Raw genomic sequence first — 57671 nt, forward strand, 5'->3', positions numbered from 1 at the left:
GGCGCTGCGTGACTACAGCGCCAAATTTGATAAAACCGAGGTTGGCGCGCTGCGCGTCACCGCAGAACAAATCGCCGCGGCCGGCACCCGCCTGACTGATGAGGTCAAGCAGGCAATGGCGGTGGCGGTAGCCAATGTGGAAACCTTCCACAACGCGCAACAGCTGCCGCCGGTCGATGTGGAAACCCAACCTGGCGTACGCTGCCAGCAGGTAACCCGTCCGATCGATTCGGTCGGTCTGTATATTCCCGGCGGTTCCGCACCGCTGTTTTCTACCGTGTTGATGCTGGCAACCCCGGCGCGCATCGCCGGCTGCCGCCGCGTGGTGCTCTGTTCGCCGCCGCCGATTGCCGACGAAATTCTCTATGCTGCGCAACTGTGCGGCGTACGGGAAGTGTTTCAGGTCGGTGGCGCGCAGGCGATTGCCGCCATGGCGTTCGGCACCGATTCCGTGCCTCGCGTGGCGAAAATCTTCGGGCCGGGCAATGCCTTTGTCACCGAAGCCAAACGCCAGATCAGCCAGCGGCTGGACGGTGCGGCCATCGATATGCCGGCCGGCCCTTCCGAAGTGCTGGTGATTGCCGACAGCGGCGCCACCCCGGCGTTCGTCGCCTCTGACCTGTTGTCGCAGGCGGAGCACGGCCCGGATTCGCAGGTGATCCTGTTGACCCCGGACGCGACCATGGCGCAAGCGGTGGCCGTTGCTGTAGAGCAACAGTTAACCCAGTTGCCGCGCGCCGAAACCGCCCGTCAGGCGCTGGCCGGCAGCCGACTGATCGTCGCCAAAGATTTGGACGAGTGCATTGCCATCAGCAACCAATATGGCCCGGAACACCTGATCATTCAGACCCGCAACGCGCGCGAACTGGTTGACAGCATCACCAGCGCCGGCTCGGTGTTTCTCGGCGACTGGTCGCCGGAATCCGCCGGTGACTATGCTTCCGGCACCAACCACGTATTGCCGACTTACGGTTATACCGCCACCTGCTCCAGCCTGGGCCTGGCGGATTTCCAGAAACGCATGACCGTGCAGGAACTGACGCCGCAGGGCTTTATGAATCTGGCGGCCACCATTGAAACGCTGGCCGCCGCCGAGCAGTTGATTGCCCACAAAAACGCCGTCACCCTGCGCGTTGCCGCCCTGAAGGAGCAAGCATGAGCATAGAAAACCTGGCACGCGCCAACGTGCGCGAACTGACCCCTTATCAATCGGCACGCCGCCTGGGCGGCAACGGCGACGTGTGGCTGAATGCCAACGAATACCCGATCGCGCCGGAATTCCAACTGACCGCTCAGACCTTTAACCGTTACCCGGAGTGCCAGCCTGCGCGGGTGATCGAGCGTTATGCCGATTACGCCGGGGTTAATAAGGATCAGGTATTGGTCAGCCGTGGTGCGGACGAAGGCATTGAGCTGCTGATCCGTGCGTTCTGCGAGCCGGGCAAAGACGCCATTCTGTTCTGCCCGCCGACCTACGGCATGTACGCCGTCAGCGCCGAAACCTTCGGCGTGGAGCGTCGTACCGTGGCGGCCAGGCAAGACTGGCAGTTGGATTTGCCGGCTATCGCCGACAGCCTGGACAACGTGAAACTGATCTATGTCTGCAGCCCGAACAACCCGACCGGCAATCTGATCGATCCCGACGACCTGCGCACACTGCTGGAGATGGCCAAAGGCAAGGCGATCGTCGCGATTGACGAGGCCTATATCGAATTCTGCCCACAGGCAAGCTGCGCCGGTTGGTTAAAGGACTACCCGCACCTGGCGATCCTGCGCACGCTGTCGAAGGCCTTCGCGCTAGCCGGCCTGCGTTGTGGTTTCACGTTGGCTAACGAAGAGCTCATTACCCTGCTGCTTAAGGTGATCGCCCCCTACCCACTGTCGACGCCGGTTGCCGACATCGCCGCCCAGGCGCTAAGTACCGAAGGGATCCGCACCATGCGTCAGCGCGTTACCGAGATCTCGGCCAACCGCAGTTGGCTGCAACGGGAGCTGGAAAACTGCGTCTGCGTTGAACAGGTTTTCACCAGCGACAGCAATTACCTGCTGGCACGATTCACTGCCTCAAGTAATGTGTTTAAAACCTTATGGGATCAGGGCATTATCTTAAGAGACCAAAATAAACAGCCTGGGTTGTCCGGTTGCCTGCGCATTACCATAGGCACCCGCGACGAATGCCGGCGCGTCGTCGATGCGCTGTCAGCCCTGCCCGGAGCAACCGAGACTCGCCAGGAGCCAATGTGAGCCAGAAATTCCTCTTTATTGACCGTGACGGCACGCTGATCGCTGAACCGCCGGAAGACTTCCAGGTCGACCGCCTGGACAAGCTGGCGCTGGAGCCGGACGTGATCCCTTCGCTGCTGAGTTTGCAGCAGGCGGGCTATCAGTTGGTGATGATCACCAATCAGGATGGCCTCGGCACCGCCAGCTTCCCGCAGGAAACCTTCGATGCGCCACATGGCCTGATGATGCAGATCCTCAGCTCACAGGGTATCCACTTTGAAGATATCCTGATCTGCCCGCACCTGCCGGCGGATAACTGCGACTGCCGCAAACCCAAGACCGCGCTGGTGAAAGGCTATCTGGAGCCGGGCGTCATGGATACCGCCCACAGCTATGTGATCGGCGATCGTCCGACCGACGTTCAGTTGGCGGAAAACATGGGCATTCAGGGGCTGCGCTATCAGCGCGACACGCTGGGCTGGAAAGAGATCACCCGCCAACTGACCCAACGTGACCGCCACGCGCGGGTGAATCGCGTCACCAAAGAAACGCAGATCGACGTCAACGTTTGGCTGGATCGCGAAGGCGGCAGCAAGATCAAGACCGGCGTCGGTTTCTTCGACCACATGCTGGATCAGATCGCCACCCACGGCGGCTTCCGTATGGACATCGACGTGAAAGGCGATCTGTATATCGACGATCACCACACGGTAGAAGACACCGGCCTGGCGCTCGGCGAAGCCTTGAACAAGGCGCTGGGCGACAAGCGCGGCATCGCCCGTTTCGGCTTCGTGCTGCCAATGGACGAGTGCCTGGCGCGTTGCGCGCTGGATATCTCCGGCCGCCCGCACCTGGAATATAAAGCCGAGTTCAACTACCAGCGCGTCGGCGATCTCAGCACCGAAATGGTCGAACACTTCTTCCGTTCGCTGTCATACACCATGGGCTGCACCTTGCACCTGAAAACCAAAGGCAAAAACGACCACCATCGGGTCGAAAGCCTGTTCAAAGTGTTTGGCCGCACGCTGCGCCAGGCGATCCGCGTTGAGGGCAATACCCTCCCGAGTTCGAAAGGAGTGCTGTGATGAACGTGGTGATTCTGGACACCGGCTGCGCCAACCTCTCTTCTGTCACCTATGCGGTGCAGCGGTTGGGCTACCAGCCGGAGGTAAGCCGTGATCCGGAGATCGTGCTGCGCGCCGACAAGCTGTTCCTGCCGGGCGTCGGCACCGCGCAGGCGGCGATGGATCAATTGAAAGAGCGCGAGCTGATTGATCTGATCAAGGCCTGTACTCAGCCGGTGCTGGGTATTTGCCTCGGCATGCAGTTGCTGGCGAAAAGCAGCGAAGAAAGCGGCGGCATCGACACACTGGGCATTATCGACACGCCGGTGATGCAGATGACCGACTTCGGCCTGCCGTTGCCGCATATGGGCTGGAATCAGGTTTCCGCGCAGGCGGGCCATCATCTGTTCCGCGGCATCGAAGACGGCGCCTACTTTTACTTCGTTCACAGCTATGCGATGCCGATATGCTCAAGCACCATCGCCCAGGCGAACTACGGCGAGCCCTTCACCGCCGCCGTGCAAAAAGACAACTTCTTCGGCGTGCAGTTTCATCCAGAGCGATCTGGAGCGGCCGGCGCGCAACTGTTGAAAAACTTTCTGGAGATGTAGGCAGCATGATTATTCCGGCTTTGGATTTGATCGACGGTAACGTGGTGCGTTTGCATCAGGGCGATTATGGCCAGCAGCGCGACTACGGTAACGATCCGCACTCACGCCTGCAGGACTATCAACAACAGGGCGCGCAAGTCTTGCATCTGGTTGATCTGACCGGCGCCAAAGATCCCGCGGCGCGCCAGATCCCGCTGCTGCGCGAACTGCTGGCAGGGGTTAACGTGCCGGTACAGGTCGGCGGCGGTATTCGCAATGAGCAGGACGTCTCAGCCCTGCTCGAGGCGGGTGCAACCCGGGTCGTCATCGGCTCTACGGCGGTAAAACAGCCGCAACTGGTGCAGGGTTGGTTCGAACGCTACGGCGCGGAAGCCCTGGTGCTGGCGCTGGATGTACGCATCGACGCCGAAGGTACCAAGCACGTGGCTATCAGCGGCTGGCAGGAGAACTCCGACGCCACGCTGGAACAGGTAGTCGAGCAGTTCCTGCCCTATGGCCTGAAGCACGTGCTGTGCACCGACATTTCGCGTGACGGCACGTTGGCCGGCTCTAACGTGGCGCTGTACCGGGAAATCAGCCGCCGCTATCCGCAGATCGCCTTCCAGGCATCCGGCGGTATCGGCAATCTGGATGATATCGCCCAGTTACGCGGCAGCGGCGTTGAAGGCGTGATCGTAGGCCGAGCCCTGCTGGAAGGTAAATTTAGCGTTGAGGAGGCGATCGCATGCTGGCAAAACGGATAATTCCCTGTCTGGATGTGAAAGACGGGCAGGTAGTGAAAGGCGTGCAGTTCCGCAACCATGAGATCATCGGCGATATCGTGCCGTTGGCGCGACGCTATGCGCAGGAAGGCGCGGACGAGTTGGTGTTCTACGATATTACCGCCTCCAGCGATGGCCGGGTGGTGGACAAGAGCTGGGTGTCGCGGGTGGCGGAAGTGATCGATATTCCCTTCTGTGTCGCCGGCGGGATTAAAAGCCCGGAAGACGCCAGCCAGATCCTCTCTTTCGGTGCCGACAAGATTTCCATTAACTCACCGGCGCTGGCCGACCCGACCCTGATTAGCCGCCTGGCGGATCGCTTTGGCGTGCAGTGCATCGTGGTGGGGATTGATACCTGGTTCGAAGCCGACACCGGCAAGTATCACGTTAACCAATACACCGGCGACGAAAGCCGCACCCGCGTCACAGAGTGGGAAACCCTAGACTGGGTTAAAGAAGTGCAAAAACGCGGTGCCGGCGAGATTGTGCTGAACATGATGAATCAGGACGGCGTGCGCAACGGTTACGATCTGGAACAGCTCCGGCGGGTGCGGGAAGTCTGCAAAGTGCCGCTGATCGCCTCCGGCGGTGCAGGCACCATGGAACACTTCCTGGAAGCGTTCCGCGATGCGGATGTCGACGGCGCACTGGCCGCTTCGGTGTTCCACAAGCAAATCATTAATATCGGCGAACTGAAAAAGTTCCTGGCAGACCTTGGCGTGGAGATTCGCGTGTGTTAACAGAACAACAAAGAAACCAGCTGGACTGGGAAAAAACCGGAAGCCTGCTGCCGGTTATCGTCCAGCACGCCGTGTCCGGCGAAGTGCTGATGCTCGGCTATATGAACCAGGAAGCGCTGGCCACCACCGAACAGAGCGGCAAGGTCACCTTTTTCTCTCGCACCAAACAGCGACTGTGGACCAAGGGCGAAAGTTCCGGCCATTTCCTGAACGTGGTCAGTATCACTCCCGATTGCGACAACGATACGCTGTTGATTTTGGCCAACCCGATTGGCCCAACCTGCCACCTGGGCAACAGCAGCTGCTTCCACCCGGCCGCCAGCGATTGGGGTTTTCTGTATCAGTTGGAGCAACTGTTGGCGGAACGCAAGACCGCCAGCCCGGACAGCTCTTACACCGCCAGCCTGTACGCCAGCGGCACCAAGCGCATTGCGCAGAAAGTTGGCGAGGAAGGCGTGGAGACCGCGCTGGCCGCCACAGTGAACGATCGTGAAGAGTTGACCAACGAGGCCTCAGATCTGATTTATCACCTGCTGGTGCTGCTGCAGGATCAGGATCTGGATTTGAGCAAGGTGATTGGCCGGCTGCGCGAGCGGCACCAGAAATAATCGCCACTCACTGGGGGCGGATAGATTCGCCCCGATTTATGTAGGTGCAACCTGCGGCGCCCTTGCCGCAGGAAATAAAAAAGCCGCCGGGTTTAACACCGGCGGCTTTTTTTACGCTTCAAACGTGGGGATCATTCCATCCATTCGGTATGGAATACGCCTTCTTTGTCGATACGTTTGTAAGTGTGGGCACCGAAGTAGTCGCGCTGCGCCTGGATCAGGTTGGCAGGCAGAACGGCTGAACGGTAGCTGTCGTAGTACGCGATGGCGGCAGAGAAAGTCGGCGTTGGGATGCCGTTCTGCACCGCATAGGACACCACATCACGCAGCGCTTGCTGATATTCATCAGCGATCTGCTTGAAGTATGGTGCCAGCAACAGGTTGGCGATGTCGGCATTGTCTGCGTAAGCATCGGTGATTTTCTGCAGGAACTGAGCGCGGATGATGCAGCCGGCGCGGAAGATCTTGGCGATATCGCCGTAGTGCAGATCCCAGTTATTTTCCTGAGAAGCCGCTTTCAACTGAGAGAAGCCCTGCGCATAAGAAACGATTTTGCCCAGGTACAGCGCACGACGCACTTTCTCGATGAATTCAGCTTTGTCGCCGCTCACTGGCACAACTTTAGGACCGGTCAGCACTTTAGACGCGGCAACGCGCTGGTCTTTCAGTGAGGACAGGTAACGTGCGAAAACGGATTCGGTGATCAGAGACAGCGGTTCGCCCAGATCCAGAGAGCTCTGGCTGGTCCATTTGCCGGTGCCTTTGTTGGCCGCTTCATCCAGAATCACATCAACCAGGTATTTACCTTCTTCGTCTTTCTTGGTGAAGATGTCTTTGGTGATGTCGATCAGGTAGCTGTTCAGTTCGCCTTTGTTCCACTCGGCGAAGGTGTCAGCCAGCTCTTCGTTGTTCAGGTTCAGCGCCTGTTTCAACAGAGAATAGGCTTCTGCGATCAGCTGCATGTCGCCGTATTCGATGCCGTTGTGCACCATCTTCACGTAGTGGCCGGCACCGTCAGCGCCGATGTAGGTCACGCAAGGCTCGCCTTCGGCAACCGCAGCGATTTTCTTCAGGATTGGCGCCACCAGCTCATAAGCTTCTTTCTGGCCGCCAGGCATGATTGAAGGCCCTTTCAAAGCACCCTCTTCACCACCGGAAACGCCGGTACCGATGAAGTTGAAGCCTTGATCAGACAGTTCGCGGTTACGACGGATGGTGTCCTGATAGTAGGTGTTGCCACCGTCGATCAGAATGTCACCTTTATCCAGGTGCGGAGTCAGGGAAGCAATGGTTTTGTCTGTCGCTTCACCCGCCTTCACCATCAGCAAAATGCGGCGTGGTTTTTCCAGCGATTCGACAAACTCTTCGACGGTGTAGAACGGTGCCAGGTTTTTGCCCGGATTCTCAGCAATAACTTCGTCAGTCTTGTCGCCTGAGCGGTTAAAGATGGAAACGGTATAACCACGGCTTTCGATGTTCAGTGCCAGATTGCGGCCCATCACCGCCATGCCGACAACGCCGATTTGTTGCTTGGACATTTAGGAACTCCTGTCTGAGGATGACACCTGTTAACGGCCCATGGCCAACAGGTTTTTGATGTGGCAAACATGTTAACTCAGGATGGCTCCACGTGGGTAGTGATTGGTGCGATAGGTCACATAATGAGTTTCAGGAGATTGAATTTTAGCCGAAAATCATTCTGTTAATCGGCTATATAAAAAAACCGGCCAGTCTCAGACCGGCCGGTTTTGCACTATGAATCCAACGAGAATGGCATTACGCTCCGGCCGTTTCGGCCTGACGCTCCTTAAATGCCTTAACTTTTTCCGCCAACAGTCGCTCGCTGCTACGGATCATATCGGTATATTGCGTATTCACGAAGCCCCACAACGTCGAGTGCTGATCTTCGGCGTAACCAACCATGAATGGCAATGTCGTGACCACCGTTAATCCCGGCGCAGACTCAAGGTAGCGATCGATAGTGTTATTCTGAGCGTCAGTATTCTTCTCATTCCACTGGCTGATAAGTTCAATACCACGGCGAGAATAGATGTTCATCACCATGCTGGTCATACGGTTAATGTAGACATACTCAATGCCGTCAATTTCTTTTACCGCCAGGATGCTGGTGTCATCGTGCAAATGCGCGATAATACCGGCGAACACATGCCAATCCCACTCAGTGGCACGCAGATGCCCAACGACCTTTTCGAGCTGAATGTCAAAGTCTTCCGGGAATAGCACGTCATCTTCACAAATCATTGCCATTTCGGTTTTGCGATCGGCCAATGTCGACAGCATATACTTATAGCTCATCCCACAGCCAATCCAGCCAATACGGTGACGAACGCCCTCAATGACCTGAAAACCATGCGTTGGTTTACTGAGAAACGCCTGTTTACGCACTGGCGTCTCTGTCAACGACAGGCACAGCTTCGGAATATCGACTTCGTTGTGTGGAATAAAGTCGACGCTGTTCTTATATACCTGAAAATCTATTAAATCGTTAGCCAGCAAATAACGCTTGAAGTAGGTATCAAACTGCGCATCGCTGCAGGTGAAATCAGCAATATCCTGGCGACGACGCGCGTAGAAGCTTTCATCGGCCAACAGTCGCTCAATTTTATCAGCCATGGCATCAATATCACCCACTGGGGCAAAATCAATCACGTTTATCAGATTGTCATGATGCTGAATATCAGAACTGGTTTCGCTGACGATTGGCGTGCCCAGAGACAGCGTTTCATACAGCCGCGTGGTTTCCAGCAAGGCATCTTCATAATAATGAATATTGACGATTAATTTCGCGCGCTGCACCAAACGGGTCAGATCCTGGCCAAACACCTCTGAGGCGATATGCACGTTGAATCGCTGGCTCAGCTGGCGCAGATAATTTTGACGGCGTTCGCAGTTAGGATCGCCATAGAACAGGACGTCCACCGGTTGCTCATCGGGGGCCGGTTGCAGATTATAGCCTGTTTGGCTCAAATGTTCGGCATAGCGATCATAAGAAGATACCGGCATATAGAACAGCTTTTGATATGGCACGCCATGCTGTAGCAGGAACTCGATATTGGTCAATGAATAGTCAAATACTGCAATGGCGCGATCTAAAATGGCAAAGTACTCTGCCGTAAACCAGCGCGGGTTGATTGATTGTTCCATCTGGAATGCGACAAAATTTTGCGGCAACTCCGGGAACATCTGCGGGCAAATGACGATATGCATTTGCCCGCTGTCGGCAGCTGCAGAATATGCATGGATTATGGTGACGCCCAACCCAATATCGGTCAGCGATTTTTGCACCCGATGAGCGACATACAGAGTGTGTCTGGACGCGAGTATCACCACATGCTGGGTATCGATGTGAGTAAGGGGTACAGGTGCGTCCGCGGTATTTTTCGCCACCCTGCGCAGGCTGGATTTCAGCTCGGAAAACTGCCCTCTGGCCACCAGGCCACAAACCGTTTTGGCCTTGCGCCCCAGAGCACGATAGGGCTGCGGGTGACTACGAAATGCATACCAGACTTTTGAGACCAGGGAACGATTGCCGGCGAACCGATGGGTAAAATAGTGACGGGTAAAATCCCGTATCACGCCAAACTCACCGCGGACAACGCGCCCTACCATCCTCACTGGGATGGTCAATTTCCAGGACAGGCTGTTACGCATCTGCACCATTGCAGAATGTTGCTGCTCCAGAACGCCAGCCTTTTGGTTCAACGCTGAGAGCAACGCATTAATTTCATGCGTTTTTTCTCCAACCTCTGAATGTAATACATCAAGCTCATGCTCAAGCTCTTTTGCCCGGTTATTTTCTTCGATGCTTTTCAGTTGCAGCAATAGCTCTTCATGTTGACGCTGTTTTTGCAGCAGAGATTCTTGCAGGTGCAAATTCTCTTCCAACTGCACCTGCATCTGCGTATTTCGCTGATGCAACTGTTCCTCAAGAGAATCGATCAACTGATGCTTTTCGTTAATGCTGTTTTTTTGCTCATCAATAACGCGAAAAATCTCTGCGCGAACGTCATTATCTCGCTTCACACCGTTAGAGATCAGCTCACCGATAGTAATCCCTTTCATGCTTGTCAACTCGTCAGCTCCCGCTGAATAATAATTAATATGGTATCGGACTATGTCGATTTCTGCCGGATTAGACAGGCGGAAATGCAGGTAGTCGGTATCGAACATCAGATCAAATGGCACGAGATAAGCAAACAAGTAGAACGCCATCCTGTTGGCGCGCTCAGACTCGTCGATCACTTCGTTTATAAAACTATAGGAGCTATCACCCAGTATCTGAACGTCCCTTTCCAGCAACAGACTTTCCAATCCAACGCTCGAGTTTATTGTCACAGTTCGTTGACAACGATGAAGAAATTCAAGGCTGTTGGCTGAATGATCGATTTCAGATTGTGCGTTTTGCAGTTGAAAACGACTGCCAGGATGAGGCCGAATCAGTGTGTCCTCACTGGGGCACAAGGTTTGGGCGTATGACAGCAAAGACAAATTATTAAACCCGTTGCTATAGGCAATAATATTTGAATCATCCTCAACCTGCATGACCAGCCCGAGCTCAAACTCAGCGTCCTTTTTCTCCGGTATCTCCGGTAGCAAAACTTGTGCAAAAAATTGGTGTAGTTCGGCCATTGATAACTGAACCTGGCAATCTTGTGCCACTCTCAGATAACGCCTATGCGCCTCAGTATTGCCATTCACACCACTGAAATCAATATAGCCGGTTCCCAAATACATAGGCGCCCGCAGAGGGCCAACTTCAAAGTGGATCACAGGAATTGACAATTCACGCGCCACATTTTCCAGCGATGGGCAGTTACAAATGCTGAGTATCGCTTTGATTCCGGACTTCTTCTTCGTCAGCAACAGCTTTCGTAATTCAAATTCCAGTTCAGGAATACTCTGAGTCAGGAATGCCTGGAACGTCTCAAGCGGATTATGATGATAATTATTCAATAAATGGGCAAACAAGTTATCATCAAGCAGACTGAACTCATGCTGGTTGAACGTTTCTTGGTCCGGCAAGGAATAGCCCAGGTTGTGCATCGTAGGAACGTCGAACTCCCAACGTCCTTGCTCACGCAATTCCTGCGGGTCGCGGAGGTAATCACTACCGGTAATAAAAAGGCTTTTTTCCTTCAGGCCACCAAGCAGGCGATAAAACACCCACAGGTAAGGTGCTTTAACACCCCGGAAAGGATAAGGCGGTAAAAACACAGCTAACATAGCGTTACTCCTCCTCCAGCGAGATTTGTACCGGAGCATGAATGACGCCACCCAATTCTCGCGATGACCAGAACTTCAATCGCATCATCGGCCGACGCTGATCAAGCTCCTCTCGCTGCCCTTTGCCAACCCGTGCCAATCCGCAGTGCACCAGATAATCGCCAGAGTTTATCGGTAGCTTGACCTTGTATATGACATGCTGCTCACCAGGCTTCAACGTAATAGGCACGCCGGCGGCGATATTGCTATCCCCCCAAATGTCCCCCCCTTGAGCCTTGGAAATTGAAACGCCAAGCGCAACGTCTTCAATGACTTCTGAAGAAAGCAGGGTGTAATCCAACGTTAACTCTTCACCGGAGCGCACTAACGGTTTTTCTGACAATGGGGTGCCATCCGATTTATAGATCTGCAGCCCGGCAATAATCGCCCGTGCAGAACCGAAGCGTTTCTCGCCCACATCAACGTTAATCTGTTCCGCTTGAATCGCCTGAAGTGTAGCCACATCCTTGACGTCTGAGTCATCGGCATGCGGACGCTTTTCTTTTGGCGCGGCCTGAGTCAACAACATGCCTTTCTCATAGGCGAGAACCGCCGCCAAAACGTCATGCGTATCCCCCACCAGTTGCCCGTCGTTCATTACCAGACATCGATCGGCATACTCAAGAATACTGCCGGTAGAATGGGTAACCATAATGATAGTCACCCCCTTGGCGCGCAGCGCTTCCATGCGTTTATAGCATTTATACTGGAAGCCGATATCCCCCACGGCCAGTGCTTCGTCGACAATCAGGATCTCCGGCTCGACACAAGCCTGGACGGCAAAGGCCAGACGGACATACATCCCGCTGGAATAGGTTTTTACCGGCTGGTCGATAAACTCGCCAATATCTGCAAAATCAATAATTTCCTGGAAACGTGCGTCAATCTGTTCGCGCGAAAAACCCAAAACGGATCCGTTAAGGTAGACGTTATCACGGCCGGTAAACTCCGGATTAAACCCGGCGCCCAGCTCAAGCAGTGCGGCAATTCGACCATTAACCTGGATCTCGCCTTCCGTCGGCGTCAAGGTACCGCAAATCATCTGCAGCAGGGTCGATTTCCCTGCGCCATTGCGCCCGATAATGCCAACGGTTTCCCCTTTCTTGATGCTAAAGGAGACATCTCTCAGTGCCCAAAACTCGCGAAAGTAACGGCGGGACTCGCGGCGCACCACACGCTGCAATTTAGGCGCAAAGAACTGTTTCAGACGATCGCGCGGACGATCGTAGATCTGGTAGCATTTGCTTAATCCTGTCACTTCGATGGCAATTTCATTAGAGGACATCAGCAAACCCCTTTCTGGTTTTCTGGAAGAAGACAAAACCCAACCACGCGACAGCGCCGGCGGCTACCGTATATATCACCAACCCTTGCCAATCAGGTAAACGTCCCCAAATCAATACGCTACGGGCTTGTTCGATAATGAAAGTCAGTGGATTAAGCATGATCCAGATTCGGTATTTCTCCGGCAAAGCAGTGATCGGGAAGAATACCGGCGATAAAAACATCATTACCGTCGTGATTATCACCGTGGTCTGCCCCACGTCACGAATAAACACGCCTAATGATGCCAATATCCATCCCAACCCGAGGCAGAAAATAACCAAAGGCAAGAAAACCAGCGGCAGGAAAACAATTGTCCAATGCAGGAAACCGTTAAACAGGAAGAATGCGCATAACAACACCACCAAACTGATCATGGTATGGAACAGCGCAGCACACAGCCCAATCACCGGTAGCGTTTCCAAAGGGAAAACCACTTTCTTCACATAGTTGGTATTGCCCAAGATAATTTGGGGGGCTCTGTTGACCACTTCAGCAAAAAAACCGTGAACAATCATGCCAACGAACAGAATAACGGCAAACTGCGTACGGCTCTCATCACCACCAACAGTCCAGCGAGCTTTAAAAACCACCGAGAATACAAAGGTATAGACTATCAGCATAAACAGAGGGTTAAGGAACGACCATGCTAACCCCATTGTGGAGCCTTTATAGCGCCCTACCACCTCACGTTTAGTCATCTGCAGGATAAGAGACTTGAATCCCCATATGTTGCGGATCAGGGCCAACGGCGATAAAGGCTGCTTTTTATGCGGATTGCTCATTCCCCTTCTCCTTGTGTTGCCCTGGCGATGCGCTTCATCGTCCCATTTACAGTAAAAATATACATAATCAATACCTTAATACCGTTAAATATGCCGGCAGCTAAATTTATATTCGCTATGAATGTTACAGATTCCGGTTATTTTCTTTCATAGGAATGCTCTTTAAGCACTGTTGGTTATAATGGCGGCGTTGACGATCGAAAAACCATCCCCACTTGTTAAAATAGGCTATTGCCGAACGTACATGATGGCCCAATAATATCAGGCTTTCATACGACCCTTTGCCAAAGACATGCGTGATTGTCGAGCCTGAAAAGTAGATGATCTCAGTATGTGACAAAGCCCTGCGGCAGAGATCCACATCCTCCAGATACATGAAATAACGCTCGTCAAAACCGTCCAGCTTTTTCAAAAGTGATGCCGTTATCAACATGAAACAGCCCGATACGGTGGGTACAGCAAAATTTTCATCGTAGTTTGCTCCCTGTAATTCATAGGAAACATCCAGCTTTACCCCGATGCGGGGTATAAAACGGCGCAGCAGCAAATTCACCGGCGTTGGCAACAATCTGCAACTGTGCTGGAAACGGCCATCGCTATAGCGTATACGAGGCGAAACAAATTGATGGCTGCCACTACAGGCGAAATGATACAAGCGCGATAAAGCGCCGGCTTCAAAACTGATATCCGGATTACAGATCAGAAAATAATCGCATCGATCGAGATAGCGTTTCATGCACAGGTTGTGCCCATGCCCGAAACCGCCGTTTACCGCAGAATGGATGTAACTTATGCGATCATTTCCCAGGTTGGCGGCCCAATCTGCCCCACCGTTGTTGACCAGGACAATTTGACCAACGCACTGTTCGTTAAGGAGCGAAGTCAGCGTCTCTTCCACTTGCTCATAGCGGTGGTTAAAGAGAACGATAGATGCAACTATCTGAAATTTTTCTTGTTCTACAGCCATGCTGTATCTACTTCCTCAACCCATAATCTATTGCAGTAACAAAAAGTCATGCTATCTGGGTGGTCATAAGGCTCAATGCCGATCGCGATGAGGGGCAAGCGATTCACCTATAAACAAAAACATCAAAGGGGATAACATTATCCCCTTTAATCTCATCCAATTGAAAGATCATTACTGCGATAAAATCTTACGGAGCACAGTTTTAAGCTGTTGTTTCCAAGGGCTTGGTCTAAGGTCCAAAGCGCAGATTTTGTCAGTACTGAGAATCGAGTAAGCGGGACGGGATGCAGGAGTCGGATATTCATGACTCGCAATTGGATTAACTTTCACCTGATGCGGGTACAGGGCGCAGACTTGCGCTTCTTCGAAGATAATTTGCGCAAAATCGAACCAGGAAACCGCACTATCGCCACAGTAGTGATAGATGCCACAAGGCGCTTGCGGTTTTGACAGCATGGCAATGACAGCGGCCGCAATATCGCCGGCATAAGTTGGGCAACCATACTGATCGTTCACTACCCCAAGCTCACCTCGCTGTGCGCCCACGCGCAACATGGTTTTTACGAAGTTGTTACCGTATTCGCTGAATACCCAGGCAGTTCTTATCACGACGGTTTTAGGGTTAGCTTTCAGCGCAGCATGCTCACCATCAAGCTTGGTTTGACCATAAACGCTTTTTGGTGAACAGGGGGTATTTTCACAATAGGGTTCTGACGCAGTACCATCAAAAACATAATCGGTGGATACGTGTACAAAAGGGATATCCAACATTGCCGCTGCGGCCGCTAACAGGCCGGGCCCATCGGTATTAATCGCTCTGGCACGTTCCGGTTCTGACTCGGCCTTATCTACCGCCGTATACGCGGCGGCATTGACAATGGCATCAGGCTTAAACTCAGCAACTGCCTTGGATATGGCGCTTGGATCGGTGATATCCAATTGCTGACTGTCGGTCGCCATCAGCACCCAACCTTCCGGCAAGCGATCGATAAAACAACGCCCGAGTTGCCCCGCAGCGCCGGTCAAAAGTACACGCATTAAAAAAGCTCTCTGAGTAGTTTTCCCTGCAAATCTTTCGGGGACAGCAGTGGCTCGCTGATTGGCCATTCGATACCTACTTCTGGGTCGTTCCAAAGCAGGCAAGCCTCGTTACTCGGATCATAGTAATCGGTACACTTATATTCAAAATCAGCAGATTCTGAAACAACAACAAACCCATGGGCAAGACCCGGCGGCACCCAAAGCTGATTTTTGTTTTCTTCCGACAGGTAAACCCCTACCCATTTCTTGAACGTCGGCGAATCGGGACGAATATCAACAACAACATCGTAGACTTCACCGCGCACTACACGAACCAGCTTACCCTGAGGTTTTGCCGTTTGGAAATGCAACCCACGCAAAACACCGTGTGATGAACGGGAGTGGTTGTCCTGCACAAAATCGACATCTATCCCCAACACTTCCTGGTAACGATCTTTCTGAAAAGTTTCCATGAAAAAACCGCGGTGATCACCGAAAACCTTAGGTTCTATTAGCTTTACACCTGCAACCTGCGTCTCTATTACTCTCATTAGGAACCTGCTCACAAAAAACTTTTACCCAGAGACCCCGAATTATGCTTATGAACACGCGCTATCACTGAGTCTACACTTCATTTTTAAGGTATTTTTGAATGAACCTTAAACAAACTCACGTACGTATGACACAAATAATATATGGTCTGCGAAGGTGTGCGAGACTAGCACAATTAGCCAAAACATCCGACATCATAAAGTAAAAAAAATGCGCAAAGATTTCACCCATTCGCGAAAAAAACCTTGCAACCGATTGTTTTTTCTACTTTGTTTTATGTAAACCTCGGTTATGCTCCATACACAAACGGAGTGTCTGCTTACATTTTATGAAATAACATTTACTCATTACCTATCAAAGACTGCAGGCCCTTAGACCTGCTTTCCCTATTAGCGCTGATAACCCTGGGGGTTTTTCTTCTGCCAATTCCAGGTATCACGCATCATGTCATCAATGCCGCGGCTTACTTCCCAACCCAGTTCTTGGCGTGCCAGGTTCGCATCCGCCCAGAACGCCGGCAGGTCTCCGTCACGACGAGGCAAAATTTGGTAGGGGATTTTTACTCCTGACGCTTTCTCAAAAGCCGTCACCATGGCCAATACCGAGTGCCCTATCCCGGCGCCCAGATTATACGCTTTGAAACCATCAATTTTCTTCAGATGATCCATCGCCATCAGGTGCCCCTCGGCTAAATCCATCACATGGATGTAATCGCGCTCTCCGGTGCCATCTTGCGTCGGGTAGTCACCGCCAAATATCCCCAATTTATCCAGTTTACCTATAGCCACCTGCGCAATATAAGGCAGCAGATTGTTGGGTATGCCATTCGGATCTTCGCCAATCGTTCCCGATTCGTGCGCACCTACCGGATTGAAATAGCGCAAGGCAACAATAGAGAACTGCGGTTCCGCTTTGGCGAAATCTTGCAAAATTTGCTCTACCATCAGCTTTGAAGTGCCATAAGGGCTCGTCGTGCCGCCGATCGGGGTGGTTTCAACGTAAGGGACCGGAGAGTTGGCACCGTAAACCGTTGCAGAAGAGCTAAAAATAAACTGGTGTACCCCCGCACGACGCATTTCTTCAAGCAATATCAAAGTACCGGAAACATTATTTTGATAATACTCGAGCGGTTTGCGGGTCGATTCCCCCACGGCCTTCAGCCCGGCAAAATGAATCACCGATGAAATATCATGCTCATCAAAAATTCGACGCAGGCATTCTCCGTTTTGAATATCCCCTTGGTAGAAAGTCGCTGCTTTTCCCGCCAACTGTTCAACGCGGTGCAGAGACTCCTTTGATGAATTCGACAGATTATCCAGCACAACCACATCTTCGCCGCGCTCCAATAAAACCAACACGGTGTGAGATCCAATATAGCCTGCACCGCCGGTGACTAAAATCGCCATAACAACTCCCTACACGCTCCCGTAGCGCTGAATGTAAAAATTTATACTCCATTCTCACCTGCAAGTCAGTCAGAAATATCCCGTTGCGGGAAAATCTACCCGACTGAATGGAATCCTCGGTACCGACAGGTGAACGGACATCAAGTAAAACACGACTATCCACCTGAATATAAAATAAAAAAAGAGCAGTTAACACTGCTCTTTCAGAGTAAGCATTCGGCAAATTTCCCCGCTAACTCATGATCTGTTAACGCGCCATGGCAAAATACTGAGCCACACGTTTCACATCATGCTCATCCAGGGTACCTGAATCACTTAGCAGGGTGATCCAAGCCTTGATATAGGTATATTTTGCCGATGCCAGATCTTTTTGCGCGCTGTATAACTGCTGCTCTGCATTCAGCACATCTACGTTGACGCGTTGCCCTGCCAGCACGCTTTGGCGGGTAGCCGTAACCTGAGTGGTCGCCGACTTAACCGCCAACTCGTAGGCAGCCAGCTTGGCACGGCTGCTGATGCACAGGTTGAACTGTTTGCGTAAATCATTCAGCGTGGTGCCCGTCTGGGCATCCATTTCATACATCGCCTGCCCATAGCGTGCGGCAGCCTGGCGGGTCGACGCCGAAACGCCGCCTCCTGCATAAATGGGTACGCTGACCTGCACGCCAATGCTGTCGGTGCGATATTTTTGATTTACCGTGTTATCACTGCTGGAATCATTTTCCGAGTGTGAGGCGTAAAGCTGCACCTGGGGCATAAAACCTGCGCGATTTCTTTCCACGTCATATTTCGCCGCATCAACGCCGTGCCGCGATGCCGCCAACATCGGGTTATTTTCCAGAGCGATCTTTTGCCATTCTTCAAACCTGGAAGGGATGAGCGGCGCCACCTGGAATTTTCCTGGGCGCAACGTCTGCAGCTCGTCCAGTTGGTTGAGCGGGACACCAATAATCACCTCCAGCTCGCGCTGAGCGGCATCCAACGCATCACGCGCTTCAATCTCCTGTGCCTCGGCCAGGCTGTAACGAGCCTGGGTCTCCGAAACGTCGGTAATGGTGCCTTCACCGGCCCCCATTAAACGATCGTTCAGCGCCAACTGCTCTTTATAAGCCGCCTTTTGCGCGGAGGCCAGTGCGATCTGGTCTTTCGAGTAAGCTACCTCCACGTAGGCGGAAATCACCCGCACCGCCAAATCCAGAAACTTGCTGCGATAACGTTCGTCAGACATCAGTGTCTGAGCAACACCGGCTTTATAACGCGCATAAGCTTCATAATCGAACAACGGCTGTGTCAGCGTAATCGAGCTGGAATAGCTGCGATACTGCCTGCGCTGGGTGACTTCGCTAACATTGTCAAAAATGTCACGCGCTGGATATTTTTGCGTCTGCCAGTTTCTCGGCGAGTTCTGGTAATTGCCCGATACCTTCGGCAGCAGCCCCGCCCTGCCGATATTTTCGTTTTCGTCTCCTGCCTCTTTCTCTTTTATGGCCGCCCGGAAGGTCGGATCTTTTTCGAGTGCCAGCGAATATGCGTCTAGAATCCCTATCGAATGAACCGGCGCAGATATCGCAAACAAGAGGGTACTGATAGCAAGGCCAGCAACCTGTCGTTTAAATTGAATCAAAATTATTCCTCGGTTAAAGAAGTATGAGCGCGATCCAAAATAGGTTTAAACAGATAACTCAACAGTGAGCGCGACCCCGTCTTCACAAACACCTCAACAGGCATACCTGGTTTGATGTCTTCCCCACTCAGCATCTTCATGCCTTCAGGCGTTACCGTGACCTGCATCTGGTAGTAGGGTTCGCCGTTGGCCTTATCCACCAGCCGATCGGCGGAAACCAGCGTCACCGTTCCCGGTATTTTCGGGGTCTTGTTTTGGTTGAAGGCGGTAAACATCAAATCCACCGGCAACCCGTTGTACACTTTATCGACCAACTCTACCTTCAGGCGAGAATCCACCACCATCGTAGCCTGGCTGGGTACAACGTCCATCAGGTGGTCACCCGCTCCCACGACGCCCCCCTGAGTAAAGATACTTAATCCGACCACGGTGCCATCTACCGACGACGTGATCGCCGTATTGCCGAGATCAAAATTCGCCATTTCAAGCTTATTTCTGAATTCACTGGCATCCATTTGGGTCTGCGCCAACTGGGTTCTGACTTCACGCTGATAATCGGCAAAGCGTTGATCGATCCGCTGCTGAGACTCCTGCAATTGTTTTTGCACTTGGCCAATCCGCCCCACGGTTTCATCGATACTGCTGTTCACCTCGGCAAACTGGCGCTGAACTTCCAGATAGCGGTTGCGCGGCAAGTAGCCGTCCGCGGCCAGCTGTTTCATGCTGTTCATCTGCTCGCGCAGACTCGAAAGCTGGATCTGTTTGTTAACCCGTGAATCCTGCAGGCCTTTTAACTGGAAACGCATGCCGTCCATTGACTGCTTATAGCCGTCAATTTCGCTTTGCAGCCCCAGGCGTCGGGAAGAAAACAACTGTGTTTGCAATGCAATAATTTCGGCCACGCGTGGCTGATCTTTGATTTGCTCAAAAACGGGGGAAAAAGTGACTTTGCTTAATCCATCTCGCTCGGCGAGTAGCCGCCCTTCAGAAGCCAGCGTGGTGTAATACTGATCCCGCAACGAAGCGACCTGAGCCTGCGCCTGCACCTGGCTCAATTGCACCAGCACTTCGCCGGCTTTCACCTTGTCACCTTCTTTAACTGCGATATTTGTGATAATGCCGCTGGCCGGCGCCTGCACCGTTTTACGGTTGCCGGAGACGGTAACGGACCCAGGTGCCGCAACCCCTTTGTCCAGAGGCGCAAATGCCGCCCAGGCGAAAAAGCCAAACAGGCCAAATCCAACCACTAACCATCCCATGCGGGTGAAACGCCGCTCGTCCTGAGGGATCTGCTCTGAATACGAGTCTTGCGGCTCGCCAATGTGCGTAGACATACCAACTCCTTTGACTGCAGGCGACGCATTTCAGCGCCGCCCGGCAAGTTCACGGCTTAATTAATTTGAGTTTTTGGGATATTGCCTTCGTCCGGCTCGGAATTGACTGCGCGAACCGCTGGCTGCGGAGCCTGCGCTTTCTGAGCATTCGCCAGCGCCTGCAACACCTGTTGAGTTGGGCCAAACGCATTGACGGTGCCGTTCACCAACAACAACAACTTGCTGGTCATCGACAGCAGATTGGTTCTATGGGTAATCAGAATCACCGTTTTATTCCGTTGCTTAAGGAAAAGAATCGCCTGATTCAGCGCCTTTTCACCGGCATCATCCAGGTTAGAGTTAGGTTCATCCAACACGATCAGGGAAGGATCGCCATACAGCGCACGCGCCAGCCCAATACGCTGCTTCTGCCCGCCAGACAGCCCCGCGCCACCGTTGCCGATGACCGAATCATAACCATTAGGGAAACGCAGAATCAGTTCATGCACACCAGCCAGTTTGGCGGCCTCAATCACTTTCTCTGAATCAATAGCGTTAAAACGCGCGATATTCTCGGCGATGGTGCCGGCGAACAGTTCAATGTCCTGCGGCAGGTAGCCGATATACGGCCCCAACTCGTCTTTGTTCCATTGATAAATGTCGGCGTTATCGAGCCGTACAATGCCTTCGCTTACTGGCCAAATACCGACCAACAAGCGCGCCAATGTGGACTTACCGGAAGCACTTGGCCCAATAATGCCCAGCACGTCGCCCGGTTGAATGGCAAAACTGACGTTATGCAATACCGCATCGGCTTTGGAACCCGGTGGCGTGGCGGTTACGCCTTCGACCGAGATGACGCCTACAGGCCGAGGCAACGACATGCCCAAGCCGCGCGGCGGGTGCTTATCAAGCAATTTTACCAGGCGTTGATAGGAGAGCTTGGCTGAGCTCCAGCTTTTCCAGACGTTGATCACCTGTTCAATCGGTGCCAACGTGCGCCCCATCAGAATAGAACCGGCAATCATCATGCCGGGAGTAATGTGGCCATCAATCGCCAACCATCCGCCCAGTCCCAGTACCAATGATTGCAGTGAGAGACGAACAAATTTGGTGATTGAGGTAACGGTGGTGGCGCGTTCGCTGGCCACACGTTGGCTGTTGAGGAAGCGCTGGTGCAATGCAAACCAACGCTGTTTAAGATTAGGCAACATGCCCAATGCCTCGATCACTTCGGCATTACGCAAGTTGGTGCTCGCCAGGCTGCTGGACATGATCGACAGCTTGCTCGCCTCGCCCAAAGGTTTCTTGGAAACCATTTCGTTGATAACCGCCAGGGCGATCAGCAACAGCGATCCCACCAGCGCAAACAAGCCAAGCCAAGGGTTGAACAGGAAAATCACCAGCAGATAGATCGGGAACCAGGGCGCATCGAAGAAAGCGAATAAAGCGCTGCCGGTAAGGAATTGGCGAACGGTAGTTAAATCCCCCAGCATCTGTCCTGCATCGGAAGAGCCATTTTTAAGATTTGCCTCATACGCCGCAGTATAAATACGGGTATTCAAGCGCATATCCAACTGGCTGCCGATACGGATAACCACCATGCTGCGGACATATTCTAATAACGCCATCATGCCAAACATGCCCAGCATAATCAGCGTTAACATCAGCAAGGTTATTTCATTACGTGAAGGAAGTACCCTATCGTAGACTTGCAACATATAGATAGAGGGAACGAGCATTAACAAATTAATAAATGCGGTAAATATGCCAACGGTCCAGAAAATTTTACTGCGTGTCCGTATAACATCCGCAATTTCATTACGCGGTATAAATTGGTTCACTTTCTGCCCTTACATCATGTGCACTGTCAGTCCAATCCGCATTGATTTCTTCTAAGGAAATTCCTAAAAAGGAAAAATAAAAAAATCCCAAAGAAGGCTCACCCCAAACCTGCTCGAGACTGCAGATACTTTTTTTTAACTATAGATACATAAACCCAATATCAGCAAGGTCCAAAGCAAAAAAAAATGCGGCATACCTATCATTTTTTTATGTTTTAAAACAAATAATTATACTCCTCTCCGTTACATAAAAATAAACCATTAGTTATTATCAGGCTTTTACCGCCTGCAACCTCTGTTTTCAATATAAACTCCCGACAAAAAAATAATTAGACATCTAATAATAACCATACTCAACGCTTAATTATGAGCTTTTATCATTAATAAAAAAACCATATATAATCAATATGTAAAGAGCGCAAGCCATTACTTTCACGAACATTTAGGAATAGTTACATGGCAAATAAATAAAAAAAATCCTACCGCCTTGACAAAATACCCGTTAGCTCCTTTCCTTAAATTGCGAAAACAAAAATTGCTATTCATGCGCCATCTTTATATGTCGCTGTTTTTGCATGCGTTAACACTAAAAATTCGACCGAATCTCTTCCTGTTAACGATAGTGGAGCAAGGTCACGACATACTTATGACTATTGATATGGGTACATCCAAAGGGGTAACGTATGGCCACATTAGTATCACAGCAAAAAGCAGCGGCTTTATTTCTAGCCATTTCCGGAAAGAACATTGATACTGCGGGTTTAGATTACTATTCACAGAAAATCGAGACTTCTGCCCTTTCACTTGAACAAGTTGCCCAAAAGTTCATTGCAGGTACAGCCAGCCTGAACGGCCGCACGGCATCTGAAATTGTCACTACCATCTACACATCGGTGCATGGCAGTGCTCCCACCAGTCAAGTCTTGGCCGATCTGTTAGCCGGTAACCCAACAACGGCATCCGTAGTTGCAAAAGTTATTTTTGATGTGCTGAACTACAATGGCTTTGATTCGACACTGTTATCGCAACAAAGCACCTTTGAAACCAAAGTTGAAAAATCCCTGTTCCCGGTCGCATCGGCGGCCTCTTCTGCCGGCGCGGCTGATGTGCAGGGCGTCTTCCACGTTGTCGGTCTGACGCAAACGCAGGACGGCATCACCTATTGGGGGACGGTTCTGGCCCAGGGCGGGAAAACTCTCGCAGCCATCGCGCAGACTTTTGTCAACGCCAGCCCATTGAAAACGCTGAGTGACAGCGCTTTCATCAACGCTATTTTCCAAAACAGTTATGAACGCGCGCCGACTGCCGCCGAAAGCAGCAGCTATCTTGCACTGTTAAGCGGCGGTTCAACACGCGGTGACGTGGTTGCACAGGTGATTAGTGCATTGAAAGGTACCGTTGCTGCCGGTGATACCACGGCTCAACAACATTTCCAGGCGGCTACTCACGTTTGGCAACCAGGCGAACTGCCGGCACTGAACCTCCAGGAGCAAGTCGCAGCAATCTATCTGGGCGTCCCGGGTCGTGGCGTTGACTCCGCAGGTCTGGATACCTGGAGCAAGCAACTTTTCGCCGGTAAGACCTACGCACAGGTTATCACCACGCTGATCAACTCTGCAGAATCGCAGAGAAAAGGTGGCCAGTTAACCGGTGACGACTTCGTTCAACACGTATTTACCTTGGTGCATGGCGTTGCTGCCACTGCAGCGCAATTAGCCAGTTACGGCGCATTGGGCGACAAAACGGCAATTACTCAGGCCATCATTAACGACCTGCGTGGCTCCGTGGCGACAGATGCAGCAACCGTGACTCAGCAGCACGATTTTGAATTTGATATCGGTACCAGCTTGTTGTACAAAACTGCGGCCTCCCTGAGCACAACCGCGGCCGGTGGCAATGCCACCGGCACTGTGAATACCGGGGCGTCACACCAGATCAGTAATGCAGAAACTGCGGTATTGACCGATGTCCTGCTTGCTGCCAATGCCGCCAGCGTCGTTAACCTGAAGTTCGCCGATCATCTGGCGAATCTGACCATTAACGGTACCAGCGCAGCAACGGTCAACCTGTCAGACAACGGGGTTAACCCGGGTGTTGATATCACCGTAAATAACGGCAACGTTATCCTTAACGCCAGCTCCGGCGCGGATGATGTGCTGGTTACCGCTACGGCGGCTGTCGCTACCGCTACCGGTGACTTTAATCTGGGCGCAGGGAATGACTCGCTGAAATGGTTGGGTAATGCTGCGGTTGGCGGTGCCAATACCGTAGGTGCAGGCGTTTCCGGCAACGGTGGTGCTGGTATTGACACCATCTCCGCGAACTTCATTACCAAGAATGTCGTGATGTCAGGCAACACCGTTGTTCGTACCGCGACAATTACCAGTAACTCTGCGCAGTTCAGCAACTTTGAGAAGCTGGATTTGGCCGGCTACATTGGTAAAGCAACGGTAAGCAGCGGTTCAACTGCAGCAAACCATACCTTTGACTTTGGTGTGCTAACCGGCAATGCCGTTTCGGAATCCAGCACCACAGGGCTGACCAATAACGTCGTTCAGGCTGCAACCTCTAACATCGGTTCACAAGGCTTTGTGCTCTCTGGCCTGGCTGAAGCGGTGAAAGTGATTAACGCCGCCGGCGGTAGCTCGGCGCAACTGGAAGTGACCGGGAATGCGACTGCGGCAAGCAGCGTGGAAATTACTTTCCTGCAGAATGCGACCAATCACTTTGATGTCAATTTTACCGCTACAAGCTCTGCGGATGTGAATGCAGGCTCTCTGGCGTTGAACAGCAGCAGTAGCCTGTTGGTGCCAACGGCATTGACCGACGTGAACATCGCCTCTGGCGGCACCGGTGATTTCGACAACATTCTGGCGCTGACCGGGACCAATGCGCAGGTACAAAACATCACCGTTACCGGCGATCACTTGCTTGACCTGACTCTGGGTAGCGGTTACAGCAACGTGCGTGATATCGATGCATCGGCCAACACTGGCGGCCTGAATCTTGATTCAAGCCACGGTGGTACCGGCGACGGCATCATCATTCAGTTGCTGAACATTCTGCCGCTGAGTGCTGCCACTACCGCGCTGCTGGCACCGGTTCTGACGGCTCTGGGTCTGAATGGTTACCAACTGACAGTGGAAGGCTCCACTGCTGCCGACAACCTGGCGGCGATCGGCAATACCACGTTGACCGGTGGGAGTGGTGTAAATACCTTCGAAGCGAAGGCCAGTAATACTCAGGCCGGTATCACCATCTCCGATTTTGACAGCACCAAAGACAAGATTGTCGACGTTGCTTCTGCCTTGACCATTTCTGGCGATACCAGCGGCACGGCGGTGGCGGATTACGGCACTCGTGCTTCTGATACTCTGGATGCTCTGCTGGGTACTTTGGTGGGCGGTCTCACCAACGGCGTTATCGGGCTGTTGGGCGGTATCCTCGGTCTGGACAACAGTAACTCACTGACCGCTAAAGTCGGCGTGGCATCTGTGGTGTTCGGCGGTGCAGGCGACAATGCCAGCTCCTACGTGATTGTCGATAACAACGATAACCATGCTTTGGATCTCGGCGACAGCGTTGTTTACCTGACTGGGCAAAACCATCAGCAACTGATTGATACTCTGCATTACGCTTAAGGGTATATTTCGCAGGCTGGCTCTTTTCGTGAGAACCGCCAGTTGTTGAAGGATATGAGTAAGTAATTTGAATGCCGGCCAGTTAATCCTGACCGGCATTTTTATTATCTGGGGGAAGCGAAAGGCTCAGAACGAGCAAGAAAATGTCAAAAGAGGAGATTGCTGGCTAGCAATGACTCGTAGTAGCGGTGACGAAAAGGCAAAAAAAATCCGAAAACGCTAACGTTTCCGGATTTTCACAAGAGACGAGATTCAACGAACCTTATCCAAACAGTTATCTACCGCCACTGTGATTACCAGGGCGAGCTAATCGGCGAATTGGAGCGCATCATTACCGGGACATCACCATCAGGCGTTGCAGTATTACCTTGCAACTCTTTCAATGGCGTGGCCTTTTGCTGCTGCTGAGCCGTATCGCTGGACATCAAACTGCGCAGGCTCGAAGCAATTCCGCTGGATGGCTGTGTTACCGGTTTTTCCTGCCAGAACAACATTGCATGTTGATTATTGCCTTTCAGTGCAATAGAGATTTTCCCTCCTGGCAAAGCCTGATATTTCTCTACCGTATACGAACGGGCAATATCAGCCACTTTACTGAAAGCCAGCATCGACGGCTTCGGCTGACCGTCACGGGTCAACAAGCCAAAGCGATGCTCATTAATCTTCGGATTATCACCATCGTCGAGTAGATCATACCACCACACGCCTTTGATATACGGCCGCGATTTCGCCAGGAAGGTATACTTCACGATATACTGCGCAGCCAGGTCTTTCGACAATCCTCCCTTACCCTCATAGGTCGGCACTCCTACCTCGGTAATATAGATAGGTACATCACGGCCTGCGGCCTTGGAAAGCCTGGCCTCAAATTGGTCTATTACACCGAGATTGCCCTCAGGCGCCCGCACGGCATAATTGTCATTGCCATATGAGTATGGATGAATGGATAGACCATCGACGTAATTAAGCACGCCCAATTTGACGATCTTATCAACCCAGGAAGGATCACGCGTCCCTGTCGGGTTGGCAGATCCCGTCATGACAATCGCATTAGGATCCGCCTTTTTGACTGCGGCAGCCGTTGCTTTCACGAGTGCGACAAAAACTTCTGGCGGAGGCGGGTTACGGGGTTTCGGTTTAATCGCCGTGGCATTTGTCCATTCATTCCAGATTTCGTAATATTTGATTTTGCCTTTGTATTTTGACGCCGTCCAATAAGCATAGTTGGCGAAGGCATTAATCGCTTCCGGGGTTGTCGGATAACCTGATGGATCGTAAAGCTTATTGCCATAAGCCAATACCAACAACCCGTTCAAACCATATTTAGGCCCGTCATTAAACGCCTGATCGGCCTTCTGCATATTGCCGGTAATGGCATACTGCCCTTTTTGCTGCTCTAACCCTCCCCAGGGAAAATCCGCACGATAGGAAGTAAAGCCATAACGCTTTATCAACTCTAGATAGTTGTCCGGATCTTTCGGATACCAGCGAAAATGTGAATGAATCCCAACTTCAAAAGCAGCTGCATAGTTGCTGAACAGCATCAATGGCAAAATGGCACAGGCCAGCAGTTTCGTTTTACCAGCTATCAAACTCTGCTTACAAAATACGCTAGTCAAAATTTACCTCCAACTACAGATGGAAATCAAACGGTTACCCATACCCCAGAGAAATCGAGACTCCCTCTCCGCCACTGGCAAAAATCAGATCTTACTCAAAAATCGTAGCACTAAAAAATCAATGCTTCTTAAATCGATATCTCAGTACGTCGAGCAACACAAAAAAAACAACCTTCGCAGGTAAAAACCCACGAAGGTTGTCCGTGCTTGTGCTTGTATCAGAACTCAGTAGGCACCATCACGTTTCAGAACCACAGAGATGGTCTTGAACAAAATGACAATGTCATTCCACAGCGCCCAGTTTTTGACGTACCAAGAATCGAAATACACGCGAGTATCATAGTCGATGTCATTACGTCCGCTGACCTGCCACAGGCCGGTCATGCCTGGCTTGGCCATCAGGTAATAATCAACATCGCCGGCATAACGTTCCAGTTCTGCCTCAATGATTGGTCGAGGCCCTACCAGACTCATCTCACCACGGAACACATTCCATAGCTGCGGTAACTCATCCAGGCTGGTCTTGCGAATAAACGCTCCCACCCGAGTGATACGCGGATCGCATTTCAACTTAAAGTCTTTATCCCATTCGGCGCGCGCCTCAGGATCTCGAGCCAGGAGTTCCTCCAGCACCTCTTTAGAATTCAGCACCATCGAGCGGAATTTAAGACATTTAAATCTCTTGCCATTATGGCCGACACGTTCATGACCATAGATTGGTTTCCCACCGTCTCGCGATACCAAAATAGCCAGAATGCACAATATCGGAGACAACATAATCATGATTGCCAACGAACCAAAAATATCGAAAGCTCGTTTGATAAAGCGTGATGAGCGCTTGGCCAGATTATTATTTACCCGCAGGATCATAACTTCATGACTGAAGATAAAACTCATGTCGGTTCCGTATAACGGCACGCCGCGCAGCGTCGGGATCACTGAAACAGACCTGCAGTCGTGTTTCGCCAGATTTTTCAGCCACCAGTCTCTCAATGCATGCTGTTCAAACTCTAGGGCAACAATAAACTGGGTATTTTCAGTATCGACGCAATCCCATAAAGCCTGTTCACTATTGATAACCGGTACACCGAAATAGTGATCCTCACAGGGAGTTTCAGTACAAACGAAAGCAACTACATCGAATCCCATGACCTCTTCGCTTTGTAAGGCAGCATAAGCCTCGAATGCGTTCTTGCCGGAACCGATAATAATCGTCTGCTTTTTCCATAAGCCTAACTTATTCAATAGCTTTTTGGTCAGAGCACGCCCAAGGGGAACCAGTACAATCATTATTCCCCAGGAAAACATCCAGATATAACGCGAAAAATGCCACTTGGAGAAAGCAACCAGAGCCAGATCCAGGATGGCAAAAATGAACAGCGTTCGGATCACTTCCTTCAATTCAAACCAGAACGGTTTGCGATAGGTATAGTGACGCAAACGAGTCCAAAACCAAAATACACAAAGCAGAGAAAGGATAAACTGCGCCAATACTCGAACGCCGAATTCCTGAGGTGGGACAAACTCATCCAGCCCCCCCATCACTTTATGAATGATAAAATACGCCAGATAAACAGCAAGGTTGAAGAAGAGTATATCTGACGCTGCCAGCATCAACTTTGATGCCATATTCCTGAACAGCCCTTTAGTCTGCTTCATCGATTTTTCCACGTTATATGAATTGTTTTCACTGAAGCTTTTTGTCAGATACTTTCCCTTCATGCTTTCTTGCGCAAGATTGTCAGAATTTCATCTGTTTTTTCCTGCATAAGAGCGACGTCCCCACGCGACTCTACATTCAACCGGACGACGGGTTCAGTATTAGAACTCCGCAGGTTAAAGCGCCAGTTATCGAACTCAAGACTGATACCATCCGTAGTATCAAAGACCGATGCCTGCGCCTGATAACTCGCCAATACGCGCTCAATAGCCGCTTTAGGATCGTCGAGGTGACTGTTGATCTCCCCAGAAGCCGGATAAGTTGCCATACGTTGTTCAACCATCTGACTCAACGACTGGTTTTTAATACTCAACAGTTCCGCTACCAGTAACCATGGGATCATGCCGCTATCGCAGTATGAGAATTCGCGGAAATAATGGTGAGCACTCATTTCACCGCCATACACGGCATCTTCCAAACGCATACGCTCTTTAATGAATGCATGGCCAGTTTTGGACATCACCGGCACCCCACCCGCCTGGACGACTACGTCGATGGTGTTCCAGCTTAGACGGGGATCGTGGATTATTTTCGCACCCGCTTCCTTCTCCAGGAACGCTGCAGCCAGTAACCCTACAATATAGTATCCTTCGATAAAACCGCCATCTGCATCGAACAAGAAACAGCGGTCGAAATCGCCATCAAACGCGATCCCCATATCTGCCTGGTGCTTGCGCACTGCCTGAGCAGTGTCCTCACGACACTCCGGCAGCAGTGGGTTAGGGATCCCATTAGGGAAGTTGCCATCCGGTTGGTGATGTACTTTGATAAACTCCACAGGGACATCAAGCTGTTTGAAACGCGCTTCAATCGCGTCAATGACATGACCCGCAGCGCCATTTCCTGAGTTGATCACCAACTTGAGCGGCTTCAGCTTAGCGGGATCGATGTAGCCCAGCAGATGATCCACATACTCTTTTTCAACAGAAATCTGCTTATAACCGCCACGCTGCGACTCAACCACAGGTGCAAATTCGTTAGCCTCAGCCAAGCGCTGTATATCCCGCAGACCGGTATCACCACTGATTGGCTTGGCCTGGCTACGGACCAGTTTCATGCCGTTATAATCCATCGGGTTATGGCTCGCCGTCACTTCGATACCGCCATCGATACCCAAATGGAAAGTGGCGAAATAAATTTCTTCAGTGCCGCTCAACCCGATATCCAGTACATCAACTCCCGCATCACGCAAACCATCGGCCAACGCCAACTTAAGCTCTTCGCTGGTCAGTCGAACATCACCACCAACCACAACGCTTTTCGGTTTCAAGAATTCGCCATACGCGCGCCCGATGCGATAGGCAATATCGTTGTTCAGTTCTTCGCCAAGGCGGCCACGAATATCATAAGCTTTGAAGCAAGTTAATGTTTTAGACATTAGTAAAATCCTTAACCGAAATAAAATCTGAGAGCGCTGGGGAATACCCGCAGCGCAAAATAATTAATTGTGTTGTTCTGTATTGACGATACGTACGATGTCATCTTCACCTAAATACGCACCGGACTGAATTTCAATCAAATCCAAAGGTATTTTCCCTGGATTCTCCAGAGAATGCTCAACGCCCAATGGAATATAAATGGACTCATTTTCACTGATCAGCTGCGTCTTGCCGTTGGTATTGACTTTTGCCGTCCCCGAGACCACAACCCAGTGCTCTGAACGGTGATGATGCATCTGCAAAGACAGCTTCTCGCCTGGCTTAACGGTTATACGACGCACCTGGAAACGATCGCCTTGCGCAATCGCATCGTGTTTGCCCCACGGACGATAAACTTCACGGTGCTGTTTGCTTTCGGAACGCTGTTGCTTTTTGAGCTGGTTAACGATTTCCTTGACGTCCTGCACTTTATCTTTATTAGCGATCAGCACGGCATCTTTAGTTTCAACCACGACCAGATTATCGACGCCGACAGTTGCCACCAGTTTGTGCTCAGCGCGGATGTAGTTATTCGAACAGTCGTGCTCCAACACGTCACCAAAGGTCGAATTGCCTTTGATATCCTTCTCGCTAATTTCCCACAGCGCCGACCATGAGCCGACATCATTCCAGCCGGCATCCAGTGGAACAACAACTGCATCTGCAGTCTGCTCCATGACCGCGTAGTCAACAGACTCATCCGGACAGGCCACAAAGGATTCGCGATCTACGCGAATAAAGTCCAAATCTGGTGAAAGGTGCGCCAATGATTTTTGACAAGCGTCCAGAATATCCGGGCGGAAACGACCTAACTCTTCCAAGTAGCGGCTGGCTTTAAACAGGAACATGCCACTATTCCACAGATACTCCCCGCTGTTCAGGTATTCCCGGGCTGTTTCGAGATTAGGTTTTTCAACAAAGCGAGATACGCCACAGATAGTGGAACCATCCACGCTGGCGCCTTTTTGAATATAGCCATAACCGGTTTCCGGCCCCGTTGGGACAATACCGAAAGTCGCCAGCTTACCGGCTTCCGCGTAGGGGATTGCCTGATTAACTGCATCTCGGAAAGTCGCTTCGTCCTGAATAACATGGTCTGCGGCCAAAACAAGCAACAACGGATCATCACCATTGGCGGTAGCTTGCAGCGCAGCCAATGCAATAGCGGGTGCCGTATTACGGCCAACCGGCTCCAGGATGATATTATGCGAAAGACGAGTGATCTGACGCAGTTGCTCCGCTACGATGAAGCGGTGTTCTTCATTACAGATCACTAAAGGATCGATAATATCCAGCCCTTTTAACCGCATAACAGTGGTCTGTAACATCGAGAATTCGTTACATAAGGCTAAAAATTGCTTGGGAAACAGCTCACGTGACATTGGCCATAAACGGCTCCCTGTTCCCCCGGCCATAATTACTGGATAAAGATTACTCATTTTCGAATTCCTACAGTTTAATAAGTGATCGACTTGGCCGATTGAAAATCAGCCAATTTCTGATTAACATAATTCGACAACTCGTCACGGAAACGCTCCGCTGAGAACTTGTTCGCATGCAGACGGCAATCGGCGGCAATAATCTTGTCCTGAATCGTCTCAAAATAATTCACCGCCTGAATTATTGATGCAGTATTTTGTTCATCAAAGAAGATACCCGTTGGGTTATCAACACCGTAGGGTCGGACTGTTTCCAATGATCCACCCTTGCCAAAGGCAATGATCGGTGTTCCGCAGGCTTGCGCTTCAACGACAGTAATACCGAAATCTTCTTCTGCAGCAAAAACGAATGCTTTGGCACGCTTCATATAATCTTGCAGAACGTCATTAGGCTGGAAACCCAGAATTTCTACGTTCTTACCGGCCTTACTTTTTATTTTTGCCATTTCAGAACCATCGCCAATGACAACGAGCTTCTTGTCTGGCATGGCAGAAAAAGCCTCTACAATAAGGTTAATTCGTTTGTAGGGGACCATTCGTGACGCAGTAAAATAGAAGTCTTCTTTATTTTCCTCGACAGTAAAACGATTAACGTCCACTGGAGGATAAATGACATCAGCGTCTCTGCCATAAACTTTTTTGATGCGGCGGGCAATAAAATGCGAATTAGCAATAAAATGGTCAACGCCATTTGCAGTACGATAATCCCACATTCTTATTTTATGCAGTAACCATTTCGCCAGTTTGCCCTTCAGACCCTTATCGAGCCCGGCCTCCCGCAAATACTGGTGCTGTAGATCCCAAGCGTAACGGATCGGCGAATGTACATAGCTGATATGCAATTGATCGGGACCGGTAAGAACCCCTTTAGCTACTGCGTGGCTGCTCGACAGAATCAGATCGTGTTTGGACACATCCAATTGCTCGATCGCCAGTGGCATAAGCGGTAGATATTTTTGATAACCGGTCTTGGCCTTAGGCAAGTTTTGAACAAAGGTTGTCTCGGCATGCTTGCCACCAAATTGGGCACGCGATTCATCACTTAAAAAGTCGACAACTGAATAGAGATCGGAATCAGGATATAAATCAATAAACTCTTTTATCACTCGTTCAGCGCCGGCATAACTTACCAACCAGTCAGCAACAACGCCAACGCTCAAATTTCCATTTGGCATTATTTCCCCCAAAATGATAAATAAATCTGAAACTTCATAAATTTTCAGTTCATTATTGTAACTACAAATAGAATAAATTTAACAGTCGAAATACAATAAAAATTAGCGTTTCACTGGTGGGCGTCAATCAGTTCATTAATCTTGCTTGCTGATAGAGTCCAGGAAAATCTTTTTATATTGTTAAATCCGCTCTGGATAAGCTGTTGGCGAAGAGCATCATCACTCGTTATTCGGCTAATACAGGCCGCGATATCATTCGTATTGTCCGGTGAGAAATACAATGCGCTATCACCAAGTACTTCGGGTAGTGAGGCGCTATTCGATGAAATCACCGGGCAACCACAAGCCTGCGCCTCTAGCGGCGGAATACCAAAACCTTCATAGAATGACGGAAAAACAAAGGCCAGGGCATTAGAATATAATTCAATCAGCTGTTCATCGCTGACGCGACCGGTAAATTCGACATTTTCTGTTGCCGCTAAAGACGGTGTAACGTTGTTGAAGTTGGCATTAGCGGCACCAATGATCTTGAGCTTGACCTTATCCCGGTTTTCCCACTGATTGAATGCAGTAATCAACCCATGGAAATTCTTATGGTAATTGGGTGAGGAAACCGCCAGCAAATAGGGATCGCGTGCCAACGCTTCGTTCTTTTTGGGGCAGAAAATACTGCCTGCTGCATTATAGATAACATGAATATCATCCAACGGATAACCGTATGCTTCATGTAACTCTTTTTTGGAGAACTCACTCACCGTTAGCAACATCTTGCTATTACGCAACATAAGCGGCACAAAAACGTTATAAAGCAGACGGAACTTCCAAGAATAACTCTGGGGATAACGTTTATAGGTGACATCGTGGTGAGTGACGATCTTGTTCTGATAAAAAATAGGTGCCGTATTGCCGAGGTTTAACAACAGCGGTTTTCCCTGCGTAGCAAGATAGGCCGGTAAATCCTTTTGTTCCCACCGATGTCCACTGGATGAGCCGATAATCTTGACATTCAGTAATTCGGCAACATCATGGTGTTTGATATTCTTTGGGGAAAGAAAAACAACGTCAGTGCGCAGGGCGTTTAACGCCAGGCAAATCTGCTGAGCAAAACGCTGCACGCCCGTGACATCCTGGGTCAGAAAACGTGCGTTAACATAAATCATAGTCAGGCTATCCCCTTGAAGTTCGACTAACGGTATCTCGGTTTTATTTTATTTAAAACGTGACTACTGGTAGATTCCTTCTCAGATGTCGTTTTCAACGACAAGATCAGGATAGTCAGGATGATTGGGAAAAGATAACCCGGATAGTTTGTTAATGGATTGTTGTAAACAAAGTTCATTATCAGCGATATCATCCAGTACAGATAAACTCCGACATACCCTCCTCTTATCACTTTCCGATAAAGGACACCGAGAATAATGGTGCCAACGATCACCAGGAAAATAATCCCCACATTGCCATAATTTGACAGCATGTAAATATACATACTATCCAAAGGAATACTGTTGCTATTGTCATCACCAACGACAGCGTTACCATTGACGGCATAGCCTGCGCCAATATATGGAGAGTATTCTGGTGATGCCTTCACACTAGCAATCCCCATGGTTCGGAAAAGAATACTGTTTTCCGCAATGGCATTTTCCTTAGGGAACAGGGCCTGATAAACATCATAGTTCGTAGTTGTGACATAGAAAAACATTCCCAACACAAATGTCGCTAGCGTAACAATATTCAGGCTAAATCGCAGCGAGAAGAGGCGTCTCGACATCAGGAACATAATATAAAGCAGTGCCATAATAATGGCGGTTTTCGACGTTGAGCACACAATGCCCAGCGTAATAAGTAAAATGAATTTCTTTCTATTTTTGAGACTGACGAAAGGAGAAAGCACCAGCGCAAAGAAGAGGTATTCGCTAAGGCTGAATGGCCCTGTCTGTAATCCAAAAGCGCGGAATTGCCCCTGGATAGTACGCAACACCAAGCCATACTCTTTACCAAACTGCGTAAGCTGCGGACCTGGGTCGTAACCTATCACTGCATACAGTGCACCGGCCAGAGTTGATTCCGCAATGGCAAATAATGCATTTATAACGGCAAAGATAATATAAAACTTTACTAACTTCATCAGTATATCAAGCCGCTCTTCACGAGATAGCAGCATCAATACGGCACCACAGAAAAATGATGCGAAGGTTAGCAATTCGAGACGGAATTGTACCAATGAGCGAAAGAAGTTAAAGCGACCATGAATCATGGTGAGTAAAATGTAGATCAGAGAAAAACCTATCATCGCGAAGAAAAGCACAATGACGCTCTGAAATTGAGGGGTAACCTTTGGATTCCGCGATATCAACAGAATCAATATGAATACAGGTATAACCACTGCGAAAAAATCTTTATACAACAACAGCAACCGCGTTGAAATATAAGCAGTTACGGTGATAATTCCGCTGATCGAAACCAACGTTAAATAACTTAACAATAAAAATATCACCAGCGACTTTATAGATACTTTCATTATTATCCTCTGTACACGCTTTCGTAACTGCTGGCTATTTTCTCAATTTCAAAAAACGAACGTCGCAGCGAATTTTTATTTTCTTTAACAGCACCAATCACACCAGCGATAGAGAAATCCGTCAGTTCAAAAATATTATCGTAGTAAGCTGCGATTTCGGTCACCCCACCGCTGAAAGTGGTATAGACAACTTTACCAGAGATAGCAGATTCTGCAACCGCACGACCAAAAGGCTCGTTCCAACGCGTTGGCAGTACAACCGCATCGACCTGTGCCATAAATTCCTCAATTTTGATAAAACCGAGCAGCTTGACTCCAGACGTTTCCGCCAACGCCTTCATCTGTTCGCCAGAGGCATCGTTATTAAAGCGACCTGCGGCATAAAACTCCACGTCCGGATCCTGAAGGCCCTGCTTCGCCAACGAGCAGAATTCATCAAACCCCTTATCCTCGGTCAAGCGACCAACAAAGCCTATTCTCACCTTCTCGCTTGGGATCGGAGCAAAATCTACAGCCGCTACCGGGTTGTAAATGTAGGTATGTTGCGCGTTACGGGCAAAGCCATTTTCCTGGTGCAGTGCCGAAATGTACTTGCTGATACCGACAAAAGCATCAACATTTTGGCTCGCTTTTTTCTTAAAATAGGAAGTGATGGCCACAGTCCGACCTTTTACATCCATATTTTGCCCGTGCTGGAACAAAGTACCATTAGGATGGAACAGGTAATAGTCGCGGGTAGTATGAACTACACGGGCTCCCAACTTTTTCGCCGCACGCCATATCGCAACAGAAAAGCCACTAAGGTTGTTGGTATGAACTACATCAGGGGCAAAAGCACGCAGTTCATTGCGCACCATGCGCGTCATGAACGGATTGTAAGAATCCAGCAGGTGCCAAGCCGCTTTTTGCAGCTTGCCAGCAGCCTGCTTCTGGAACGGCCAGTACAGATTCTTCAGCGGGAAGTAAACGATACCTACGCCGTTAAGTACATCATGTTTAATTTCATCGCCTTCATGAAGACAAAATACACGCACCTGGTGTCCGGCGCTCTGCAGGCTTTCGGCCAGCATCTGTACGGATACCTCCGCGCCACCAATCTTGTAGGGAGCATAAAGTGTATTTATTAAAACAATCTTCATTTATTGACCACCACGGAATAATTTATAAAATCAAAATTTATCTTTAATCAGAGTGATATCAGCACTCTCATAGTTCTCATAATTTTTATAAATCGCATCAACGAAATTAACCCATTCTGGCGACAGCACTTTTTCGTCGAGTACGTAAGCGGTTATTTTTATTTTCTCATCATAGATCTTGATCAGATTGTCATATAATGACGAGTAGAAACCAGCAATTGAGGTTACGTTTTCTCCCGCAACGATCGGGTAAACTTCAAACGGGAAATCTAGACGCCGCACCTCTACATGCTGTTTGATCGCATCAATTTTCTCTTCACGCTCACGACGGTGTGGAATGTATACCAATTCGACGCCTTCCTGATTTTTTTTCAGATCGTCGATCATTTTCAGCGTCAGCTCGATATCGTCAACAGAGGTCACTCCTGCTTCATAAAGAGGTGTGCCAATGATGAAGACCTTATTTCCACCTTGTGGAAGATTTTCCAACTTCACTTTAAAGTTCTGATAATTATGTTTAATTATCGTATCTCGAAGAGCGATGTTTTTCTCAATATCGTACACCGAGAAGAAGGTGATTTTCTCTCGTTCATTGTTAGCCATACCCAAAGACTTAAGGAAAATCGACTTCGCAATACCCTTTGCGGTGAGATTGTTGCTGCGCTTGATCCTGAGCGTGGCAGTACCGTCATCCAACAAAACAATCTCTCGTTTTGGGAACTTGTGAGCTAATATCCAAAAAACTCTCGCACGATATTCACCAGCAATCAGGGTAACATGTTCTCTCACATTGACTTCTGAATTAACGCTCTTTAATTCTTTTCTTATATCCAGCACATTCCCCAAATAGCCTTCAACGTCGATCGTCTTCAACGTCTTATGCCTAATCATGCTCAACAGATAAACGATCTGTCCATGATTTAATGATGAATTTGCTGAGCGTTTGTTCACGATCAGCAGATCCAGGGTAATGTTCTTCGCATCAAGATATTCGATAAGGTTAAAAGCCTGCAGCGGTGATTCAATGTACGCAATGTGCTTACTCATATTTCTGATATCCGATTTTGGTAACTGATGCGAATTTCACATATCACTCAATGGAACTTGCCTTCCGCTTTGAGTTGTAAATAATGATCGACGTCGCGCTGCGAGAACGCCTTGGCCGGGTGGCCACCGGCGATAGCATAAGGTTCAATATCTTTAACCACTACGCTGCCGGCCTGAATAATAGCCCCCTCACCGATGGTCACACCAGGCAGGATAATCACATTTATACCCAACCAGACATTGTCTCCGATATGAGTATCTTTAATCACGTAGGTGTGGTCATAAGGGATAGCAGTGCCGTTATGATTATGATTTTCAGTGATTAATACGCAACCAAAACCACAATGAAAATTATCGCCAATGATGACACTGCCCTTACCTACTACCGTCAGACCATTTGAGTTGAAGTTATTGCCCAACGTCGTTTTATTATTAACAATGGTCAAAAAATTAACTTTGGGATCGCGTCCGCACTTCGCCGCAGTCCTGATAACTTTAGAACGATAGCGCTGTTTTTTTAGACCTCTCAACCATCGTTTAAAACTTGCTATCATCTTTTCCTCTCAATGCTGATCTGTCGTTTACCATAAATAAAGGTCGCTACACAGGCAAAAAGACTGGATATCGCATAGACAAAACAGAAATACTCGACCTTTATTGCCGTCATGGTGACGATCAAGATGCCGATTAAATGCGTGACCATCGAACCCATTGTAATAATCGAAATCATTTTATTTTTACGATAATAGAACAGTGAGTGCGTAAAAATATAATAGATGGAAAGGAATGCAGTTCCCGGCAACAAAATATTGAAATAATAAATAGCTTGGTTGAACTCGGCCTTAAAGAGATAAGGGAAAACAAATGGCATGATGAAGAAGTAAATTATGCAGGCCACAATCACTAAACCTGTATAGCCATATTGAATCAGCTCAACACCTCGGAAATCTTTTTCTTTCAGCTTTCGGTATATGAAAGGCTGGAATGCCTGGTTAATTACCCCGAAGAACAACATCACAATGGAGGTAAGTTGAAATGCCAGACCATAGACCCCTACCACTGCGGTACTCATATAATGAGCAATAAAGAACCGATCTATCGATGATTTTATCCAGTAACTGCCGTGATGCGGCAACAGGGATAAACCATAATTGATAATTTCCTTATAGCGTTGGCGTACAGGCTGAAGTACCGTACGTTCACCTTTGATTTTCTTGTAAACGAAGAACTCATAGGCTATCTGAATGCTGAAAAACGAAGCCGCTATCGCTATCAACCGCTGTCCCGGCGTAGCTGCAATCATCTCGAAAAGCGCGATCGTAAACAGGACGTTAAATGCAGAAAGCAAGAACTGTCCAATAGCAGCGACCTTATAGGTCTGGCTGATACGTAAATGAGACAGATTGATAAAGTTAAGGGCTTGCGCCAGAGACGCCAAAACTACCAAAAAACCATCACTGAAACTTACGGATATATTTGCGACTAGAGTAACAATATAAAATATTGCCACCAATAACGCACTCGACGCCAAAGCCAGAACAATGTTATCTCTGCGGAACACCAGGGAACTCCCTTCCCCCTCTTGCATATACTTGACCGGCAACAGACCCTGACCACTAAACGAAATGAAAATGATCAGCATCTGAATAACGGACAGATACAGAGTTAGCGCGCCGTATCCCGACGCGCCAAGGTGTGCTGTTAAATAAGGCAGTATGATGAAGCCTATGACCTTGCCGAGAATATCCCCTATCGACAAGGCCGCAGCGCCCATAATGACTTTACTCATTTACAGATACTTTTCCAGGAAGTTAAGTGCGTGCCAGAATCCCTCTCCCTGATTTTTGTGCCCTTGCCAGACTTCTGGAATAAACATAGCACCTGGAGCATAACGCACCAGATCATCGGCAAGTTCATCAAAGTTCACATCGCCTTTACCAATCTGAACCCCTTCACCATCCACGCCCAGTGCATCAACAATATGCATATGTGCAGTATAAGCCCCTACTTTTTGGGTGAACTCATGGAGATCCCATTGGTAGTAGTTACAGGCCATCATCGAATGAGAAGTGTCGTAACAGATGCGATAGTTATATTTTTCGCAGAATGCCTTGATCTCATCCGGGTCGACAAAGAGGTTGTGGTAGCTCTGTCCACCAAAGTGCCATGGGAATGGAGGCATGGTTTGGATAATAATTTCCACCCCTTCCTGATTAATCTGGCCCAATGCAACACCGATGCGCTCGTACATTGCCTGACGCGATTCTTTTGGCAGGAAGCCCGTAGTATTGAATCCACCGGCGTTAACAACGATAACCGGTCGTTCAGTTTTCGGGAAATACTGCTTAAGTGCGCGAGTCACATCGCAAACACGCTGCAACTGCTTGATAGAATGCTCAAGGTAAACCGGGTCGTCAGTCGCCAGATCCAAAATATGGTCGTTGGCAAACAGCTCAGGGCTGTGTACGGCAAAACCAATGTCTTCTGGGCCGGAGAAAAATTCCGTCAGATCCAGTTCCATATCCTGGTAGCTCAGGTGGAACTCAACGAAGTCCAGATTGGACTTGTTTTTCAGCTTGCTGTAATCATGATAACGAACAGGAATACCAAAAGGACGGTCAAAATCATAGTCCTTGGCTTCAATCGCTACATCGTTCAGATCTGACTCATAGAAGTAACCGCCTTTCTCATGGTCACGGTTGGCTTTTTTGCCGACCAGCTGCTCCATATACAGAGGCTGTAATCCCTGGCCCGGGCTTTTCACTTCAACCATATCGCGAGTTATGATTTCACCCTTTTTCAGGTCGCGATTGATGATCAGACTTTTCGCCAGCGTTTCGCGGTTGATCATTTCACCCTGAGTGATAGCGCGTTCACCCGCCTGCCCCATGGATTCTTCAACTTCACGAATACGTACCACCATCTCTTTAAATTCAGGTGGTAGCAGTGAGACCTTATGGTCATTGCCTTCCATCGATTTATCAATGGTGAAATGCTTTTCGATCACGCGCGCACCGAGTGCGGCTACTGCGATTGGCACAGAGATCCCACGCTCATGACCTGAATACCCGACCAGGCAACCTGTAACTTGCTGCAAGCGTTTAATATAAGCCAGGTTCACATCTTTGAATGGCGTCGGATAAGTTGAGTTGCAATGCAAAATAACAAACTCGGCACCTTTGGATTTCAGGAATTCGACCGAGCTTTTGATTTCCGCTTCACTACACATACCAGTGGAGCAAATCAGCGGTTTGCCCGTGGCCGCTAACGCACCGAGCATTTCATGGTTGGTGAAGTCAGCGGAAGCGACTTTATAACCTTCCATGCCGTACTCCTCCAAAATCTCAAGGCTTTTGAGATCCCATGGCGTACACAGTGGGGTCAGGCCCTTGGTTTTGCAGTAATCGAACACCTCGATCAGATCTTCATTGGAAAGCTGGAATTTCCTCAGCAAGTCAATGGTATATTGAGCCCCCAGGTCGGCAGACTTATCTTTATCGTTTCCGCCTTTATACAGTGAGCTGAGATCGCGCATCTGGAATTTAACGCAATCCGCGCCGGCATCAACGGCCAGATCGACCAGGTGCTTAGCCAGTTTGATATCGCCGTTATGGTTGTTACCAATTTCCGCAATGATGTAGCTCGGAGATGTCTCGGTGATGGTGTGCTTACCAATAGTCAGCCCTTTCTCACTTTGCAGCGCGACAGCGACCAGCCGACGATAATCATCCACCAGTGGCAAAACGTCTACGCCGTTGGTGAACAGCGCGTCGATTTCAGTACGCGGCGCATCAACTTTTTTATAGCGGACATTCTGGTTCATAACTTCAGACATTTCGCGACTCAGATCGAAATCACCATTGGTGATCCAACGGCGGAAGTCGCCATCTGAGAAGGAACCGCATAACTTGCCGTCTTCAGTAACAACGAAGATAATGCGTTTTTTATTTGAGTTGATTTTTTCCAATGCTTTAATGATTGTTTCTGTTTCAAACACCAAAAAATCGGATATTTTTTTCTGGATTAACATTAATTATCTCCCATTCCAATTCTGCAAAATCACTTCAACAACCGCCCAATCGAGCATGGTATCAATTTCAAAACTTTCTTCTTCTGACATCTTATGCGCGACAACTTTTCCACCAAGACGATTACCGGTACTCAGAAGGATTTCGCTTTTCGTTACATAAATTGAGCCATTCTCTTTCAGCTTGATATTTTCCGGCTTTATATCCTGACGCCGCGGACGATTTAAATAGTCATAGTACGCTTTGGGATTATCTTCATTCTCCCAAAGAAAATGCCAAAACTCGCAAACGCTAAGCAAAGAGTCGGCCTTCTTATCGATAATTTTCTTGATTGCTACATCTATGGCATCATCTTTACGAACTGGCGAGGTTGCCTGCAACAATACCGTAAACTCCGGCTTGTAGTTCTCATGCTCCGCCAGCCATTCCAGGGTATGCAACAATGCGGGTTCGGTAGCTGCAGTATCTATCGCCAGATGCGCGGGGCGCATAAAAGGAACTTCAGCGCCGTATTCTCTGGCTACGGCAGCAATATCTTCGCAGTCAGTTGTAACGATAACACGATCAATTTCTGATGAATTCAGTGCCTGCTCAATGCTCCAGGCAATTAATGGCTTCCCTGCAATTTCTTTAATGTTTTTCTTCGGGATCCCTTTCGATCCACCCCTTGCAGGAATAATTGCAAGATTACTCATGTGATATCTCCGAAATTGGAATCTATAAATTTTTTGAACAGATCAAGAGGTTCCTTAAGAATAAGGAACCTCTATTTTTGGAAGGGGGTTATTTGTATTCGTACGCGTAATAGCCGTATGCACTACCGGATTTATGTTCAACGGCGTTAAGAATAATACCTTTGATTTCCATCCCATTTTGCTCAAAGCGGCGGATACTCACCTCGATCTCTTTCAGCGAGTTAACACCGTAACGTGCTACCAACAGCGTGGTACCTACATTACGTGCCACGATTGCAGCGTCGGTTACCGCCAGAATTGGTGGAGTATCGACCAGAACGATATCATATTCTTTACCCGCCCACTCCAGGAACTCTGTCAGACGGTTGTGCATCAGCAACTCTGAAGGATTCGGTGGGATTTTACCGCGCGATATAAAGCTCAGGTTCTCGATCGACGTCTTTCTTACCGCCTGTTGTGCCGATGCCTGGCCGGAAAGTACGTCGGATAAACCAATACCCAATTCACAGTTCAGCAGTGAATGCGCATAGCCTTTACGCATATCGGCATCGACCACCAGAATGCGTTGCCCCGCCTGAGCAATAACGGCAGCCAGGTTGATACTGACAAAGGTTTTACCGATGCTTGGGCTGGCACCAGAGATCATCAACACATTATTTTTCGCTTCGAGCGAAGCGAAGTGCAGACTGGTCCGCAGGCTTCTGACAGCTTCGATGGCCAGATCCGCCGGGTTACCGACTGCAAGCAGCGTATAACTTTTGATGCTACTGCGTTTGCCCGACAACATGGTTTCACGATCGCTTTTCTGCTGCCATTCAGACAACGGAATGCTGGCATAAACGTTGATACCCTGCTGTTCCAACTGTTCGGGACTTTCGATACCGCGATGAAGCATGGTTTTCAATAACACGAAACCGGTAGAGAACAAGCCGCCCAGCAGAGTCACAATCAGTACGATGATGGTTTTTTGCGGTTTCACCGGACGCGGCTGCGTTACCGCCGGGTCAACAATGCGTACGTTACCTACTGTACTTGCCTTGGTGATCCCCAGCTCTTGCTGTTTGTTCAGCAACTGCATATAAATTTCTTGCCCAGCCTGAACGTCGCGAGTTAGACGTAAAATCTCCTGCTGAGTCTTGGGCATACCGCTGACACGTTTGTTGAGCTTGTCCTTTTCTTGCTGCAACGTTGCGCGTTTTTCCATTAGCGCACGATAGGCAGGGTGCTCTTTAGTATACAGCTTGGAGATTTCCGCTTCTTTGAACGTCAATTCGTTCAGTTGAGCTTCAACACCGACAATGGTATCCAATACCGATTTGGCTTCCAGAGACAAATCGACCGAGTCGTTAGCCTGGCGGAAGCGATTGAGTTTATCCTCAGCACTGTCCAGAGAACTGCGGACCTCGGGTAACTGTTCTTTCAGGAAGTCCAGGCTTTTGGCCGCTTCTTCTGATTTGCGCTCAACGTTTTGCAACAGGTAGTTTTTACTGATGCTATCGAGAATTTTACGTACCAGAACAGGATCATCACCAACCAAGCTTAATGCCAGGACGCCGGTATCCTTGCCTTTATCCTCAACGGTCAAGGCATCCAACAGATTATTGGTGGCGACCAAACGTTGCAGCTTGGCCACTTCAAATACCGTGCCAGGCTGTGCCGAGATTTCGCTGACCAGTAAAGTGACGCCTTGGCCACTTGCTAATTCACCGACCTTTGCTTTGATAATTTCAGTACCATCTTTGCTGAGAACATAGTTCTTATCATCGATGACTTTCAATTCAAGCGCGGTATCGTCTGCATTAGAGGGGACGGTAAGACGAGACAACGCAATGCGTCCGGGTTCAACTCCTGTTAAACGAGCCCAACCGCGCCCAAAAATAGGGAAGTATTTTTCCTGGGCAACAGTATCAAGATTCAAATCGTCAACGGTTTTACCTGTCACCATGCGCGATTTGATGAGTTCGATTTCCGTCGAGGAACCCGGCTGACTGTTCGGCAGCATCTGGGATAAATCATTGACCAGTGAATTTCCTACGTTTTGCTCAACCTGAACCATTGCGTCGGCCTGGTAGACCGGGGTGGCAAAAAGCGAATAGATGATACCGGTAACAGAGAATAACGCTGTAATACCGATGATGAGCCATCGATGGTCAAGTAAAGTACCCAACAAGCGACTTAGATCGATCTCGTCATGATTATTGGCCGTTGATAAGCCTGGTTTCGTATTATCAGTCATTGTAATCTCTGGTTAACGATTTAATGCCTCTGCCCATTTCTGGGCAGCATCATCAAGAAGGCGGTAAACAAACTCAAACGCTTCGGCGCTTTTTCTGTAAGGATCAGGCACTTCTTTTTGCCCTAGCCAATGAGCAAAAAGCATCGTCTTCCCTCTGACTTCCGGCGCCAGCCGACAGACTGCATCGATATGGCCCTTTTCCATCACCAGTATCAGCGAATATTCCCGACACATTTCTTTCGTCAGTTGCCTCGCTTCATGCTGCTCTAGCGACAAATGGTGCTTTTCCGCGATAGCGATGGCGCTTTTGTCGGCTGGATTGCCAACCAAAGCGCTAATGCCGGCAGAGGCGATCTCTTTCTCTGGTAAATGTTGCTTTAGTAAGCGTTCTGCCGTTGGGGAACGGCAGATATTACCAACACAGACAACCAGAATAGAATCAAACATTACCGACTCCCCTACGGCCAATTACGAATACGCAATGTGCCTTCCGTGAGATTGTTGAAGCTATCAATGGTCGGTGCCAATTGAACGATCAGACGGTTCCATCTGGCGACCGGCGCTGCGGTCACGTAGACAATGTCATAAGGCTGCAGATGGAACTCCGCACCCATTACCAAGGCCGTCGCATCTGCCATGTTGAGCTGATAAATGTTGGCCAGTTTTTCACCCTGCGAACCGTGCAGAGGGCGAATAACGAATACGCCTGTCGCATCTGCCGCCGCCTGACTGATCCCCTGAGTATTCCCCAGAGCTTCTGTCAATGTCATGCCGCTGCGATCCATCTTGAGCGTTGCCGGCGTTTTAACTTCACCCATGACAAACACTTTCAGATCGTCATTACGCGGCACATAGAGAATGTCCCCCGGATACAACAGGCGGTTCTGGGTCAGGTCCCCGTTCTGCATCAGTTGTTGCAGTGACAGACTTGACTCTTTGCCGTTGTGCGTCAGGACGATATTACGCCAGTCAGCATTTTCCGTCAGACCACCTGCGGCATTGATCGCATCCATCACTGTCAAAGGCACGTTGGTAATGGCCTGTTGACCAGATTTAGAAACTTCGCCGGTCACGTAGGCTTTCTGAGAACGGAATGCGGCAATATTAACATCAACCTGAGGGCTTTCGATGTATTGGGCCAATCGGGCGGCGATCTGATCGCGAATTTGGGTCACCGTTTTACCGACCACTTTCACCTTACCGATATAAGGATAGAAAATGGTTCCATCAGAGTGCACCCAGTTCCCGGTGTCGCTGGCACTGCGGTATTGCCCCGCAGGTGTGGTTAACTCAGGGTGATCCCAAACGGTGACGTTGAGCACATCGCCCACGCCAATTCGGTATTCATAGGTGCTTAACGAAGCATCCAACAGACCATTAGGCTGTGCTACCACTTTTGCAGGGCGCAACTTATCCAACAACTTGGGTGTCATCGGATAGATATTGACCATTTTGTCAATATCAAAGTCTGCATCCTCTTGCTTTACAACACTTTTACCGCTTGTGGACAGGTGGGTTCCAGGAAACACAGTGCAACCACTGATTACACTGATAGATACCAATAGCGATATCATTTTCAATTGTCGTTTTGCCATCAAATTATCATCACTTTCAAAGTAAATGTATCTGCAAAGCTACAATGCTAGCCGACCGTGGCTGCGTCTCTGTAACCTTACCAAAGTGCCTCGGTTTACGATTCCGTCATGCAACGGAACTGAAACCTGTTGCAATAAATCTACAACGTTTATCTGTTGTTGATGAATACAAAGATATTATTATTAGCGATGTGAGGTATTCAGTTATTGCTCACACTGACCACCCCTACAGCCATCAACGTTAGTTATCTTTATAAAACAGTCTATTGCGGAATTTTACAACCTAATTCCAAAGTAAAACCGAGAAGACCAAACGGTAAAGCGGCCTGTAATAGAATGTATACTAATATAAAAAATGAAATAGCGAAATTACATAAGGCTCAACTGATACGGTTAATTTCCCATCCGGCATGCTTTGCACAGCTGAACGGGAAAATTGTACATTTTTAGAGCGCCAATTTTTCAGCCCATTCGCGGAAAGCCTTACCCTGGGTCGGGTGGCGCAGGCCATAGGTGACGAAGGCACGCAGATAGCCCATTTTTTCGCCGCAGTTGAATGATTCTCCAATCAACTCCATTGCTTCAACCGGTTTGTGTTTTAGCAGTTCGGCAATCGCATCCGTCAGCTGAATTCGCCCCCAGACACCTGGCTCCGTTTTTTCCAGAATAGGCCAAATATCGGCGGACAGAACATAGCGCCCTACGGCCGAATAGTTTGATTTTAGCTGAACTTCGCGGCCCGGTTTTTCGATAATCGAAGTCATGCGTGAACTTTCACCGGGTTGCAGACTGTTGGTCTCGCATTCAACGACCGAGTAATCGTGCAGCACATGCTCATCAGCCGCCTGCACCAGTACCTGGCTCAGCCCCGACTGTTCAAAGCGAGCAATCATGTGCGGCAGGTTATCTTTCTTAAGATCGGCTTTTGCATCGTCAAGCAACACGTCCGGCAACAGCACGACAAACGGTGAGTCGCCAACCAAAGGTTTAGCGCACAGCACCGCATGGCCCAAGCCCTTAGGCTGGCCCTGACGGATGTGCATCAACGTCACGCCTTTAGGCGTAATCGACTGTACCTCATCCAGCAGTTGGCGTTTTACGCGCGCCTCAAGCATCGCTTCCAACTCAAAAGAGGTATCAAAATGGTTTTCGATCGCATTCTTGGAAGAGTGTGTCACCAGAATGATTTCTTTAATGCCGGCAGCAACGCACTCATTGACAATATATTGAATCAACGGCTTATCAACGATCGGCAACATCTCTTTGGGAATAGCCTTGGTTGCAGGCAACATGCGCATACCCAGGCCAGCAACAGGAATGACAGCTTTCAACTTGGTCATGGTAATCCTCTTTTCAATCTTGCTTGTGATCGCGTTTAAGCCGCAAAACTTATTTGCTGTTCAATGTCTGTTTCAGCCATTGAGTAAAATCTTCACCTTCCGAAGCATGACGCAGGCCATATTGTACGAACGCTTTCATATAGCCCAACTTATCGCCGCAGTCGTGCGATTTACCGCTCATATGGAAAGCTTCTACGGTCTCTTGCTCCATCAGGGCAGCAATCGCATCAGTAAGTTGGATTTCATCACCGGCACCCGGTAAGGTTTTCTCCAGCAACGGCCAGATATCAGCAGACAACACATAACGCCCTACCACTGCCAGATTGGAAGGGGCTTCTTCTCTTGTCGGCTTTTCGACCACAGCAGTCATCGGTGTACTTTCACCTGCAGCCAGAGTAGCGCCGCCACAATCTACAACGCCGTATTTCGAAACGTCTTGTTCCGGAACGGGTTCCACCATAATTTGACTGAAGCCGGTATCTGCAAAACGCTGAATCATTTTGGCCAGGTTTTCTTTACGCAGATCGGCGGTAGAATCATCCAGCAATACATCCGGCAATAGCACGATAAAAGGTTCATCGCCGATCATTGGTTTGGCGCAGAGCACCGCGTGCCCCAGACCTTTCGCTTGTCCCTGACGGACTTGCATCACCGTCACGTCTGCTGGACAGATGGTTTGCACCTCTTCCAACAACTGGCGCTTAACACGCGACTCCAATACGGCCTCAAGCTCAAAGGAGGTATCGAAGTGGTTCTCAATCGCGTTCTTGGAGGAGTGAGTCACCAGCACAATGTCTTTGATCCCGGCAGCCACGCATTCATTCACAATATATTGAATCAGTGGTTTATCGACCACGGGTAGCATTTCTTTAGGGATGGCTTTCGTTGCCGGCAGCATACGAGTTCCCAAACCCGCAACCGGAATCACCGCCTTCAGTCTTTTTTGCATAGTATTCATCCACAATCCAATAGATAAAAGAATGTCACCGGGCAGAAGTCTATCGAGCCTATACGGGAGGGCAGCGGAATGAATCAGACACGCTACCGCCCTTGGCTTTCAGCTACCAATGCACTGTCGTCGTTCGGTATGGGGCGACTGAGAGTCTCAGTCACGTTTTAATGTAAATTTAAGGTCCGTATCTTCTGCCAAGTGATAGTCAGCTCACAGAAAAACAAAAAAAACACGCCCTTATAACCAAACGATGATACTTGTAAATGTTTATATGGCTAAGATTCTTATACTATTGCCTTAGCGATACAAGCCTAAGATGCCCATTGGGTATCCTTTTCAGAATAAGACTACTGTTGGGGTAATTCAGCGCAAAGTGTAGCAGCCCAGAATATTCATAACGAATTGATTTAAAAAAATTATATTTCCGCTGCTTTTATCAGCAAGCGTGGAGAGTCATGACTCGCTGCCGCATCTTTTTGCTGAAAAATGGCGATTTATCGTTATTTCGCATGCCCCCTCCTCCGATGAACGATGATTTTTTATGCATTATTTTGGCTTAAAATCATGATGCCGCACTCTTCCCTCACCCCAGCACAGTTTTAAAGTTGAATTTTCCCCGCCCAACACCCATCATTCCCTTACGGCATAAGCCGTCGAACTTACAGGTGAAATTGGGCGTATGGAATGGATCGCAGATCCAACAATTTGGGCCGGCCTGGCCACTTTGGTCGTGCTGGAAATCGTTCTGGGTATAGACAACCTTATCTTTATCGCCATTCTGGCGGAAAAACTACCAAAACAACAAAGAGATAAAGCTCGCGTCGTGGGTCTGTTGCTGGCCTTGCTGATGCGCTTGGCGCTGCTCGCCTCCATCTCCTGGCTTGCGACACTGACCAAACCGCTGTTTGTGGTCGCGGAGCACCCCTTCAGCGGCCGCGATCTCATTATGCTGGTCGGGGGTATATTCTTGCTGTTTAAAGCCACTATGGAGCTGAACGAGCGGCTGGAAGGCAAAGACGATGAGCAGCAAGGGCCACGCAAAGGCGCTCGCTTCTGGCCGGTGGTGGCACAAATCGTGGTATTGGACGCCGTTTTCTCTCTCGATTCGGTGATCACCGCAGTCGGTATGGTTGATCATCTGGCGGTAATGATGATTGCGGTCTGTATCGCTATCGGACTGATGCTGCTGGCCAGCAAGCCGCTGACGCGATTCGTCAACGCCCACCCAACTATCGTCATTCTGTGCCTGAGCTTCCTGCTGATGATCGGCTTCAGCCTGGTTGCAGAAGGGTTCGGCTACCATATTCCCAAAGGGTATCTGTACGCAGCCATCGGCTTCTCCGTGATGATTGAAGCATTAAACCAATTGGCTCAGTTTAACCGTCGCCGTTTTCTGTCAAAGGTGCGGCCATTGCGCGAACGAACCGCAGAAGCGGTGCTGCGCATGCTGAACGGTAAACATGAAGAAGCCGAGGTAGACAGCCACTCCGCCAACCTGCTGGCCGACAGCGCTAGCGAAAGCGGGGAGATATTCAATCAACAGGAGCGGCACATGATAGAGCGCGTGCTGGGCATGGCACAGCGTACCGTAAGCAGCATCATGACCTCCCGCCATGACGTCGAATACCTTGAGCTGAATGATCCGCAGGAAAAGCTGACCCAGTTGCTGGAAAAGAATCAGCATACGCGCATTGTGGTGGTCGAAAACAGCGCCAGTGATGAGCCTCTCGGCGTTATCCATACCCTTGATGTCCTGAAACAGCAGTTGACTCAGGTGCCGCTCGATTTACGCGCGTTGGTGCGTCAACCGCTGATTTTCCCGGAGCAGTTAACGCTCCTAAGCGCGCTGGAGCAGTTCCGACAGGCCCAAACGCATTTCGCTTTTGTAGTCGATGAATTCGGTTCGGTCGAGGGGGTAGTGACCCTGACCGACGTGATGGAAACCATCGCCGGCAACCTGCCGGAAGCAGGCGAGGATGTTGACGCAAGACATGACATTCAGCAAAACGAAGATGGCAGTTGGACCGCCAACGGCCATATGCCACTGGAAGATCTGGTGCTGTATCTGCCGCTGCCGCTGGAGGATAAACGCGAATACCACACAATAGCCGGCTTGTTGATGGAACACAGCCAGCGCATTCCCCAGGAAGGCGAGCAATTGCATATCGGTGACTACCTGTTTGAACCGCTGGAAGTCAATAGCCACCGTATTTTGAAAGTGAAAATCACCCCGCTGTCGACGCCAGAGTCTGACTACGAGGTCTAACCAGGTGCCGGGCTAAGCCCGGCTACCCTTTATAGGTGCTGAGGCACCAGCAATTCGGTTGCCACAATCACCACGATCAACCCGACAATGACCGGTACCGAGGTGCGTTTCACCACGTCGAACGGCGAGATTTTCGCCATGCCGGATACCGCTACCACCACGCCGGAAACCGGCGACAGAGTCCGGCCCAGGTTCGAAGCCTGCAACATCGGGATCACCAAATAGGCCGGATTAACGCCCATCTGCGCTGCCAATTTGGGGATCAGCTCCACAAAAGCATAAAACGGCGCGTTCCCTGAGCCGGTGGTCATCGCAGCCAGCATGGTAATCACCACCAGCACCAGCATCATGATAATGCCGCCGGTACCGAAAGACTGTGCCAGGCTGATTAACCCACTGATAAAGCCGACAGTGCTCAACCCCTGAGCGAATACGCCGGCGGCGACCAACAACATCACGACGCTGGCAAAAGCATCCGCCATACCGCGATAAGCGACCTCAAGACCGGTAAATACCTGCTTGGCACTGAAACTACGCAGGAATTCGATCACCGCCGCCAGCAACATGCAGCCAACCAGCACCGTGATGATATGCAACTCCGGCCCCCATTTACCGTCAAAAACCAGCACGCCCAGGATCGGCGTGAACGGCAAAACGGCATAGAAACCCGGTGCATGGGTGGTAATTTCACTCACATCCATAATGTGGTGCTGTTCGTTATTCTTCTTGTCGAGGTAACGTTGCCAAAAGAAATGCGCAATGGCCATACAGACGATTGCCGCAATCGAAATGGGCAAGGTGGTTTTAAAAGCGAAATCAACCAATGGCATTTCCGCCGCCTTTGCGGCCAACACCACGTCACCGGACGTGGGTGCCAGGATAATCGCCGCAGGTGAAGCGCAAATCGCCGCCGCAGCGCCCCGGCTAATGCCGACGTTAACCATCAATGGGAACAGCGTAGCCATCAGCAATACGCCCAGGCCGGTGGCGGAAGAGACCGCCAGTGACATCAGGCAGGCGACAAAATAGGCTGCCACCATCAAAAGATACGGGGAATTGATCATCTGCAGCGGACGCGAGGCTAACTTTACCACCACATCATTGGCGCCAATGTGCGTCATATAAGCCGCAAATCCGCACAGCATCATGATCATCATGCCAAGATCGCCACCGCGGCTCATCAGCAGAATTTTGACGTACTCGATAATGTCGGTGGCACGCCATCCGGTAGACGCCGCGCCGGCAGGCAGCAGGTTTTTCCCCATCGCGGCGCTTATAGCCAGCAACAACAGGCCGCCAACCATCAGCACCCCGGTGGCGGAGTAACCTTTAATGATGTAACGGCCCACGGCAGCCGTAACGGCCGCACCAATAAAAAGTTCTATCATATTCCCTCAACGTGTTGTTTTTAATCGTGCTGAAGCCCAGAAATCGCATAACTGGGCAATACTCTGCACAAACACAGTAGAAGGCGTCATGATTTCTATCAAAGTTCCGGAAGGAAATAATTGGGAAAGGCAAATACTCTGCGGAGATAAAAGAACGTGCGGGCCGGTGACCGGCCCGCATCCAACTGGAGTTAAAGCTTATCCAACAACTTTTTAAGATCCTGGCCTTCTCGGGACTCTTTGTTCTTCTCGGCCCATTTGTTCAGCGCGTCCTTCGCCCGGTTTTGCAGCGTTTTACGTAAAATCTGATCGACCTGCAGTTGGTAGTTAAGCTGTTGCCAAGGGCCATAGACCCGCAGCGGAATTGGCGTTTTCTGCAGTTGTTCTATCAATTCGCCGCGCCCTTGCCAGCCACCGGTCACCCGCACGTTAAGCGTCATATCGCACTGTTTACCCGGCATATTGACCGTGCCGCCACCGCTCAGGTTCAACAACGGGGAATCTGCACTCAGTTCACTGATGTTTACCGTTCCCCCGTTCAGGTTGGCTTTAGCGGAAAGCTGTTTCACTTCGGTAAAGCGCTGGTAAGTATCCTGCCCACGCACACTGCTGTCGTTACGCGCTACCGCTTGCTGAATCAACTGCTGAATATTCAGACCGTGCAGTTGCGCGTCCTGCATCGCTAACTGCGCTGCTCCCTTCCACCGATGTTCAAACGACTGCGAAGTGAGACGATCACCCGTTAAATCCCCTTGCATGCTGAATTTGCCGGTCAACACCTGCGGCATTTCGAACGCCTTCAGTACGGCACCCAGCTCAACCTGCTTCAGCACCGGTTGCACTGCGATCACCGGCCTGGCGCCGCGTGCATCCAACGAGCCCGGTAATGCAAAATCCCCCCCAGCCAATTGGCCGGAGAGCCTATGCACCGTCAACAAGCCTTGCTGATTATCTGCTTGCAGTGCCAAATGGGCGATGTTCATGCCACGATAGGTCAGTTGGTCAACGTTCAAATTGAGCTGCGCGGTAAAGTCTCGCAGCACGTCCAGATTTTGTTGCGGATCCTCCGCCTGGTTGGCTATCACCGGCGCCGCAGTCATACTCCCCGCTTGTTGCGTGCTCGAGCTGGATTGCCAGCCGGAAAGCGCATCCAAACTCAGTGCCGTCGATGTCAGATTCAGTGCATAAGCCGGCACTTCGCCGAACCTGACGCTGCCGCCGCCAGAGAACTGGCTGTCGTTGGCGCTCAGAATCAACTGGCTTAAGGCAATTTGCTGCGGCGTTTGTTGATACACCACCTGAGCGCTCCCCCCTCCGTTGATACCGCCGCTCAGAATATCTGCGCCTTCCAGCTGATAATTGAACTGAGTGACCGTGGCCGCGATGCGCCGCGGGTATTGCTGCAGATCGATATCTGCCGCCATACTGAAGGTCAGATCGCGCTGGTCGCGGTTAACCCGGCTGGAAAGCTCCATTTTCGCCTGACGTTTGGCATTTTGCTGCAGGGTGAGATTAATATCGCGAACGTTAATCTGTTCATTATTGGCGCGCTGCCAAATCAGCAGGCTGTCCACCACCCGCAGATTATCGATATCAAATTTCCACGGGGTATCTACGGTCTCTTCGGAGGTGCCCGCAGGGGCAATAGGCGCGTTTGGCTGATTTTGTTCTTCGCTGTCGGGTGTCAGACGGATGACGGCATTTTTCAGCATCACCTGTTTCACAAACAGTTGATGCGACAACAACGGCAACAGCTTGACATCAAGACGCATATTATCCGCACTCACCACCGGCACTTTGGCACCGGGTGCCGTCAGCGTCATGCGCCCGGCCAGAATGCTGAGCTGCGGCCAGATATGCCAGCGCAAATCGCCATCCAGCGTCAGATGATAACCGCTCTTTTGTTCGACCTTCGTCACCATATAAGCGCGAAAATCATTCGGATTAACCAATAGCACCAGCGCGGACATTCCCGCCACCAGAACAACCAGCAAAATCACCAAAGTCGTCAGTAATCTTCTCATGCCATCCTCTTGTCAACGCCACACCGACAGTGCTTCCGGCGCGGCTAGTCCTTGTCGATTCGACTGGCCACCGCGCCTTGCTGATCGCGGTATTTTGCATCCTGCCGGCTGTTGTAAGGACGTGCCGCCGGCCCGGAAAGCGGTTCAAAGCTCAGCGCGCCTATTAACATGCCCGGGCGCAACGCCAGCGGCAACTTGCCTGAATTATAGAACTCCAAAACAATTCGGCCCTGCCAGCCGGGATCGATGCGGTGCGCGGTAACGTGAACCATCAAACCAAGGCGCGCCAATGAAGAGCGGCCGTCAAGCCAGCCCACCAGATCGCTGGGCAACGTAACCGACTCAAGCGTCACCGCCAACGCCAGTTCGCCCGGGTGCAAGAAGAAGGCTTCCCCTTCCGGCAGCACGATCTCGTCACTCATCACACGGTCCAGCGCCGCGCTGACTTCGTCTTTTGGCCCGCTGAGATCGATAAACGCGGCGGTATGGCCCCGAAACACGCGAAACTGATTGCCTAAACGGACATCCACTGTTGCCCCGTTAATACGCTCAATCGGCGGACGCGGCGAAATCACCAGTTTTTCACTATCCAGCCAGGCTTCTATATCACGGTCGCACAGTCTCATTTCTTCATCTCCATCAGGGCGTGTCACTAAAACAAAAATTGCCACACAACGGACGAAAGGTCTACGCCACGGCGTAAATACTTGCCCGTCGGCCGGAAACACAGGTTTCCCGGCCATTGAACGACATTATTCAAAGAATTGGCTGATTTTGGCTTTCAGAATGTCGATCGCAATGCGGTTTTTGCCACCGCGCGGAACGATAATGTCGGCATATTGCTTGGAAGGTTCAATAAACTGCAGGAACATCGGGCGGACGGTTTTCTGGTACTGCGCCATTACCGAATCCATGGAACGGCCACGCTCATTGACGTCACGCTTCATGCGGCGCATCAGGCAAATATCCAGCGGCGTATCGACAAAGATTGAAAAATTCATTTCCTGACGCAGGCGGATATCCGTCAGCAGCAGGATCCCCTCCAGAATAATCACCTTTTTCGGTTCAAGGTGGATCGTCTCTTTCTTGCGCGTATGTTCGGTGTAACTGTACAGCGGCAACTCTATCGCCTTACCTGATTTCAGCATTTGCAGATGCTGGAACAGCAGGTTGTGATCCATGGCGCTAGGGTGGTCGTAGTTAGTCTTGACCCGTTCTTCCATGGTCAGGTGAGTCTGGTCTTTGTAGTAACTGTCTTCAGGAATAACGCCGATATGTTCATCGCCAACCTGATCGCGAAGTTCGCGATATAACGTGCTGGCAATAAGGCTTTTTCCGGAGGCAGATGCGCCAGCTATACCAATAATGACGCACTGATGCGGCTTGTCAGTCATAAAATTTAAAGACCTGATTTCGAAGTGTGAGGGAGGGAACTAAAACGCGACAATTATAGGGAGTTAGCGGGCATTGCGCCACTCTATATTGTCGTCGCAGGGACGCCATTTCCGGTTATTTCGCCAGAAACGACTCCAAGTTTTTAAGATTATTGCGTCTAGGGCAATCCGATGTGGCAGGGTAGACTCCGTGGCTTGTTCATTATCCTGCTGATGGGATGATGTATTTCATCGGAGAACGACGTGCTGGACTGGTATTTTCTGACATTTTTTGGCGACAGCATGCTGCTGCTGCCCTGCGCGTTGATTCTTTTTGTCGCGTTAATCGCTCCGCGCGCTACCCGAACCGCGGGCTGGCAATGGGCACTGATCTTCGGCTGCGCCGGTGGCATGGTATGCGCCTCCAAACTGGCCTTTATGGGTTGGGGCATCGGTATCGAACGCTATGACTTTACCGGTTTCAGCGGTCACTCGGCGCTGGCGGCCAGTATCTGGCCGGTATTTCTCTGGACGCTGACCGGGCGTTGCTCGCCTGCGGGGCGCACTCTGGCATTGATCGTTGGCTACATATTGCCACTGACGGTTGGTCTGTCACGGTTGGCCATTCAGGTACATTCGCCTTCGGAAGTCATTAGCGGCCTGGTGTTAGGCTATCTGGCCAGCAGCCTGTTTTTACGGTTACAGCTCAACAAGGCACGCCCGCAGCTTTCCTGGTGGCAAATCGCCGGCGCGCTGGCTTTACCGATCCTTCTGATGGGGCATCGGCAACCAGCGCCCACCCAGGGTTTGCTGGAGCGTATAGCCACTATCTTGGCGCATACCGATCACCCCTATACCCGTGCCGATCTGCACCGTCTGAAAGACACGCCATAAACAAAAACCCCGGACCTGCGCCGGGGTTTTGCTTTTTAATCTATGACGATCACAGCGCGCGGAAAGAAATCTCCGTCGGAATGGCCTCGCCCTGCCAATACATTTGCGCCGCGACGCGGCCGGCAAGCTGGCGATACAGTTCAGCGAATTCGCTGTCCGGGCGGCTGATTACCGTCGGCGCGCCGCGATCCAAATCTTCACGCAGCGAGATATGCAACGGCAGTTGCCCCAGCAAACGACTGTTGTATTTCTTCACCAGCTTCTCAGCCCCACCCGTGCCGAAAATCGGCTCATGATGACCGCAGTTGCTGCAAATATGCACGCTCATGTTTTCCACAATGCCCAACACCGGCACATGAACCTTTTCGAACATCACAATGCCTTTTGCCGCGTCCAGCAAGGCGATATCCTGCGGCGTGGTAACCACCAGCGCGCCGGTGACCGGAATGTTCTGCGACAGCGTCAGTTGGATATCGCCGGTGCCCGGCGGCATATCCAGCACCAGATAGTCCAGATCCGGCCACAGCGTGTCCTGCAGCAGTTGCATCAACGCCTTGCTGGCCATCGGGCCACGCCACACCATGGCGTTGTCGTCAGTCACCAGATAACCGATGGAATTGGTCGCCAGGCCATGCGCCTGGATCGGCGCCATATGCTGGCCATCCGGCGAGGTTGGCCGCTCATGCTCGGTGCCCAACATATTGGGGATCGACGGGCCATAGATGTCAGCGTCCAGGATACCGACCTTCGCACCTTCGGCTGCCAGCGCCAATGCCAGGTTGACGGCGGTGGTGGATTTCCCCACGCCGCCTTTGCCGGAACTGATGGCGATGATGTTGCGCACGCCCTTGATGCCGGCCTGATCGTTGGCGCGTTTGAGCGTGGCGATGTCATGCTTCAACTTCCACTCGATCGCCTCTGCGCCGGTGACGCGCAGCAGTTCTGCACTCACGCGGTCTTTCAGCACCTCAAAGGCACTCTGCCAGGCGAACGGCATGATCAATTCAATGTGCAATACATGATCCAACAGCGTGCAA

General features: G+C 50.2%; 44 protein-coding genes (2 of these 44 running past the window's edge). 10 read left to right on the forward strand and 34 right to left on the reverse strand.

Annotated features, from left to right (window positions below):
- The 7 genes in view from hisD to hisIE are tightly spaced (at most 5 nt apart) and all read left to right on the forward strand, a layout consistent with a single transcriptional unit that may run on beyond the window.
- Positions 1-1159: the 3' portion of a histidinol dehydrogenase gene (gene hisD / locus V2S86_RS11570; protein ID WP_330762516.1), read on the forward strand. It extends 149 nt beyond the left edge of the window; the window shows 1159 of its 1308 coding nt (coding positions 150-1308); its start codon lies off the left edge, out of view; the stop codon is at positions 1157-1159.
- A complete protein-coding gene (gene hisC, locus V2S86_RS11575; protein WP_330762517.1) occupies positions 1156-2244 on the forward strand; it encodes a histidinol-phosphate transaminase in 1089 nt (362 codons plus the stop codon). The genes hisD and hisC overlap by 4 nt, the downstream gene beginning before the upstream one ends.
- The gene (gene hisB, locus V2S86_RS11580) at positions 2241-3308 is read left to right on the forward strand and encodes a bifunctional histidinol-phosphatase/imidazoleglycerol-phosphate dehydratase HisB (protein ID WP_311993283.1); all 1068 of its coding nucleotides are present in this window, start codon (positions 2241-2243) and stop codon (positions 3306-3308) included. Before hisC ends, hisB begins: the two co-directional genes overlap by 4 nt.
- Entirely contained in the window at positions 3308-3898 is a 591-nt protein-coding gene (gene hisH, locus V2S86_RS11585; RefSeq protein ID WP_062870325.1) for an imidazole glycerol phosphate synthase subunit HisH, read from the forward strand. The genes hisB and hisH overlap by 1 nt, the downstream gene beginning before the upstream one ends.
- A 5-nt stretch (positions 3899-3903) precedes the next feature.
- Positions 3904-4641 carry a 1-(5-phosphoribosyl)-5-[(5-phosphoribosylamino)methylideneamino]imidazole-4-carboxamide isomerase gene (gene hisA, locus V2S86_RS11590; RefSeq protein WP_330762518.1) on the forward strand — a complete coding sequence of 246 codons (738 nt, stop codon included), beginning with the start codon at positions 3904-3906 and terminating at the stop codon, positions 4639-4641.
- On the forward strand, positions 4623-5399 hold the full coding sequence (gene hisF, locus V2S86_RS11595; protein ID WP_330762519.1) for an imidazole glycerol phosphate synthase subunit HisF: 777 nt from the start codon (positions 4623-4625) through the stop codon (positions 5397-5399). The genes hisA and hisF overlap by 19 nt, the downstream gene beginning before the upstream one ends.
- Complete coding sequence (hisIE, locus tag V2S86_RS11600) at positions 5393-6007, forward strand: bifunctional phosphoribosyl-AMP cyclohydrolase/phosphoribosyl-ATP diphosphatase HisIE (RefSeq protein WP_004942439.1); 615 nt, start codon at positions 5393-5395, stop codon at positions 6005-6007. The genes hisF and hisIE overlap by 7 nt, the downstream gene beginning before the upstream one ends.
- 131 nt (positions 6008-6138) lie before the next feature.
- Here the strand turns inward: hisIE and gndA are convergent, their stop codons facing one another.
- The 11 genes from gndA to V2S86_RS11655 all read right to left on the reverse strand — a co-directional run bounded on the left by gndA (position 6139) and on the right by V2S86_RS11655 (position 22124).
- On the reverse strand, positions 6139-7545 hold the full coding sequence (gene gndA / locus V2S86_RS11605) for an NADP-dependent phosphogluconate dehydrogenase (RefSeq protein WP_330762520.1): 1407 nt from the start codon (positions 7543-7545) through the stop codon (positions 6139-6141).
- Positions 7546-7783: 238 nt separating this feature from the next.
- Positions 7784-11251, reverse strand: coding sequence for a GT99 family glycosyltransferase N-terminal domain-containing protein (locus tag V2S86_RS11610; protein WP_330762521.1), 3468 nt, complete (start codon positions 11249-11251; stop codon positions 7784-7786).
- Positions 11252-11255: 4 nt separating this feature from the next.
- Entirely contained in the window at positions 11256-12575 is a 1320-nt protein-coding gene (locus V2S86_RS11615) for an ABC transporter ATP-binding protein (protein ID WP_330762522.1), read from the reverse strand.
- The gene (locus tag V2S86_RS11620) at positions 12565-13398 is read right to left on the reverse strand and encodes an ABC transporter permease (protein ID WP_330762523.1); all 834 of its coding nucleotides are present in this window, start codon (positions 13396-13398) and stop codon (positions 12565-12567) included. The genes V2S86_RS11615 and V2S86_RS11620 overlap by 11 nt, the downstream gene beginning before the upstream one ends.
- A 124-nt stretch (positions 13399-13522) precedes the next feature.
- Positions 13523-14365 carry a glycosyltransferase family 2 protein gene (locus tag V2S86_RS11625; RefSeq protein WP_330762524.1) on the reverse strand — a complete coding sequence of 281 codons (843 nt, stop codon included), beginning with the start codon at positions 14363-14365 and terminating at the stop codon, positions 13523-13525.
- A gap of 171 nt (positions 14366-14536) precedes the next feature.
- Complete coding sequence (gene rfbD, locus V2S86_RS11630) at positions 14537-15403, reverse strand: dTDP-4-dehydrorhamnose reductase (RefSeq protein WP_330762525.1); 867 nt, start codon at positions 15401-15403, stop codon at positions 14537-14539.
- Positions 15403-15936, reverse strand: a complete 534-nt coding sequence (gene rfbC / locus V2S86_RS11635; protein ID WP_004942423.1) for a dTDP-4-dehydrorhamnose 3,5-epimerase — start codon at positions 15934-15936, stop codon at positions 15403-15405. Before rfbC ends, rfbD begins: the two co-directional genes overlap by 1 nt.
- Before the next feature lie 390 nt (positions 15937-16326).
- The gene (gene galE / locus V2S86_RS11640; RefSeq protein WP_330762526.1) at positions 16327-17343 is read right to left on the reverse strand and encodes a UDP-glucose 4-epimerase GalE; all 1017 of its coding nucleotides are present in this window, start codon (positions 17341-17343) and stop codon (positions 16327-16329) included.
- 247 nt (positions 17344-17590) lie between these two features.
- Positions 17591-18967 (reverse strand): TolC family outer membrane protein, encoded by a 1377-nt coding sequence (locus V2S86_RS11645; protein ID WP_330762527.1) that lies wholly within the window; start codon positions 18965-18967, stop codon positions 17591-17593.
- Positions 18968-18969: 2 nt separating this feature from the next.
- Complete coding sequence (locus V2S86_RS11650) at positions 18970-20301, reverse strand: HlyD family type I secretion periplasmic adaptor subunit (protein ID WP_330762528.1); 1332 nt, start codon at positions 20299-20301, stop codon at positions 18970-18972.
- 56 nt (positions 20302-20357) lie between these two features.
- Positions 20358-22124 (reverse strand): type I secretion system permease/ATPase, encoded by a 1767-nt coding sequence (locus V2S86_RS11655; protein ID WP_330762529.1) that lies wholly within the window; start codon positions 22122-22124, stop codon positions 20358-20360.
- A 683-nt stretch (positions 22125-22807) separates the two neighbouring features.
- On the opposite strand from V2S86_RS11655, the gene V2S86_RS11660 reads away from it, so the two are divergent.
- Positions 22808-25765 (forward strand): beta strand repeat-containing protein, encoded by a 2958-nt coding sequence (locus V2S86_RS11660; RefSeq protein WP_330762530.1) that lies wholly within the window; start codon positions 22808-22810, stop codon positions 25763-25765.
- 293 nt (positions 25766-26058) lie between these two features.
- Here V2S86_RS11660 and V2S86_RS11665 read toward each other — a convergent pair whose 3' ends face one another.
- The 18 genes from V2S86_RS11665 to galU form a co-directional block, all read right to left on the reverse strand.
- The gene (locus V2S86_RS11665) at positions 26059-27384 is read right to left on the reverse strand and encodes a cellulase family glycosylhydrolase (RefSeq protein WP_330762531.1); all 1326 of its coding nucleotides are present in this window, start codon (positions 27382-27384) and stop codon (positions 26059-26061) included.
- 225 nt (positions 27385-27609) lie between these two features.
- Positions 27610-29043, reverse strand: a complete 1434-nt coding sequence (gene wbaP / locus V2S86_RS11670; protein WP_330762532.1) for an undecaprenyl-phosphate galactose phosphotransferase WbaP — start codon at positions 29041-29043, stop codon at positions 27610-27612.
- Between the two features lie 59 nt (positions 29044-29102).
- Positions 29103-30482, reverse strand: coding sequence for a phosphomannomutase CpsG (cpsG, locus tag V2S86_RS11675; protein ID WP_330762533.1), 1380 nt, complete (start codon positions 30480-30482; stop codon positions 29103-29105).
- A gap of 63 nt (positions 30483-30545) precedes the next feature.
- Complete coding sequence (locus V2S86_RS11680) at positions 30546-31961, reverse strand: mannose-1-phosphate guanylyltransferase/mannose-6-phosphate isomerase (RefSeq protein WP_330762534.1); 1416 nt, start codon at positions 31959-31961, stop codon at positions 30546-30548.
- A 17-nt stretch (positions 31962-31978) separates the two neighbouring features.
- On the reverse strand, positions 31979-33136 hold the full coding sequence (locus tag V2S86_RS11685; protein ID WP_330762535.1) for a glycosyltransferase family 4 protein: 1158 nt from the start codon (positions 33134-33136) through the stop codon (positions 31979-31981).
- Between the two features lie 110 nt (positions 33137-33246).
- Positions 33247-34296 carry a glycosyltransferase family 4 protein gene (locus V2S86_RS11690; protein WP_330762536.1) on the reverse strand — a complete coding sequence of 350 codons (1050 nt, stop codon included), beginning with the start codon at positions 34294-34296 and terminating at the stop codon, positions 33247-33249.
- Between the two features lie 26 nt (positions 34297-34322).
- Complete coding sequence (locus V2S86_RS11695) at positions 34323-35657, reverse strand: hypothetical protein (protein WP_330762537.1); 1335 nt, start codon at positions 35655-35657, stop codon at positions 34323-34325.
- A gap of 2 nt (positions 35658-35659) precedes the next feature.
- Positions 35660-36796: a glycosyltransferase family 4 protein gene (locus V2S86_RS11700; protein ID WP_330762538.1), complete on the reverse strand. Its 1137-nt coding sequence runs from the start codon at positions 36794-36796 to the stop codon at positions 35660-35662.
- A gap of 30 nt (positions 36797-36826) precedes the next feature.
- Entirely contained in the window at positions 36827-37843 is a 1017-nt protein-coding gene (locus tag V2S86_RS11705; RefSeq protein WP_330762539.1) for a polysialyltransferase family glycosyltransferase, read from the reverse strand.
- Positions 37844-37890: 47 nt separating this feature from the next.
- Positions 37891-38397 carry an acyltransferase gene (locus V2S86_RS11710; RefSeq protein WP_330762540.1) on the reverse strand — a complete coding sequence of 169 codons (507 nt, stop codon included), beginning with the start codon at positions 38395-38397 and terminating at the stop codon, positions 37891-37893.
- Complete coding sequence (locus tag V2S86_RS11715; protein ID WP_330762541.1) at positions 38394-39632, reverse strand: lipopolysaccharide biosynthesis protein; 1239 nt, start codon at positions 39630-39632, stop codon at positions 38394-38396. Before V2S86_RS11715 ends, V2S86_RS11710 begins: the two co-directional genes overlap by 4 nt.
- Entirely contained in the window at positions 39633-41873 is a 2241-nt protein-coding gene (locus tag V2S86_RS11720) for an N-acetylneuraminate synthase family protein (RefSeq protein ID WP_110605880.1), read from the reverse strand.
- 3 nt (positions 41874-41876) lie between these two features.
- Entirely contained in the window at positions 41877-42566 is a 690-nt protein-coding gene (locus tag V2S86_RS11725) for an acylneuraminate cytidylyltransferase family protein (RefSeq protein WP_330762542.1), read from the reverse strand.
- An 88-nt stretch (positions 42567-42654) separates the two neighbouring features.
- Positions 42655-44802: a tyrosine-protein kinase Wzc gene (gene wzc / locus V2S86_RS11730; RefSeq protein ID WP_330762543.1), complete on the reverse strand. Its 2148-nt coding sequence runs from the start codon at positions 44800-44802 to the stop codon at positions 42655-42657.
- 12 nt (positions 44803-44814) lie between these two features.
- The gene (locus V2S86_RS11735) at positions 44815-45249 is read right to left on the reverse strand and encodes an arsenate reductase/protein-tyrosine-phosphatase family protein (protein ID WP_004942391.1); all 435 of its coding nucleotides are present in this window, start codon (positions 45247-45249) and stop codon (positions 44815-44817) included.
- An 11-nt stretch (positions 45250-45260) separates the two neighbouring features.
- Positions 45261-46397: a polysaccharide export protein gene (locus V2S86_RS11740; RefSeq protein WP_330762544.1), complete on the reverse strand. Its 1137-nt coding sequence runs from the start codon at positions 46395-46397 to the stop codon at positions 45261-45263.
- Between the two features lie 446 nt (positions 46398-46843).
- On the reverse strand, positions 46844-47737 hold the full coding sequence (locus V2S86_RS11745; RefSeq protein ID WP_330762545.1) for a UTP--glucose-1-phosphate uridylyltransferase: 894 nt from the start codon (positions 47735-47737) through the stop codon (positions 46844-46846).
- Positions 47738-47786: 49 nt separating this feature from the next.
- The gene (gene galU / locus V2S86_RS11750; RefSeq protein WP_330762546.1) at positions 47787-48686 is read right to left on the reverse strand and encodes a UTP--glucose-1-phosphate uridylyltransferase GalU; all 900 of its coding nucleotides are present in this window, start codon (positions 48684-48686) and stop codon (positions 47787-47789) included.
- Positions 48687-49368: 682 nt separating this feature from the next.
- On the opposite strand from galU, the gene V2S86_RS11755 reads away from it, so the two are divergent.
- Positions 49369-50955, forward strand: a complete 1587-nt coding sequence (locus V2S86_RS11755; RefSeq protein WP_330762547.1) for a TerC family protein — start codon at positions 49369-49371, stop codon at positions 50953-50955.
- Positions 50956-50984: 29 nt separating this feature from the next.
- On the opposite strand, the gene dcuC is transcribed toward V2S86_RS11755, so the two are convergent.
- The 4 genes from dcuC to udk form a co-directional block, all read right to left on the reverse strand.
- Positions 50985-52343 carry an anaerobic C4-dicarboxylate transporter DcuC gene (gene dcuC / locus V2S86_RS11760; protein ID WP_330762548.1) on the reverse strand — a complete coding sequence of 453 codons (1359 nt, stop codon included), beginning with the start codon at positions 52341-52343 and terminating at the stop codon, positions 50985-50987.
- A gap of 191 nt (positions 52344-52534) precedes the next feature.
- Positions 52535-54367, reverse strand: a complete 1833-nt coding sequence (gene asmA, locus V2S86_RS11765) for an outer membrane assembly protein AsmA (RefSeq protein ID WP_330762549.1) — start codon at positions 54365-54367, stop codon at positions 52535-52537.
- A 44-nt stretch (positions 54368-54411) separates the two neighbouring features.
- Complete coding sequence (gene dcd / locus V2S86_RS11770) at positions 54412-54993, reverse strand: dCTP deaminase (RefSeq protein WP_004942378.1); 582 nt, start codon at positions 54991-54993, stop codon at positions 54412-54414.
- A 126-nt stretch (positions 54994-55119) separates the two neighbouring features.
- Positions 55120-55761: a uridine kinase gene (gene udk, locus V2S86_RS11775; RefSeq protein WP_004942376.1), complete on the reverse strand. Its 642-nt coding sequence runs from the start codon at positions 55759-55761 to the stop codon at positions 55120-55122.
- Between the two features lie 243 nt (positions 55762-56004).
- Between udk and V2S86_RS11780 the strand changes: the two genes are divergently transcribed.
- Positions 56005-56634, forward strand: a complete 630-nt coding sequence (locus tag V2S86_RS11780) for a phosphatase PAP2 family protein (RefSeq protein WP_330762550.1) — start codon at positions 56005-56007, stop codon at positions 56632-56634.
- A gap of 49 nt (positions 56635-56683) precedes the next feature.
- Here V2S86_RS11780 and apbC read toward each other — a convergent pair whose 3' ends face one another.
- Positions 56684-57671: the 3' portion of an iron-sulfur cluster carrier protein ApbC gene (apbC, locus tag V2S86_RS11785; RefSeq protein WP_330762551.1), read on the reverse strand. The gene runs 125 nt beyond the window's last position; the window shows 988 of its 1113 coding nt (coding positions 126-1113); the start codon falls outside the window, past its right edge; it ends in the stop codon at positions 56684-56686.

This window comes from Serratia sp. C2(1) (assembly GCF_036352655.1).
Classification (GTDB): domain Bacteria; phylum Pseudomonadota; class Gammaproteobacteria; order Enterobacterales; family Enterobacteriaceae; genus Serratia; species Serratia inhibens.

Bases quoted from the DNA above. Each gene is read 5' to 3' on its own strand.
- V2S86_RS11690 (WP_330762536.1), bottom strand. From the start codon at position 34,296: ATGATTTATGTTAACGCACGTTTTCTGACCCAGGATGTCACGGGCGTG.
- V2S86_RS11755 (WP_330762547.1), top strand. From the start codon at position 49,369: ATGGAATGGATCGCAGATCCAACAATTTGGGCCGGCCTGGCCACTTTG.
- asmA (WP_330762549.1), bottom strand. From the start codon at position 54,367: ATGAGAAGATTACTGACGACTTTGGTGATTTTGCTGGTTGTTCTGGTG.
- dcd (WP_004942378.1), bottom strand. From the start codon at position 54,993: ATGAGACTGTGCGACCGTGATATAGAAGCCTGGCTGGATAGTGAAAAA.
- V2S86_RS11650 (WP_330762528.1), bottom strand. From the start codon at position 20,301: ATGTCTACGCACATTGGCGAGCCGCAAGACTCGTATTCAGAGCAGATC.
- V2S86_RS11705 (WP_330762539.1), bottom strand. From the start codon at position 37,843: ATGAGTAAGCACATTGCGTACATTGAATCACCGCTGCAGGCTTTTAAC.
- hisC (WP_330762517.1), top strand. From the start codon at position 1,156: ATGAGCATAGAAAACCTGGCACGCGCCAACGTGCGCGAACTGACCCCT.
- galE (WP_330762526.1), bottom strand. From the start codon at position 17,343: ATGGCGATTTTAGTCACCGGCGGTGCAGGCTATATTGGATCTCACACC.
- V2S86_RS11715 (WP_330762541.1), bottom strand. From the start codon at position 39,632: ATGAGTAAAGTCATTATGGGCGCTGCGGCCTTGTCGATAGGGGATATT.
- V2S86_RS11610 (WP_330762521.1), bottom strand. From the start codon at position 11,251: ATGTTAGCTGTGTTTTTACCGCCTTATCCTTTCCGGGGTGTTAAAGCA.
- wzc (WP_330762543.1), bottom strand. From the start codon at position 44,802: ATGACTGATAATACGAAACCAGGCTTATCAACGGCCAATAATCATGAC.
- V2S86_RS11735 (WP_004942391.1), bottom strand. From the start codon at position 45,249: ATGTTTGATTCTATTCTGGTTGTCTGTGTTGGTAATATCTGCCGTTCC.
- wbaP (WP_330762532.1), bottom strand. From the start codon at position 29,043: ATGAAGCAGACTAAAGGGCTGTTCAGGAATATGGCATCAAAGTTGATG.
- gndA (WP_330762520.1), bottom strand. From the start codon at position 7,545: ATGTCCAAGCAACAAATCGGCGTTGTCGGCATGGCGGTGATGGGCCGC.
- V2S86_RS11615 (WP_330762522.1), bottom strand. From the start codon at position 12,575: ATGTCCTCTAATGAAATTGCCATCGAAGTGACAGGATTAAGCAAATGC.
- rfbD (WP_330762525.1), bottom strand. From the start codon at position 15,403: ATGCGTGTACTTTTGACCGGCGCTGCGGGGCAACTCGGGCGTTGTTTT.
- V2S86_RS11680 (WP_330762534.1), bottom strand. From the start codon at position 31,961: ATGAGTAATCTTTATCCAGTAATTATGGCCGGGGGAACAGGGAGCCGT.
- udk (WP_004942376.1), bottom strand. From the start codon at position 55,761: ATGACTGACAAGCCGCATCAGTGCGTCATTATTGGTATAGCTGGCGCA.
- V2S86_RS11685 (WP_330762535.1), bottom strand. From the start codon at position 33,136: ATGCCAAATGGAAATTTGAGCGTTGGCGTTGTTGCTGACTGGTTGGTA.
- V2S86_RS11620 (WP_330762523.1), bottom strand. From the start codon at position 13,398: ATGAGCAATCCGCATAAAAAGCAGCCTTTATCGCCGTTGGCCCTGATC.
- dcuC (WP_330762548.1), bottom strand. From the start codon at position 52,343: ATGATAGAACTTTTTATTGGTGCGGCCGTTACGGCTGCCGTGGGCCGT.
- rfbC (WP_004942423.1), bottom strand. From the start codon at position 15,936: ATGAGAGTAATAGAGACGCAGGTTGCAGGTGTAAAGCTAATAGAACCT.
- hisA (WP_330762518.1), top strand. From the start codon at position 3,904: ATGATTATTCCGGCTTTGGATTTGATCGACGGTAACGTGGTGCGTTTG.
- cpsG (WP_330762533.1), bottom strand. From the start codon at position 30,482: ATGTCTAAAACATTAACTTGCTTCAAAGCTTATGATATTCGTGGCCGC.
- V2S86_RS11710 (WP_330762540.1), bottom strand. From the start codon at position 38,397: ATGATAGCAAGTTTTAAACGATGGTTGAGAGGTCTAAAAAAACAGCGC.
- V2S86_RS11725 (WP_330762542.1), bottom strand. From the start codon at position 42,566: ATGAGTAATCTTGCAATTATTCCTGCAAGGGGTGGATCGAAAGGGATC.
- V2S86_RS11660 (WP_330762530.1), top strand. From the start codon at position 22,808: ATGGCCACATTAGTATCACAGCAAAAAGCAGCGGCTTTATTTCTAGCC.
- V2S86_RS11740 (WP_330762544.1), bottom strand. From the start codon at position 46,397: ATGGCAAAACGACAATTGAAAATGATATCGCTATTGGTATCTATCAGT.
- V2S86_RS11695 (WP_330762537.1), bottom strand. From the start codon at position 35,657: ATGAAAGTATCTATAAAGTCGCTGGTGATATTTTTATTGTTAAGTTAT.
- galU (WP_330762546.1), bottom strand. From the start codon at position 48,686: ATGCAAAAAAGACTGAAGGCGGTGATTCCGGTTGCGGGTTTGGGAACT.
- V2S86_RS11720 (WP_110605880.1), bottom strand. From the start codon at position 41,873: ATGTTAATCCAGAAAAAAATATCCGATTTTTTGGTGTTTGAAACAGAA.
- V2S86_RS11625 (WP_330762524.1), bottom strand. From the start codon at position 14,365: ATGGCTGTAGAACAAGAAAAATTTCAGATAGTTGCATCTATCGTTCTC.
- hisH (WP_062870325.1), top strand. From the start codon at position 3,308: ATGAACGTGGTGATTCTGGACACCGGCTGCGCCAACCTCTCTTCTGTC.
- V2S86_RS11745 (WP_330762545.1), bottom strand. From the start codon at position 47,737: ATGACCAAGTTGAAAGCTGTCATTCCTGTTGCTGGCCTGGGTATGCGC.
- V2S86_RS11700 (WP_330762538.1), bottom strand. From the start codon at position 36,796: ATGAAGATTGTTTTAATAAATACACTTTATGCTCCCTACAAGATTGGT.
- hisF (WP_330762519.1), top strand. From the start codon at position 4,623: ATGCTGGCAAAACGGATAATTCCCTGTCTGGATGTGAAAGACGGGCAG.